53 protein-coding genes and 1 pseudogene (1 of these 54 running past the window's edge) are annotated in these 57,671 nt (G+C 44.2%); 45 read left to right on the forward strand and 9 right to left on the reverse strand.

Going from position 1 to position 57,671, the window contains the following annotated elements:
- Positions 1 to 151: 151 nt before the first annotated feature.
- The 3 genes from ACTNDQ_RS04365 to ACTNDQ_RS04375 all read right to left on the reverse strand — a co-directional run bounded on the left by ACTNDQ_RS04365 (position 152) and on the right by ACTNDQ_RS04375 (position 3,817).
- Complete coding sequence (locus ACTNDQ_RS04365; protein ID WP_441063881.1) at positions 152 to 1,138, reverse strand: 2-hydroxyacid dehydrogenase; 987 nt, start codon at positions 1,136 to 1,138, stop codon at positions 152 to 154.
- A gap of 241 nt (positions 1,139 to 1,379) precedes the next feature.
- Complete coding sequence (gene aroA / locus ACTNDQ_RS04370; protein WP_288721771.1) at positions 1,380 to 2,654, reverse strand: 3-phosphoshikimate 1-carboxyvinyltransferase; 1,275 nt, start codon at positions 2,652 to 2,654, stop codon at positions 1,380 to 1,382.
- 71 nt (positions 2,655 to 2,725) lie between these two features.
- Complete coding sequence (locus tag ACTNDQ_RS04375; RefSeq protein WP_015525209.1) at positions 2,726 to 3,817, reverse strand: prephenate dehydrogenase; 1,092 nt, start codon at positions 3,815 to 3,817, stop codon at positions 2,726 to 2,728.
- Positions 3,818 to 4,222: 405 nt separating this feature from the next.
- Between ACTNDQ_RS04375 and ACTNDQ_RS04380 the strand changes: the two genes are divergently transcribed.
- The 6 genes from ACTNDQ_RS04380 (at position 4,223) to ACTNDQ_RS04405 (ending at position 12,421) form a co-directional block, all read left to right on the forward strand.
- The gene (locus ACTNDQ_RS04380) at positions 4,223 to 4,945 is read left to right on the forward strand and encodes a phosphatase (protein WP_441063884.1); all 723 of its coding nucleotides are present in this window, start codon (positions 4,223 to 4,225) and stop codon (positions 4,943 to 4,945) included.
- 149 nt (positions 4,946 to 5,094) lie between these two features.
- Positions 5,095 to 7,185 carry an elongation factor G gene (locus ACTNDQ_RS04385; RefSeq protein ID WP_278796565.1) on the forward strand — a complete coding sequence of 697 codons (2,091 nt, stop codon included), beginning with the start codon at positions 5,095 to 5,097 and terminating at the stop codon, positions 7,183 to 7,185.
- Between the two features lie 159 nt (positions 7,186 to 7,344).
- The gene (locus ACTNDQ_RS04390; RefSeq protein WP_015525206.1) at positions 7,345 to 7,515 is read left to right on the forward strand and encodes a hypothetical protein; all 171 of its coding nucleotides are present in this window, start codon (positions 7,345 to 7,347) and stop codon (positions 7,513 to 7,515) included.
- Positions 7,512 to 8,519 carry a LacI family DNA-binding transcriptional regulator gene (locus ACTNDQ_RS04395; protein WP_021652638.1) on the forward strand — a complete coding sequence of 336 codons (1,008 nt, stop codon included), beginning with the start codon at positions 7,512 to 7,514 and terminating at the stop codon, positions 8,517 to 8,519. Before ACTNDQ_RS04390 ends, ACTNDQ_RS04395 begins: the two co-directional genes overlap by 4 nt.
- Positions 8,520 to 8,738: 219 nt before the next feature.
- A complete protein-coding gene (locus ACTNDQ_RS04400; RefSeq protein WP_114001585.1) occupies positions 8,739 to 10,415 on the forward strand; it encodes a glycoside hydrolase family 13 protein in 1,677 nt (558 codons plus the stop codon).
- Positions 10,416 to 10,429: 14 nt separating this feature from the next.
- A complete protein-coding gene (locus tag ACTNDQ_RS04405) occupies positions 10,430 to 12,421 on the forward strand; it encodes a glycoside hydrolase family 31 protein (protein ID WP_441063887.1) in 1,992 nt (663 codons plus the stop codon).
- A gap of 217 nt (positions 12,422 to 12,638) precedes the next feature.
- Here the strand turns inward: ACTNDQ_RS04405 and ACTNDQ_RS04410 are convergent, their stop codons facing one another.
- Positions 12,639 to 13,868: a dicarboxylate/amino acid:cation symporter gene (locus ACTNDQ_RS04410; protein WP_441063889.1), complete on the reverse strand. Its 1,230-nt coding sequence runs from the start codon at positions 13,866 to 13,868 to the stop codon at positions 12,639 to 12,641.
- Between the two features lie 253 nt (positions 13,869 to 14,121).
- Here ACTNDQ_RS04410 and leuS point away from each other — a divergent pair, with 253 nt between their 5' ends.
- The 6 genes from leuS to ACTNDQ_RS04440 all read left to right on the forward strand — a co-directional run bounded on the left by leuS (position 14,122) and on the right by ACTNDQ_RS04440 (position 22,119).
- Positions 14,122 to 16,539, forward strand: a complete 2,418-nt coding sequence (gene leuS / locus ACTNDQ_RS04415; protein ID WP_022426495.1) for a leucine--tRNA ligase — start codon at positions 14,122 to 14,124, stop codon at positions 16,537 to 16,539.
- A gap of 346 nt (positions 16,540 to 16,885) precedes the next feature.
- Positions 16,886 to 18,247: a radical SAM protein gene (locus tag ACTNDQ_RS04420; protein ID WP_178016165.1), complete on the forward strand. Its 1,362-nt coding sequence runs from the start codon at positions 16,886 to 16,888 to the stop codon at positions 18,245 to 18,247.
- A 91-nt stretch (positions 18,248 to 18,338) separates the two neighbouring features.
- A complete protein-coding gene (locus ACTNDQ_RS04425; RefSeq protein ID WP_114001589.1) occupies positions 18,339 to 18,995 on the forward strand; it encodes a TVP38/TMEM64 family protein in 657 nt (218 codons plus the stop codon).
- 78 nt (positions 18,996 to 19,073) lie between these two features.
- On the forward strand, positions 19,074 to 20,360 hold the full coding sequence (locus ACTNDQ_RS04430; protein WP_195656568.1) for a chloride channel protein: 1,287 nt from the start codon (positions 19,074 to 19,076) through the stop codon (positions 20,358 to 20,360).
- A 147-nt stretch (positions 20,361 to 20,507) separates the two neighbouring features.
- The gene (locus ACTNDQ_RS04435) at positions 20,508 to 20,711 is read left to right on the forward strand and encodes a hypothetical protein (protein ID WP_118063902.1); all 204 of its coding nucleotides are present in this window, start codon (positions 20,508 to 20,510) and stop codon (positions 20,709 to 20,711) included.
- A gap of 169 nt (positions 20,712 to 20,880) precedes the next feature.
- Entirely contained in the window at positions 20,881 to 22,119 is a 1,239-nt protein-coding gene (locus ACTNDQ_RS04440) for an AGE family epimerase/isomerase (RefSeq protein WP_278796572.1), read from the forward strand.
- Positions 22,120 to 22,297: 178 nt separating this feature from the next.
- Here ACTNDQ_RS04440 and ACTNDQ_RS04445 read toward each other — a convergent pair whose 3' ends face one another.
- A complete protein-coding gene (locus ACTNDQ_RS04445) occupies positions 22,298 to 24,049 on the reverse strand; it encodes an Rqc2 family fibronectin-binding protein (protein ID WP_021652628.1) in 1,752 nt (583 codons plus the stop codon).
- Positions 24,050 to 24,198: 149 nt separating this feature from the next.
- Here ACTNDQ_RS04445 and ACTNDQ_RS04450 point away from each other — a divergent pair, with 149 nt between their 5' ends.
- The 8 genes and pseudogenes from ACTNDQ_RS04450 to ACTNDQ_RS04485 all read left to right on the forward strand — a co-directional run bounded on the left by ACTNDQ_RS04450 (position 24,199) and on the right by ACTNDQ_RS04485 (position 31,302).
- Positions 24,199 to 25,077, forward strand: a complete 879-nt coding sequence (locus ACTNDQ_RS04450) for a YicC/YloC family endoribonuclease (protein WP_015525190.1) — start codon at positions 24,199 to 24,201, stop codon at positions 25,075 to 25,077.
- A gap of 45 nt (positions 25,078 to 25,122) precedes the next feature.
- On the forward strand, positions 25,123 to 25,395 hold the full coding sequence (locus ACTNDQ_RS04455) for a DUF370 domain-containing protein (RefSeq protein ID WP_021978072.1): 273 nt from the start codon (positions 25,123 to 25,125) through the stop codon (positions 25,393 to 25,395).
- A complete protein-coding gene (gmk, locus tag ACTNDQ_RS04460; RefSeq protein WP_015525188.1) occupies positions 25,388 to 26,008 on the forward strand; it encodes a guanylate kinase in 621 nt (206 codons plus the stop codon). Before ACTNDQ_RS04455 ends, gmk begins: the two co-directional genes overlap by 8 nt.
- Positions 26,009 to 26,061: 53 nt before the next feature.
- Positions 26,062 to 26,316: pseudogene (rpoZ, locus tag ACTNDQ_RS04465) on the forward strand (DNA-directed RNA polymerase subunit omega); the annotation flags it as partial.
- A 100-nt stretch (positions 26,317 to 26,416) separates the two neighbouring features.
- Positions 26,417 to 27,754 (forward strand): 30S ribosomal protein S12 methylthiotransferase RimO, encoded by a 1,338-nt coding sequence (gene rimO / locus ACTNDQ_RS04470; RefSeq protein ID WP_021978070.1) that lies wholly within the window; start codon positions 26,417 to 26,419, stop codon positions 27,752 to 27,754.
- Positions 27,738 to 28,277, forward strand: coding sequence for a CDP-diacylglycerol--glycerol-3-phosphate 3-phosphatidyltransferase (pgsA, locus tag ACTNDQ_RS04475; protein ID WP_015525184.1), 540 nt, complete (start codon positions 27,738 to 27,740; stop codon positions 28,275 to 28,277). The genes rimO and pgsA overlap by 17 nt, the downstream gene beginning before the upstream one ends.
- A gap of 31 nt (positions 28,278 to 28,308) precedes the next feature.
- Positions 28,309 to 29,565: a competence/damage-inducible protein A gene (locus tag ACTNDQ_RS04480; protein WP_114001595.1), complete on the forward strand. Its 1,257-nt coding sequence runs from the start codon at positions 28,309 to 28,311 to the stop codon at positions 29,563 to 29,565.
- 294 nt (positions 29,566 to 29,859) lie between these two features.
- Positions 29,860 to 31,302, forward strand: a complete 1,443-nt coding sequence (locus tag ACTNDQ_RS04485; RefSeq protein WP_161206333.1) for a DUF6935 domain-containing protein — start codon at positions 29,860 to 29,862, stop codon at positions 31,300 to 31,302.
- A gap of 96 nt (positions 31,303 to 31,398) precedes the next feature.
- On the opposite strand, the gene ACTNDQ_RS04490 is transcribed toward ACTNDQ_RS04485, so the two are convergent.
- Both ACTNDQ_RS04490 and ACTNDQ_RS04495 read right to left on the reverse strand, forming a co-directional pair.
- Complete coding sequence (locus tag ACTNDQ_RS04490; protein ID WP_288787038.1) at positions 31,399 to 32,229, reverse strand: Cof-type HAD-IIB family hydrolase; 831 nt, start codon at positions 32,227 to 32,229, stop codon at positions 31,399 to 31,401.
- An 87-nt stretch (positions 32,230 to 32,316) separates the two neighbouring features.
- Positions 32,317 to 33,900, reverse strand: coding sequence for a glucose-6-phosphate isomerase (locus tag ACTNDQ_RS04495; protein ID WP_441063897.1), 1,584 nt, complete (start codon positions 33,898 to 33,900; stop codon positions 32,317 to 32,319).
- A 314-nt stretch (positions 33,901 to 34,214) separates the two neighbouring features.
- On the opposite strand from ACTNDQ_RS04495, the gene ACTNDQ_RS04500 reads away from it, so the two are divergent.
- The 14 genes from ACTNDQ_RS04500 to rsfS all read left to right on the forward strand — a co-directional run bounded on the left by ACTNDQ_RS04500 (position 34,215) and on the right by rsfS (position 45,965).
- Positions 34,215 to 35,531, forward strand: a complete 1,317-nt coding sequence (locus ACTNDQ_RS04500) for a Na+/H+ antiporter NhaC family protein (RefSeq protein ID WP_331476873.1) — start codon at positions 34,215 to 34,217, stop codon at positions 35,529 to 35,531.
- Positions 35,528 to 36,229 carry a DNA alkylation repair protein gene (locus ACTNDQ_RS04505; protein WP_288787042.1) on the forward strand — a complete coding sequence of 234 codons (702 nt, stop codon included), beginning with the start codon at positions 35,528 to 35,530 and terminating at the stop codon, positions 36,227 to 36,229. Before ACTNDQ_RS04500 ends, ACTNDQ_RS04505 begins: the two co-directional genes overlap by 4 nt.
- A 21-nt stretch (positions 36,230 to 36,250) precedes the next feature.
- Positions 36,251 to 37,705, forward strand: a complete 1,455-nt coding sequence (locus ACTNDQ_RS04510) for an ATP-binding protein (protein WP_441063900.1) — start codon at positions 36,251 to 36,253, stop codon at positions 37,703 to 37,705.
- 127 nt (positions 37,706 to 37,832) lie between these two features.
- Complete coding sequence (locus ACTNDQ_RS04515) at positions 37,833 to 39,704, forward strand: TIGR03960 family B12-binding radical SAM protein (RefSeq protein WP_441063902.1); 1,872 nt, start codon at positions 37,833 to 37,835, stop codon at positions 39,702 to 39,704.
- Entirely contained in the window at positions 39,679 to 40,395 is a 717-nt protein-coding gene (locus tag ACTNDQ_RS04520) for a TIGR03936 family radical SAM-associated protein (protein WP_334292506.1), read from the forward strand. The genes ACTNDQ_RS04515 and ACTNDQ_RS04520 overlap by 26 nt, the downstream gene beginning before the upstream one ends.
- On the forward strand, positions 40,379 to 41,602 hold the full coding sequence (locus ACTNDQ_RS04525) for a ribonuclease E/G (protein ID WP_441063904.1): 1,224 nt from the start codon (positions 40,379 to 40,381) through the stop codon (positions 41,600 to 41,602). The genes ACTNDQ_RS04520 and ACTNDQ_RS04525 overlap by 17 nt, the downstream gene beginning before the upstream one ends.
- A gap of 141 nt (positions 41,603 to 41,743) precedes the next feature.
- Complete coding sequence (gene rplU / locus ACTNDQ_RS04530; RefSeq protein ID WP_015525170.1) at positions 41,744 to 42,049, forward strand: 50S ribosomal protein L21; 306 nt, start codon at positions 41,744 to 41,746, stop codon at positions 42,047 to 42,049.
- A 12-nt stretch (positions 42,050 to 42,061) separates the two neighbouring features.
- Positions 42,062 to 42,382 (forward strand): ribosomal-processing cysteine protease Prp, encoded by a 321-nt coding sequence (locus ACTNDQ_RS04535; protein WP_278796588.1) that lies wholly within the window; start codon positions 42,062 to 42,064, stop codon positions 42,380 to 42,382.
- A gap of 5 nt (positions 42,383 to 42,387) precedes the next feature.
- Positions 42,388 to 42,675 carry a 50S ribosomal protein L27 gene (gene rpmA / locus ACTNDQ_RS04540; RefSeq protein WP_015525168.1) on the forward strand — a complete coding sequence of 96 codons (288 nt, stop codon included), beginning with the start codon at positions 42,388 to 42,390 and terminating at the stop codon, positions 42,673 to 42,675.
- Positions 42,676 to 42,739: 64 nt separating this feature from the next.
- On the forward strand, positions 42,740 to 44,032 hold the full coding sequence (obgE, locus tag ACTNDQ_RS04545; protein ID WP_114001606.1) for a GTPase ObgE: 1,293 nt from the start codon (positions 42,740 to 42,742) through the stop codon (positions 44,030 to 44,032).
- A gap of 11 nt (positions 44,033 to 44,043) precedes the next feature.
- Positions 44,044 to 44,334, forward strand: a complete 291-nt coding sequence (yhbY, locus tag ACTNDQ_RS04550) for a ribosome assembly RNA-binding protein YhbY (RefSeq protein ID WP_021978046.1) — start codon at positions 44,044 to 44,046, stop codon at positions 44,332 to 44,334.
- A 16-nt stretch (positions 44,335 to 44,350) separates the two neighbouring features.
- Positions 44,351 to 44,992: a nicotinate-nucleotide adenylyltransferase gene (gene nadD, locus ACTNDQ_RS04555; protein ID WP_144094356.1), complete on the forward strand. Its 642-nt coding sequence runs from the start codon at positions 44,351 to 44,353 to the stop codon at positions 44,990 to 44,992.
- On the forward strand, positions 44,979 to 45,593 hold the full coding sequence (yqeK, locus tag ACTNDQ_RS04560; RefSeq protein WP_015525164.1) for a bis(5'-nucleosyl)-tetraphosphatase (symmetrical) YqeK: 615 nt from the start codon (positions 44,979 to 44,981) through the stop codon (positions 45,591 to 45,593). Before nadD ends, yqeK begins: the two co-directional genes overlap by 14 nt.
- Positions 45,594 to 45,599: 6 nt before the next feature.
- Positions 45,600 to 45,965, forward strand: a complete 366-nt coding sequence (rsfS, locus tag ACTNDQ_RS04565; protein ID WP_015525163.1) for a ribosome silencing factor — start codon at positions 45,600 to 45,602, stop codon at positions 45,963 to 45,965.
- Between the two features lie 175 nt (positions 45,966 to 46,140).
- On the opposite strand, the gene lexA is transcribed toward rsfS, so the two are convergent.
- Positions 46,141 to 46,761 carry a transcriptional repressor LexA gene (gene lexA, locus ACTNDQ_RS04570; RefSeq protein ID WP_441063909.1) on the reverse strand — a complete coding sequence of 207 codons (621 nt, stop codon included), beginning with the start codon at positions 46,759 to 46,761 and terminating at the stop codon, positions 46,141 to 46,143.
- A 214-nt stretch (positions 46,762 to 46,975) separates the two neighbouring features.
- Between lexA and ACTNDQ_RS04575 the strand changes: the two genes are divergently transcribed.
- From ACTNDQ_RS04575 to ACTNDQ_RS04625, 11 genes are all read left to right on the forward strand, one after another.
- Complete coding sequence (locus ACTNDQ_RS04575; RefSeq protein ID WP_278796591.1) at positions 46,976 to 48,418, forward strand: HlyD family efflux transporter periplasmic adaptor subunit; 1,443 nt, start codon at positions 46,976 to 46,978, stop codon at positions 48,416 to 48,418.
- Between the two features lie 19 nt (positions 48,419 to 48,437).
- Complete coding sequence (locus ACTNDQ_RS04580; RefSeq protein WP_059085868.1) at positions 48,438 to 49,130, forward strand: YggS family pyridoxal phosphate-dependent enzyme; 693 nt, start codon at positions 48,438 to 48,440, stop codon at positions 49,128 to 49,130.
- Between the two features lie 24 nt (positions 49,131 to 49,154).
- The gene (locus tag ACTNDQ_RS04585) at positions 49,155 to 49,808 is read left to right on the forward strand and encodes a cell division protein SepF (protein WP_021652063.1); all 654 of its coding nucleotides are present in this window, start codon (positions 49,155 to 49,157) and stop codon (positions 49,806 to 49,808) included.
- Positions 49,809 to 49,812: 4 nt separating this feature from the next.
- Complete coding sequence (locus ACTNDQ_RS04590; protein ID WP_441063912.1) at positions 49,813 to 50,565, forward strand: RNA-binding protein; 753 nt, start codon at positions 49,813 to 49,815, stop codon at positions 50,563 to 50,565.
- 20 nt (positions 50,566 to 50,585) lie between these two features.
- A complete protein-coding gene (aroB, locus tag ACTNDQ_RS04595; RefSeq protein ID WP_278796592.1) occupies positions 50,586 to 51,677 on the forward strand; it encodes a 3-dehydroquinate synthase in 1,092 nt (363 codons plus the stop codon).
- A gap of 62 nt (positions 51,678 to 51,739) precedes the next feature.
- Positions 51,740 to 52,210 (forward strand): signal peptidase II, encoded by a 471-nt coding sequence (lspA, locus tag ACTNDQ_RS04600; protein ID WP_242872557.1) that lies wholly within the window; start codon positions 51,740 to 51,742, stop codon positions 52,208 to 52,210.
- Between the two features lie 47 nt (positions 52,211 to 52,257).
- The gene (locus tag ACTNDQ_RS04605; protein WP_015525156.1) at positions 52,258 to 53,172 is read left to right on the forward strand and encodes an RluA family pseudouridine synthase; all 915 of its coding nucleotides are present in this window, start codon (positions 52,258 to 52,260) and stop codon (positions 53,170 to 53,172) included.
- A gap of 102 nt (positions 53,173 to 53,274) precedes the next feature.
- Positions 53,275 to 53,916: an AAA family ATPase gene (locus ACTNDQ_RS04610; RefSeq protein WP_022427272.1), complete on the forward strand. Its 642-nt coding sequence runs from the start codon at positions 53,275 to 53,277 to the stop codon at positions 53,914 to 53,916.
- Between the two features lie 171 nt (positions 53,917 to 54,087).
- Positions 54,088 to 55,512, forward strand: a complete 1,425-nt coding sequence (locus ACTNDQ_RS04615) for an AI-2E family transporter (RefSeq protein WP_279199810.1) — start codon at positions 54,088 to 54,090, stop codon at positions 55,510 to 55,512.
- Complete coding sequence (dtd, locus tag ACTNDQ_RS04620; RefSeq protein WP_015525153.1) at positions 55,509 to 55,958, forward strand: D-aminoacyl-tRNA deacylase; 450 nt, start codon at positions 55,509 to 55,511, stop codon at positions 55,956 to 55,958. Before ACTNDQ_RS04615 ends, dtd begins: the two co-directional genes overlap by 4 nt.
- Positions 55,959 to 56,181: 223 nt before the next feature.
- Positions 56,182 to 57,243, forward strand: coding sequence for a tyrosine-type recombinase/integrase (locus tag ACTNDQ_RS04625; RefSeq protein ID WP_278796595.1), 1,062 nt, complete (start codon positions 56,182 to 56,184; stop codon positions 57,241 to 57,243).
- 192 nt (positions 57,244 to 57,435) lie between these two features.
- On the opposite strand, the gene ACTNDQ_RS04630 is transcribed toward ACTNDQ_RS04625, so the two are convergent.
- Positions 57,436 to 57,671, reverse strand: the 3' portion of a protein-coding gene (locus tag ACTNDQ_RS04630) for a hypothetical protein (protein ID WP_015525151.1). Its footprint extends 22 nt past the window's final position; only the last 236 of its 258 coding nucleotides appear in the window; the start codon falls outside the window, past its right edge — the gene reads right to left on this strand; the stop codon is at positions 57,436 to 57,438.

A 57,671-nucleotide genomic window follows, 5' to 3' on the forward strand; every position in this document is an offset into this window, starting at 1 on the left:
GTGCAATTTTAATTTATATTGAACGCTCACAAGAGCATATCAATCTTTTTCTCATCAGATTAGATTATCCGAGTTTTCGGACAGTCTCCCCGGATACAGATAAACGATCAGTATCCGGGGGGCTTATTTTGTGTGTCAGGGCTGAGACCGATCAGTGGACCAGATTTTTCATTTCAGCTCCAACCATAAAAGCTTTTGCGTTTTCCAGGGTTGTCTCCGCAATATTGGTCAGTGCTTCTACCGTAAAGAATCCCTGATGTGAGGTCATGGTCACATTTGGGAAGGACAGAAGACGCTGGATCGTGGAAGTAGGAAGAATGCTGCTTGACATGTCTTCATATACATATGCAGATTCTTCTTCGTAAACATCCAGACCAACGGCGAAGAATTTGTGATCACGGATACCTGCGATCAGATCATCTGTTTTGATCAGTCCACCTCTGGAGGTATTTACAAGGATCACACCATCTTTCATTTTTGCAATCGTTTCGGAGTTGATCAGATGCTCTGTTTCCGGAGTCATCGGACAGTGCAGACTGATCAGATCACTGGTGGAAAGAAGTTCATCCAGTGAAACATACTCCAGAAAGTCAAGATTTTTATTAGGGAAAAGATCATAAGCAATTACCTTCATGCCAAAGCCGCGGCAGATTTTTGCCATTGCCTGACCGATTTTTCCGGTGCCGATGATGCCGGCAGTTTTCTGATAAAAGTTAACGCCCATGAGACCGTTCAGTGCAAAGTTATTTTCACGGCATTTGATATATGCCTTGTGGGTGTGCCGGTTGGCGGTAAGGGCCAGTGCCATGGCGTGTTCGGCAACTGCTTCCGGAGAATAACCGGGAACACGTGCCACCTGGATCCCGCATTTTGCTGTAGTTTCCAGATCAACATTATTGTATCCGGCACAGCGCATCAGGATCAGTTTTACACCCTGGCGGTGAAGCTCTTCAATGACCGGTGCGCCAAGGTCTGCATTTACAAATGCACAGATGGCATCGTAGCCGTGGGCAAGAGATGCGGTTTCTTCATGGATATTTGCTTCAATGAATTTAATTTCAATACCTGGATAAGATGGAAGCAGCTTCTCAAAAAATTCCCTATCGTAGCTCTTGGTGTCATAAAACAAAATTTTCATAATTGTTGCTCCTCTCTGGAAATAATTATTTTCCAAAAAAATAATACCATAATAGTAGGAATTTGGAAAGTGGGAAAAACGATAAAATTTATCAAAAAAAATGGTTTCATTTTGGAATTATGATATCCATAATAAATAAAAATTATACGAAATACAAAAAAAGAGAGCATTTTATGCACTCTCATCTGATGGAACAGATGTTGTGATACATGAAAATGCTCTCTGTCTGGATATAAGATAATTATTCTGCCAGACTATAAAGATCGGAATAGAATTCCGGATAGGAGATGTTGACACATTCTCCGTTTTTGATGGAAAGTGTTCCCTCACAAAGCAGTCCTGCTACTGCAAAAGACATGGCTACACGGTGATCCAGATGAGAATCGATCTCTGCGCCATGAAGGGCTTTTCCACCATGAATAATCATGCCATCTTCGGTTTCCTGGATCTCTGCGCCCATTTTCCGAAGATTTTCCGTCATAACCTGGATGCGGTCGGACTCTTTGACACGAAGCTCCTGTGCATCCCGGATAACAGTGGTTCCTTCTGCAAAAGCTGCCATAACGGCGATCATCGGAAGTTCATCGATCAGAGTAGGAATGATCGCGCCTTCTATTGTGGTCCCGTGAAGCGCAGAGGAGCGGATCAGAAGATCGGCAGTAGGTTCGCCCTCTGTGGTTTCATTGAGGAGAGTGATATCTGCTCCCATGGCCCTGCATACACGGAGGATGCCGTCACGGGTCGGGTTGATCCCCACATTTTTCAGAAGGATCTCACTGTTGGGAACAAGAAGACCTGCTGCGATAAAATAAGCTGCAGAAGAGATATCTCCCGGAACCAGGATCTCACGTCCGTAAAGAGATGGGTCCGGTTTGATGGATGCTGTTGTTCCCTCTGCGGTTACATTGGCGCCAAAGTAATTCAGCATGATCTCCGTGTGATTTCTGGAAAGGACCGGCTCTGTTACACGGGTAATGCCGTCAGAGTACATTCCGGCAAGAAGTACGCAGGATTTTACCTGGGCAGATGCTACCGGAGAATTGTAGTGGATGGCATGGAGCTTTTTTCCGGAGATCTTAAGCGGTGCACATCCGTTTCCGTTGAGACTTACGATATCGGCACCCATTTGGGAAAGCGGAGTCATGATCCGTTTCATAGGGCGTTTCTGGATGGAAGCATCGCCGGTAAGCTCTGATACAAAGTCCTGTCCTGCAAGGATCCCGGAGATGAGGCGGGTGGTAGTACCGCTGTTACCGACGTCAAGAGTCTCTGACGGAGCACAGAGACCATGGAGACCTTTTCCGTGGACCAGGATCTCTCCTTCTGTATTTTCAATGTTAATACCCATTTTCCGGAAACAGGAAATAGTGGAGAGACAGTCTGCACCCTCCAGAAAATTTGTGATCCGGGTAGTGCCTTCTGCAAGAGAGCCGAACATGACAGCTCTGTGAGAAATGGATTTATCTCCGGGAATGGCAAGAGAGCCGGATAATTTTTTTGCTTTTTTGATTTCCATATTAGTACCTGCCTGTATTGTTATTTTTGAAATACATGGCAGCAGATCGGATATCTGCTGCCGTTTATATATCAGCGTTCGCAGATCTTGTAATTACGTTTTGTAAGAAGCACTTTAGCCTGCTCCAGAGCTGCGTCTGTATAAAATTCAATCTTCAGAACGCCATCTTCAAATTCCCGGTTGTGGATAATACCGATATTTTTGATGCTGACCTTTTCTGTTGCAAGGATGGTTGCGATGGTTGCAATGGCACCGGCCTCATCTGCCACATCGATATAAAGGACATAAGAGCGGGGGATCAGGCTGTTGTCTACAATGTCAATGGAGTCACGGTAATCCTTGGAGCTTGCAAACATATCAAAGATGTTGTCGGCTTCTTTGTTGTCAATGGAACAGCGGATCTGGATCAGCATACGGATAAATTCATCCAGAACCGTGGAAATGTTTTTCTGATTTTCCAGACAGATCTGTTCCCACATAACCGGTGAAGAAGAGGCAATACGTGTGATATCACGGAAACCGCCGGCTGCGATCATTTTCATATACTGGGCGTCGTTATCCAGAAGATTTACAAGATTTACAAGAGCGGAAGCTACGATATGAGGAAGGTGGCTGACTCCTGCCGTGATGAAATCATGTTCTTCTGCAGTGATAACAAGGGGAATCGCACCAAGAGAGGAGATCAGTTCTGTGAAATCAGAAATCTTTTCCAAAGCAACTTCTCCTCCCGGAGTGATGATATAATAAGCATTTTCCAGAAGATGATCACTGGAATTGGAAAAACCGCTGCGTTCGGAGCCTGCCATAGGATGACCGCCGATGAAGCGTCCTTCAAGTCCGAGCTCGGTTACTTTTTCGTGGATAACACTTTTTACACTGCCTACATCTGTGAGGATACAGTTCTTTCCAAGAGAATCTTTGATCTTTTCCATGTATTCCACATTGAATTCTACAGGTGCACAGAGAAAAAGATAATCACAGTTATATAACTGCTCATCGTCAATATCACAGATCCCGTTGATCACGTTTAAACTGACTGCCTCTGCCAGAGCACTTCTGTCTTTGTCAAAGGCAAGCAGGCGATAATCCGGGTGAAATTTTCGTATGGTTCTGGCAATGGAGCCGCCGATCAGTCCAAGGCCGATAAAACCTATGGTTTTCATAGTACTTCAGAGTCCTTTCAGGTTACTTTTTACTTTTATTCTTTAATAGTGTAAATCACGACTATATTGTAAAAGAAAGTGTGAAAAATGTCAACAAATGTTAGCGGAAACAGGAAGGCCATTTTTGTAGCTGTTTACCGGTAATGTTTTGCGAACAGGGAAGAGTAATAGAAAGTTACTGTTCATTGGTAATATTCCGCGAGGTGTTTTTTGTGAGCGAAGGTCACGGAAAACCCGAGACATACCGCGTGAATTTATGCGATTAGCATAAATTCTGTGCATCGCGAAGCGTGTTGCTGAGAACGGAGTGAACAGTAACAATAGAAAAAGGCTTGAGAAATCAGAGATTTCGGACGTATAATATAATAAGAAAAAAACAATATAAGATACAGAGGAGAATTTATCATGAAATATCAGTCAGTTATGGATCTTCACACACATACCGTAGCCAGCGGACATGCATACTGCACACTTCGCGAGATGGCCAGGGCTGCTTCCGATAAAGGCCTTGAACTCCTGGGAATCACAGAGCATGCACCGAAAATGCCCGGAACCTGTCATAAGTTTTATTTCCAGAATATAAAGGTAGCACCTCGTGAAATGTACGGGATCCAGCTGCTTCTGGGTTCGGAGGTAAATATCCTGGATGCGGCGGGAACGGTAGATCTTGAGCAGAAAACTCTGGAGAAGCTGGACGTGGTCATTGCAAGTCTTCATGTTCCATGCATCAGACCAGGCAGCAGACAGGAGAATACGGAGGCCTATCTTAATGCTATGAAGAATCCGTGTGTCAATATCATCGGACATCCGGATGACGGAAGATACGAGGTTGACTATGAGGCGCTTGTACAGGGCGCCAGAGAATACGGTAAAGTCCTGGAGCTGAACAACCACTCCATGGACCCTGACTGTAACCGTGAGAATGCAGTGGAGAATGATACCATCATGCTGGAATACTGCAAAAAATATCGGGTACCTGTGGTTATGGACAGTGATGCCCATTTTGACCTCCTGATCGGGGAATTTGATCTTGCCAGAGACCTTCTGACCAAACTGGATTTTCCGGAAGAGCTGGTACTGAACCGTTCTGTGGATGCCGTGAAAAAGTATGTAAACCGGAAATTCTGAAAGATAGACGACTGTTCTGTATTAATTGACGGTAATACGAAAAACTTTCTGAAAAAAAGTTGTCAAAATTGAATAAAATACTTGAAATTTGCATGGAAATTTAGTAAAATGTGAACATATTAAGTAAGACAAGCAGGGAGGTATTACATATGGACGTTTTCAGAACAGACCGAATCAGAAATGTAGTCCTATTAGGTCATGGTGGCGCAGGCAAAACAACACTGGCTGAGGCAATGGCTTATCTGGCAGGTATGACAAGCAGACTCGGACGTGTTGAGGATGGCAATACTGTCAGCGATTATGACAAGGAAGAAATAAAGAGACATTTTTCCATCACAACTTCTCTGATCCCGGTACCATGGGACAAGGTGAAGGTAAATGTACTGGATACTCCCGGATACTTCGATTTTGTGGGAGAAGTTGAGGAGGCAGTCAGTGCCGCAGATGCAGCAATCATCGTTGTTTCCGGTAAGGCCGGTGTTCAGGTAGGAACACAGAAAGCATGGAATCTCTGCGAGAAATATAAGCTTCCGCGAATGATCTTTGTTACAGATATGGACGTGGATGATGTCAGCTATCGTGAGGTCGTGGAAGAGCTGACAGAGCTGTACGGCAAGAGGATCGCTCCTCTTCATTTCCCGATCCGTGAGGATGGTAAGTTTGTAGGTTATGTCAATGTTGTGAAGCAGGCAGGAAGAAGATATATTGATAAGGCTGGCAAGGAAGAATGTCCGGTTCCGGATTATCTGACAGAATATCTTGAGAAATATCATGAAACTCTGATGGAGTCTGTTGCAGAGACAAGCGAAGAATTTATGGACCGTTATTTCGAGGGAGATACCTTCTCCGTAGCAGAGGTTTCCGCCGCTATTGCAACCAATGTACAGGATGGAAGTATTGTTCCGGTATGCATGGGATCACCGGTGAACCTTCGCGGTGTATCTAACCTTCTGGATGATATCTGCGGTTACTTCCCAAGCCCAAGCGGACGTTCCTGCAATGGTATCGCACAGAAGACTAACGAGATCTTTGAGGCCAATTATGACTTTGCCAAGGCAAAATCCGCTTATGTATTTAAGACCATCGCGGATCCGTTCCTTGGTAAATATTCTCTGATCAAGGTATGCTCCGGTGTGCTGAAATCCGATGATACACTTCTTAATGTAGAGAAAGGAACAGAGGAGCGTGTAAACAAGCTTTATGTCATGGAAGGTTCCAAACCGATCGAAGTTCCGGAGCTTTTTGCAGGGGATATCGGTGCCATTGCCAAGCTTGGCAGTGTACAGACCGGTGACAGCCTTGCAACCAAGGCGAATCCGATCCTTTATCCAAAGGCTATACTTTCCACACCATATACATATAAGAGATTTAAGGCAGTGAAGAAGGGCGACGAGGATAAAATCGCCCAGTCCCTTGCCAAGATGATGACAGAGGACAGAACACTGAAGGTTGTCAATGACAGTGCAAACCGTCAGAGCCTGCTCTACGGTATGGGTGATCAGCATCTTGATATCGTTGTCAGCAAGCTGAAGGAGCGCTATAAAGTGGATGTGGAGCTTTCCAAACCGAAGGTTCCGTTCCGTGAAACACTCCGTAAGAATTCAGATGTAGAAGGCAAACATAAGAAACAGTCCGGCGGACACGGACAGTATGGCCACGTTAAGATGCGCTTTGAGCCATCTGGCGATCTGGAGACACCTTATGTATTTGAGCAGGTAGTTGTAGGTGGTGCAGTTCCGAAGAACTACTTCCCGGCTGTTGAGAAGGGACTTCAGGAATGTGTTCTCAAGGGACCTCTGGCTGCATATCCGGTTGTTGGTGTGAAGGCAACCCTTTACGATGGATCTTATCATCCGGTAGATTCTTCTGAGATGGCATTTAAGATGGCAACTATCCTTGCCTTCAAGAAGGGCTTTATGGAAGCGTCTCCTGTACTTCTTGAGCCGATCATCTCCATGAAGGTTACAGTTCCGGATAAATATACCGGTGATGTTATGGGAGATCTGAACAAGAGACGTGGTCGTGTTCTCGGAATGAATCCGGATCACGAAGGAAATACCATCATTGAGGCAGATGTTCCGCTTCTTGAAATCTATGGTTATTCCACTGTCCTTCGTTCCATGACCGGTGGAAGCGGAGATTTCTCCTATGAATTTGCACGCTATGAGCAGGCTCCTAATGATATCCAGGAGAAAGAGATCGCGGCACGCGCAAGCAAGGTTGACAGTGCTGACGAATAAACAGAGATATTTTTTGAGGGCAGAATAAAGAGTTGACAGGCTGCAGCATTTGCTGTAGCCTGTTTTTAGATGCATTCGTGAATAAGCAGTCAGAGAAACGAATTGCGCTCATACAGGTTATTGAAGTATGAGCAAAAAAGAAAAGAGAGAGGACAAAAAATGTTAGTATGTGATTATATCGTGGAACAGATTGACGGAGATTATGCACATTTGAAGCGTGTGGATCAGCCGGAGGAGGAACTGAAAGTGGTTGCCAGAGCATTACTTCCGGCAGAAATCTATGAGGGCTGTGAGCTTCATTATGAGCTGATGCAGTATTCAATGAAATGATAAGACTGCAGGATATCGCGGATATGGCAGGTGTCAGTCGTACAACCGTATCCAATGTGATCAATGGAAATACAAAACGGGTTTCACAGAGCACCATTGACCGGATCACGGCGATCCTGAAGGAGCAGAATTATGTTCCCCACATGGGATCTGTGATGCTATCCGGACACGGCTCAAGGATCATTGGAGTGGTTCTTGGTTTTTCCTTCATTCATGGTATGCAGTCTCTGCAGGATTCTTTTGTGGGAGAGATCACCGGAACGCTGCAGGTCGAAGCAGAAAACAGAGGCTATTATATTATGCTCATTGGCGGTGAACGGATCGATAATGTGGTAGATATGGCATCCCGTTGGAATGTAGAGGGTCTTATCATTATAGGGTATAATGAAGAACAGTATCATCAGCTTTCCAGAAAGCTGAATAAAAAAATGGTATTGATCGATGCCTATCCGAAGGGTGGATATAGCTTTCAGAATGTAGGAGTGGATGATTATTCCGGCGGATATCAGATCGGGGAATATCTGCATTCCTGTGGATACCACCGGGCACTTTTTGTTGCGGAAACAGAGCAGGACAGTGATTATGCCAGATGGCTTGGATTCAAACAGGCTATGGAAAAAAATGGCGGCTTCTGCAGCCGCTCCCGCTATGTGGTGGTTCCCCAGGAACCCCGGCGCAGACTGAAAAAATATGAAGAGCTGCTGCCTCATTTTCTGGAGACAAAGGCTCTGGCATTTTCTTCGGATTACACAGCTGTGGAGGCCATCAATTTTTTTACAGACAGGGGAATCCGGATTCCGGATCAGATTTCCATTACCGGCTTTGATGATAATTTTTATGCGCAGATCGTCAGGCCAAAGCTGACCACCATTCATCAGGATGTTCATCAGAAAGCAGTTCTGGCCTTGCGGAAGCTGCTTCTTATGGCAGAGGGAAAGGAACCTGCCGAAAAAAATGTAAAAAGCCCTGTATGGCTTGTAAAGAGAGATTCTGTAAAAGAGTAGCAGGATCTCTTTTTTTATGTTGTGATGACTTTTCCTGGCACATCATCGAAATACGGTTGGAAATTATTTTTAGAGGCCAGTAGTGCTTTATTGTTAAAACTGCATAAAAAAAACAGAAAAGTTTGGCAGTAATTTAAGTTTCACGAGAAACTTATTGATTTTAAAGGGTGGATAGGATATGCTGATTTCAGAATCAACAGAAAAAGGAGGCAATTTATCATGAAAAAAAACTGGTGGAAAGAAAGCGTGGTATATCAGATCTACCCGAGAAGTTTTAAGGACAGCAACGGAGACGGAATTGGTGATATTCCCGGGATCATAGAAAAACTGGACTATCTGAAAGAACTGGGAGTAAATGTTCTCTGGATCTCACCCATGCTGGAATCTCCGCAGGATGACAATGGCTATGATATTTCCGATTACCGCAGGATCTATAAAGAATATGGAACCATGGAGGATTATGAAAAGCTTCTTGAAGAAGCGCATAAACGGGGCATTAAGATCCTCATGGATCTGGTCGTAAACCATACTTCCGATGAACACAACTGGTTTATTGAAAGCAGGAAATCCAAAGATAATCCTTACAGGGATTACTATATCTGGAGAGAGCCGGTGAATGGAAAAGAACCGAATAACTGGGGAAGTGCGTTCGGAGGACCTGCATGGGAGTATGATCCTCAGACAGAGATGTATTATCTTCACCTGTTTTCAAGAAAACAGCCGGATCTGAACTGGGAAAATGAAAAGGTTCGTCAGGAAGTTTACGATATGATGAATTTCTGGTGTGAAAAAGGAATCGACGGTTTCCGAATGGACGTGATCAGCATGATCTCCAAGGATCAGTCATATCCGGATGGAGAAATGAATGGAGGATTATACGGTGATTTTGGTCCTTACTGCGTCCATGGCCCGAGGATCCATGAGTTTCTTCAGGAAATGAACAGAGAGGTTTTATCCCGATACGATGTGATGACAGTTGGAGAAACCTCCGGTGTGACTATCGAAGAGGCACAGAAATATGCAGGTGAGGACAGGAATGAGCTGAACATGGTGTTTCAGTTTGAGCATGTAGAGGATCAGGGATCAGACCATGGTAAATGGACTACCGAGAAATACGATTTCCAGGAATTTAAAAAGGTTATGATCAAATGGCAGGAAGAGCTTGCGGGAAAAGCATGGAACAGTCTGTTTCTTGGAAATCATGACCAGCCAAGAAGTGTTTCCAGATTTGGAAATGATAATCCGGCATACAGGGAAACTTCAGCCAAGATGCTGGCAACCTGTCTTCATATGATGCAGGGAACTCCTTATGTTTATCAGGGAGAAGAGCTTGGAATGACCAATGCTTATTTTACAGAGCTTAAGGATTATCGTGATATCGAGAGTATTCAGTATTTCCATGAATATACAGAAGCAGGTATTTATACACCGGAATATATGATGAAGTGCCTGATGCTGAGAGGACGTGACAATGCCAGAACACCAATGCAGTGGGAGGATTCTCATCAGGCCGGTTTTACGGAGGGAACGCCATGGATCAGGGTAAACTCCAATTATAAGGAGATCAATGCGAAGCAGCAGCTTTCAGATCCGAATTCTATTTTCCATTATTATCAGAAGCTGATCCGTTTAAGAAAAGAAAAACCGGTGATCGTTTACGGCGTTTTTGAGGCACTTTACAGAGATCATGATCAGATTTTTGCATATACCAGAACCCTTGAGGGAGAGAAGCTTCTCACAGTCTGCAATTTCAGTGAGCATGTGGCAGAAATGGAAATTCCGGAAGAATTTCAGAAAAATGCAGAATGTCTGATCACAAATCTTGGAAGAAAGGATTTTGGAAAGAAAGTGGTCCTGAAACCTTATGAGGCATTTGTTCTTTACAGAAATCTGTAACAGGAGAGGGAAAAATGATAAAAAAATATGTATATGGAGAGCCCTTTGAGACTGAGGCACTGATAGAAAACCTTGAGACAGCAGAAGGAAAGCCAGGATATGGAGAAATCTGTGCAGAAGATGGATTTTCTTTTACTTATATCATGGATGAAGAGGATATCGTTTACGGATTGGGAGAATCCAATCGCGGTATCAACAAGAGAGGATTCATTTACACCAGTAACTGTACCGATGATCCGGAGCATACAGAGGATAAACATTCCCTGTACGGTGCACATAATCTTATCATTGTGTCCGGAAAAGAAACCTTTGGAATGTTTTTTGACTATCCGGCAGCGATCACCTTTGACATTGGCTATACCAGAATGGATACCATGAAGGTAACCTGCGAAAATGCAGACCTGAAGCTTTATGTGATCGAAGGGGAGAGTCCCTATGATATTGTAAAGCAGTTCCGTCATGTGATCGGAAGAAGCTATATCCCGCCGAAATTTGCCTTTGGATTTGGCCAGAGCAGATGGGGCTATACTACAAAAGAGGATTTCCGGAAGGTTGCAGCTGGATATCGTGAAAATCATATTCCTATTGATATGATCTATATGGATATTGATTATATGCAGTCTTATAAGGACTTTACATTAAGTGAAGAGAATTTTCAGGATTTTCCGGAATTCGTAAAGGAACTGAAGGATCAGGATATCCGTCTGATCCCGATCATCGATGCCGGCGTCAAGGTAGAGCCGGGATACGATGTTTATGAAGAGGGTGTCAAAAACCGCTACTTCTGCCAGAGAGAGGACGGCAGTGATTTTGTAGCTGCTGTATGGCCGGGGGATACTCATTTTCCGGATGTATTGAACAAAGATGCCAGAAAATGGTTCGGTGACAAATACCGTTTCCTGATCGAGAAGGGAATCGACGGTTTCTGGAACGATATGAATGAGCCGGCGATCTTCTATTCCACAGAGGGAATGAAAGAGGTCAAAGAGCTTGCAGGAGAATTTGCAAAAGATACGGAAGGAAAGATCCATATCTGGAAGATGCAGAGTGCACTTCGCAATGTTGCAAACAATCCGGAAGATTATCGGAGATTTTACCATAATGTGGATGGCAGAAAGATCCGCCATGACAAAGTCCATAACCTGTTTGGCTACAATATGACCAGAGCAGCAGGGGAGGCTTTTGAACGGATCGATCCGGAAAAACGTTTTCTGATGTTTTCCAGATCATCCTATATTGGTATGCATCGTTATGGTGGGATCTGGACCGGCGATAATAAATCCTGGTGGGCTCATATCCTTTTGAACCTGAAGATGATGCCATCTCTGAATATGTGTGGTTTCCTGTATGCAGGAGCAGATCTGGGTGGATTTGGCGCTGATACAACAAGAGAACTGCTGCTTCGTTTCCTGGCACTTGGAGTATTCACACCGCTGATGCGTGATCATACAGCGATCGGTACCAGAGAGCAGGAATGCTACCAGTTTGAAAATGTGGAAGATTTCCGTCATGTGATCGGTGTAAGATATCGTCTTATTCCATATCTTTACAGTGAATATATGAAGGCGGCTCTGAACGATGATATGTATTTCCGGCCGTTGGGCTTTGTTTATCCGGAGGATAAGATTGCTGTACATGTGGAAGACCAGCTGCTTCTTGGAAATGAGATCATGATCGCTCCGGTTTATGAACAGAACGCAAGAGGCCGTTATGTATATCTTCCGGAGGAGATGAAGTTTGTGAAATTCCTTCCGGATGGAACCATTGCAGAGGAGATCCTTGAAAAGGGTGTTCATTATGTAGAGGTGGCACTGAATGAGATTCCGTTGTTTATCCGGAAGGGAAAATGTATTCCGGTTGCAGAAGCAGCGGAATGTGTGGCAGCTCTGGATACAAAAAATATGCAGCTTCTCGGATATGAAGGTGCGGAGTATACCTTATATGAGGACGATGGGGTCCATAAGGATTACGACAGAGAAGAAAATTACCGTGTTCTGAAAAAATAAAGTCAGCAAAATGAAATATAAATTTCTGTGTTACATCATTTACGTTAAACAGTATAAAGAATACAGGATGTGAACAGTTGATAAACAGAAAAGCCGTAAGTATATGTGAAAGTTTCTTAAACATATATCTTACGGCTTTTGCTACTATTGCTTTACATAAAAATTTTTATGTAAAGCAATTCGCATTCTGTTTAAATAACACTTCAGAAAGATTTGTTTATGCTTCTTCCTCAATCTGGATAACATTTTTCAGTACAGAGCAGCATGCCATGTCACCGATAACATTGACACAGGTGGCGCCCATATCACAGAGGGTATTGATGCTGATATAAACACCAAGAACTCCGGCAGGAAGTCCGGCCATAGTTGCCAGTGCTGCGAAAGATGCGATAGCACCACCGGGAACACCTGGAGTACCAACGGAAAGCAGTACGTTTGCAAGAAGGATAATGATCATAAGAGGAATACTTACATGGATCCCGCAGGCGTTTGCAAAGAACATGATCATAAAGGACATCAGGATAGATACAGCATCCATATTAACGGTAGCACCAAGAGGAATGGCGATGCTGGTGATCTGGTTGGATACGCCCATTTCTTCTTCCATACACTGCTTGCTTAATGGAATGGTTGCGGAGCTTGAGCAGGTTCCGAAGGCGTTCAGTGCTGCTGGCAGGATCGCTTTCAGGAATTTCAGCGGACTTTGTTTGCCGATCAGCTTTACAGAGAGACCGTACACTACAATAGCGAAGCCAAAGAATGCCACATACAGAATGACAAGCTGTGCTGCAAGGGAAATGATCGTTTCAGTTCCGTTGGCTTCCACAACCGGTACGATGGTACAGAAAACACCGATGGGTGTAAAGTACATGATGGTTGTAATGATCTTCAGGCATACTTCATTGACGGAATCAATCAGATTCAGGAATGGAGTTCCTTTTTCACCGACTGCGATCAGTGTGAAACCGATGATCAGGGCAAACACCAGAACCTGGAGCATGTTTCCGTCAGCAAATGCGGCGATTGGGTTGGAAGGGATCAGGTTTTTCAGGGTGTCAAGGATACTGCTCATTTCTGTAGCCTGGATATCTGCTGTTGCCATCTCAAATTTGACTCCCTCTCCGAGATGGATCAGTCTCGGGATGATCAGTCCGCACAGGCTGGCAAGTGCCGTTGTGCAGAGAAAATAGATCATGGATGCTGCAGTGATCTTGCCGGTAGTACGTGCGTTTCCGATGGAACAGATTCCAATGACAATGGAACAGAAGACCATGGGAAAGATCATCATGTTCAGGGCGTTCATGTAGATACTTCCGATCAGACTGGTCACAGTGAGGACAGGTTCAAACCGTCCGGCCAGGAAAAGTCCTGTGAGGATACCCAGGATCAGTCCTGTAAAGATCGCACCGGTAATATGTTTCCGGTACCAGGAATAAAAAGATTTCATTTATGCGTTCCCTCCTAAGATAAATATGTATGGTATGTATAATATAGGAAAATACATGCAGGAAATTATATCATGTGAAAAAAGAAGCGTCAACTAAACCAGGCCAGGATTGCAGGTTCATGTATACTTTGATGGAAAAGGGCTGTTTTTGGATTTTTGTTTGACAAATACATCATAAGTAGTTAAAATTAATAGCAGTGTGTGAAAGCATTAAAGTATTAATACTGAGTAATTTGTCAGGAGGAATAAAAAAATGGCTGCACCTTATAACCATAGAGCCATCGAAGCGAAATGGCGCACAAACTGGGAGAAAAAGCCGGTAAATGTCAATGATGGCAAGAAACCGAAATACTACTGTCTGGATATGTTCCCGTATCCGTCCGGAAACGGTCTTCATGTAGGACACTGGAGAGGCTATGTGATCTCTGATGTATGGAGCCGCTATAAAATGCTCCAGGGTTATTACCTGATCCATCCGATGGGATGGGATGCTTTTGGTCTCCCGGCTGAGAACTATGCCATCAAGATGGGTGTTCATCCGGCAGTATCTACAGCAGCAAACATCAAAAATATCAAACGTCAGATCAACGATATCGCAGCGATCTATGACTGGGATATGGAGGTTAACACAACTGATCCGGAATTCTATAAATGGACACAGTGGATCTTTGTAAAAATGTTCAAAGAGGGGCTTGCATATGAGAAGGAGTTCCCGATCAACTGGTGCCCTTCCTGTAAGACAGGTCTTGCAAATGAAGAGGTTGTAAACGGATGCTGCGAGCGTTGTGGCACTCCGGTTACCAAAAAGAACCTCCGTCAGTGGATGCTCCGCATCACAAAATATGCAGACAGACTTTTAAGTGATCTGGATAAACTGGATTGGCCGGAGAAGGTTAAAAAGATGCAGACAGACTGGATCGGCAAATCCTACGGCGCAGAGGTCGATTTCCCGGTTGAGGGAAGAGAAGAGAAGATCACGGTCTATACAACAAGACCGGATACTCTTCATGGAGCAACATTCATGGTACTTGCACCGGAGCATGCTCTTGCAAAATCTCTTGCAACAGACGAGACAAGAGAGGCTGTAGAGAAATATATCTTTGATGCTTCCATGAAATCCAATGTAGACCGTCTTCAGGATAAAGAGAAGACCGGTGTGTTCACAGGTACTTATGCGATCAATCCGCTGAACGGCGAGAAGCTTCCAATCTGGCTTTCTGACTATGTACTTGCTGATTATGGTACAGGTGCTATCATGTGTGTACCTGCTCATGATGACCGTGACTTTGAGTTCGCAAAGAAATTCGATATTCCGATCATCCAGGTTATCGCAAAAGATGGTAAAGAAATTCAGAATATGACAGAAGCTTACACAGAGGCTTCCGGAACCATGATCAACTCCGGTGAGTGGAACGGAATGGAATCTTCCGTACTGAAGAAGGAAGCACCGCATATCATCGAGAAGCTGGGTATCGGACGTAAGACTGTCAACTACAAACTGAGAGACTGGGTATTTTCCCGCCAGCGTTACTGGGGTGAGCCGATCCCGATCGTACACTGCCCGAAATGCGGTGCGGTACCGGTACCGGAGGATCAGCTTCCGTTAAGACTTCCGGAGGTAGAAAGCTACCAGCCGACAGGAACCGGAGAGTCACCGCTTGCAGCTATTGACGAGTGGGTAAATACCACATGCCCATGCTGTGGTGCTCCTGCAAAACGTGAGACAAACACCATGCCTCAGTGGGCAGGATCTTCCTGGTATTTCCTCCGTTATGTAGATAATAAGAATAATAAAGAACTGGTTTCCAAAGAGAAAGCCGATAAATATCTGCCGGTAGATATGTATATCGGTGGTGTAGAGCATGCTGTTCTTCATCTTCTGTACTCCAGATTCTACACCAAGTTCCTGTATGATATCGGAGCTATTGATTTCGATGAGCCGTTTGTCAAGCTGTTCAACCAGGGTATGATCACAGGTAAAAACGGAATCAAGATGAGTAAATCCAAAGGAAATGTTATTTCACCGGATGATCTTGTAAATGATTACGGATGTGATTCCTTACGTATGTATGAGCTGTTCGTAGGACCGCCGGAACTGGATGCAGAATGGGATGACAGAGGAATCGATGGTGTATCCAGATTCCTGAAACGTTTCTGGAATCTGGCTCTTGACAGCATTGAGAAAGATATCCCGGCTACCAAAGAGATGGAGAAGACCCGTCATAAGATGGTATACGATATCACCAGCAGACTTGAGGCCTTCAGCCTGAATACCGTAGTGTCCGGATTTATGGAATACACAAACAAGCTGATCGCTATCGCAAAGCAGAACGACGGCGCTGTTGACAAAGAAACCATCGAGACAGTTACCATTCTTCTTGCGCCATTTGTTCCTCATATTGCAGAGGAGATCTGGGAGAAGCTTGGTCATGAGGATTCCGTTTTCCATGCACAGTGGCCGGCTCACGATGAGGAGCTTATGAAGGATGATGAGATCGAGGTTCCGGTTCAGATCAACGGCAAGACCAAGGCTGTTATCAGTATTCCGGCAGAAATCTCCAAAGAAGATGCGATTGCCGAAGGAAAGAAGGCAGTTGCAGATAAGATTTCCGGAAATATCATCAAAGAGATTTACGTACCGAAGAAGATCATCAATATCGTAGTAAAGTAATAAGATAAATCAAAAACACCCGAAGCAGGGCGGAAGATATTTCTGCCTTTGCCAGGGTGTTTTTTATATGGATAAACATCGTAAAATCGGTAAGTATGCACAAAAATAACGAATGTTATTTAGAATAAATGCCAATAATATTTAGGCATTTTAACAGATTTGCCTAGTTTTTGGTCATACCAATTATATTGCCTATTGTTATTCAAATGGAAAAAACGTACAGTAACACCATGAGTCAGGCAAAGATAGTAAGAAAGCTTTGGTACTCGAAATGCAGTGTGACGGAATGAAGATGTCCGTTTAGCTAGATTGCATATTTACATTGAGAGAAATAAGGAGAGATAGTATGAGCGCAATGAACACACTTAAGAAATTCGGACTTGAACAGGCATTTAATTATGTTTATAAAGATCCGGATAAGAATTTTATCAAGATCATGGACTGGGCAGATAAATTTTCCGGTGGTGGATTTCCTACACAGAGAGCAATGATCCGCGAAGCCATTTCTAATCCGGAACATCCGTATTATCCGTTTATTCATAGATTGGTAACTGATATTGATCCGCATGTTATGAAAACTCTGGTTGCAAACTTCTTTATCAATGCAAATCTTGCAGGCTGGAAGAAACAGGATGAATGCCGTGAGAAATATGGCTGTAATATCCCGTGGGCAATCCTTCTTGACCCAACAAGTGCATGTAACCTGCACTGTACAGGATGCTGGGCAGCAGAGTATGGAAACAAGCTGAACCTCACCTACGATGAGATTGATGACATCATCCGCCAGGGTAAGGAGCTTGGCGTTTATATGTATATTTACACAGGCGGAGAGCCACTTGTAAGAAAAAAGGATCTGATCCGTCTTTGCGAGAAACATAATGACTGTATCTTCCTTTCCTTCACAAATGCAACACTGATCGATGAGGATTTTGCAAATGATATGCTTCGGGTAGGAAACTTTGTTCCTGCGATTTCACTGGAAGGATTTGAGACTGCAACAGATGGCAGAAGAGGAAATGGTGTATACCAGAAGGTTATCAAGGCCATCAATCTTCTCAGAGAGAAGAAGCTTGTATTTGGTATCTCTGCATGTTATACGAGTGCAAATTTCGAGTCTATCACATCAGAGGCATTTTACGACAGCCTGATCGATCTTGGAGCGTACTTTATCTGGTATTTCCATTATATGCCGGTTGGAAATGATGCAGCACCGGAGCTGCTTCCTACTCCTGCACAGAGAAGAGAAACCTATGAGCGTATCCGTAAATACCGTGCAACAAAGCCGTTGTTTGCCATGGATTTCCAGAATGATGCAGAGTTTGTGGGAGGATGTATTGCAGGCGGCCGTCGCTATCTGCATATCAATGCAAACGGCGATATCGATCCATGTGTGTTTATCCATTATTCTGATTCCAATATCCGCGAGAAAACACTTCTGGAAGCACTGCAGTCTCCGATGATGATGGCATATCATGACGGACAGCCGTTTAATGACAATATGTACCGTCCATGCCCGATGCTTGAAAATCCGCAGAAGCTGAGAGAAATGGTAGAAAAATCCGGAGCACATTCCACAGATCTTCAGTCACCGGAGAGTGCAGAGCATCTCTGTGCGAAATGTGACCGGTATGCTGAAAACTGGAAGCCGGTAGCAGAGGAAATGTGGAAGGAAGACCAGGAGAGAAAGGCAGCGAAGAAAGGCTGCTGATCCTGAAACTAAAAAAAGCAGAACTTATGAAAGAGCACGGTACCGGAAACAGGTGCCGGTGCTCTTTTTTTGAAAACGGAGGGATCAGACCATGAAAAAAATGATTGATAACATCAGAAAATATCTGCCGGCGGTGCTCCTTCTTGTGCTTCTCCTTTTCTGTATCCGTTATAGAGAGGATCTGTCTGTGGAAAAGATTCTGCGCTATACGCCGAAGGAACCTGTTAAGGCTGCATTGCTTATGCTTGTGTTTTATGCCGTGAAAAGTGTTTCCTTTGTATTCCCCATTGCAGTTCTGCAGCTGGCTGTAGGACATCTGTTTTCTACAGGAACTGCACTTCTGGTGAACTTTCTGGGAAGAGCAGTTACATTGGCGCTTCCTTACTGGATGGGACGTTTTTCCGGCTCTTCCATGGTGGAGAATCTTACTTCCAAATATCCGAAGCTGAAAACAGTGGTGGACTATCAGAACGGAAATCCGCTGTATATCTCTTTTTTTATGAGAACGCTGAATTTTTTGCCCGGGGATGCAGTGAGCCTGTTTCTGGGCGCGGTGAAGATCCCGTTTGAAGTATATATGCTGGGCGGGATGCTGGGAACATTTCCGGGAGTTATCCTAGCCACGATATTTGGAGCAAATATCAAGAATCCCGGATCACCGGCATTCTGGCTTTCCGCAGTGCTTCTTGTGATGATCAGTGTATTCTCGATCCTGATCCATAGATATATTTCCGGGAAGAAAAAATAAAAGGGCTTTCTCTTCCTGCTTTTACTGTGAAGAAAAATGTAGTATAATGCAGACAGTAAAGAAAAGAAGGGAAGGAACATGGGGATAGATCATAACAAAAGATTAAAGGAACATTTATATTATTACAGTGCAAGAATCAGCCGGGATATCTCAAATCTGATCAAGTGGCTGGTTCTTGCTGTCATTACAGGATGTATCGTAGGAGCTGCCAGCACACTGTTTTCTTTTACGTTAAAGGCAGTGACCAATTACCGGAAGGCTCATGAATGGATTTTCTTTTTGCTGCCATTATCCGGACTTGTCATTGTATTTTTGTATGAGAAGCTTGGAAAAGAGGATGGAGGGACCAATCAGGTTCTTTCTACCGTGCGTTCCAGAGATGATGTGCCGATCCTTTCTGCGCCTCTGATCTTTATCACAACGGCGCTGACTCATCTTACCGGTGGTTCTGCGGGACGTGAGGGAGCAGCGATCCAGCTTGGAGGAAGTATTGCCAACCAGCTTGGAAGATGGATCCATCTGGACGAGGAGGACCGTCATGTAATTGTCATGTGCGGCATGAGCGCGGCGTTTTCCGCATTGTTTGGAACACCGATGGCAGCGGCAGTTTTTGCGCTGGAAGTGGTCAGTGTGGGCGTGATGTATTATGCGGCACTGATGCCGTGTATGATCGCGTCATTGATCGCTTCCGGATTTGCAGCCGGAATGGGAGTCACACCGGAAAGTTTTCATGTGACGGATATTCCGGCACTGACTGTGGAAACTGGCCTGAAAATGGGAGTGATCGCTCTGGGCTGTGCAGTTGTCAGCATTATGTTCTGTATTGCGCTGAATGGTGCAGCAGGACTTTATGGCAGATGGTTTAAGAATAAATATGTCAGAGTTGCAGTAGGCGCCTGCCTGGTCATTGTTGTCACCTTTATTCTGAGAACAGATGAATATATGGGCGCTGGTGCGGAGCTTATTGAAAAAGCGGTGGAAAACGGACAGGCGGATACTTTCGCCTTTTTCTGGAAAATGGTGCTTACAGCACTGACTATGCGCGCAGGATTCCGCGGGGGAGAGATCGTACCTTCTTTCTGCATTGGAGCTACCTTTGGCTGTGTGATGGGTAATCTTATGGGAATTTCTCCGTCGATCTGTGCAGCCTGCGGAATGGCAGCAGTTTTCTGCGGTGTGACCAACTGTCCGATCACTTCGATCCTGATCGCTTTTGAAATGTTTGGATTTAAGGGAGTATCCTTCTATCTGATCGCAGTATCTATCAGCTATGCAGCATCGGGATATTATGGCCTTTACAAGGATCAGACCATTGTGTACTCCAAATATAAAGCAAAATATGTGAACCGACATACCAGATTCTGATATAGAACGAAATGTGAAGGGGTGTGTATACTGGCATAATATCTTATGGAATACCGCATGGACATGGCTGGAAAATATCTGGACATCTGCGGAAATCTGATGTAATATATTAAACGTTAGTATTTACAGAAAGGCAGATTTTAAGGTATGGAAGAGAAGATTCTTGATTTTATCATGGAGTATGCACAGGAGAATGAGGGAGTCCCGTTTCAGGTGATCGAGGAGAATTTTAATATCGTTATGGATGATAAGCTGAAAGATATCATCAGTGATGCAATCTGGGACAGAGATAATGTTTCCGATGTGATCACAGAAAGTGATCGTTATGTGATCACCTGTTTTGAAGATTAATACAGGGCTATCTGTGACCGTTACGGTAATGGAATTAAGAAATCTGATATGAGGAGAATGCATATAGGGCATTCTCCTTTTTTCGTCAATCTGTCAAAAGAATCCAAAGGAATTGAAATCCCCAAAAAAGAATGGTATCCTAAAGAAAAAAGTAGATGGGGTGGTTGAAATGAACAGCAAATATGAGATCAGCACAAAAGAAAATCGGGAATTCCTGAAAGCATCCTGTGAGGAGCTTTTGAATTTCGGACATCGGTTTCCTTCACCGAATGGAGGTTCCTATTATCTGGGGGACGACGGAACACCATGGAAGGACAGAAACCGGGAAACCTGGATCACCTGTCGTATGGCTCATGTATACAGTCTGGGTCTGATGCTTGGCCATGAGGGAAGCGGAGAGCTTGCGGATGCGGCGTTGAAAGGTCTGAAGGGAGAGCTTCACGATGAAAAAAACGGTGGCTGGTATGCAGGTGTAACACCGGAAGGAGATATTGTGCCCAATAAACAGTGTTATGCCCATGCATTTGTGATCCTGGCTGCATCTTCCGCACTGACAGCCGGAAGGCCCGGGGCGAAAGAGCTCCTTGAAGAGGCATTGGCTGTTTATGACCGACATTTCTGGAATGAAGAGGAGGGGCTGGCCTGCGATACCTGGAATACGGAATTTACTGTGCTGGATGATTACCGGGGATTAAATGCCAATATGCATACGGTAGAGGCTTTTCTGGCAGCAGGAGATGTCACCGGGGATAAAAAATATCACATTCGTGCAGGCAGGATCATTGATCATGTGATCCAGTGGGCAGAAGATAACTCCTGGAGGATCCCGGAACATTTTACGAGGGAATGGGTGGCAGATCTTGACTGCAACCGTGACCGTCCGGATGATCCGTTCAAGCCATACGGCGCAACACCGGGACATGGAATCGAATGGGCAAGGCTGATCACACAGTGGACGCTTGCAAACTGTGGAGAAGAGAAAGAAAAACTGGAAAAACATCTTCAGGCAGCAGAAAACCTTTACACAACAGCAATAAAAGACGGCTGGAACGCAGATGGTGCACCGGGAATTGTATACACGACAGATTGGAATGGCAAACCGGTGGTACATGACCGTATGCACTGGACTCTTGCGGAAGCGATCAATACCTCTGCAGTTCTTTATCAGGTGACCGGTAAGAAGAAATATGCGAAAGATTATGCTGCGTTTATGAAGTACCTGGATGAAGTGGTCATGGATCACGAAAACGGCTCCTGGTTTCATCAGCTGGATGAGCAGAATCATCTGAAAGGAACCGTATGGCCCGGAAAATCCGATCTGTACCATGCACTGCAGTCTACACTGATCCCATATCATAAAGCAGATACGTCTATTGCACCGGCAGTGAAGAAAAAACTGGAGATCTGAACAAAATCGTTTTGCGATTTTTGTTCGTGAGCATGTAACGAAGCGGAGTGCGAATGTTCAATAAAAAAAACCTTCCTGTGTTTACAGAAAAATTTCTCAGGACAGATACTTGCAGAGATACAGGTATCCGGTCTTGAAGAAATAAGAAAACACAGGAAGGTTTTTTGTTGAATAGTTATTACTCCGTAACCTCTTTCAGATCCGAAATATCCGGAGAAGCCATGAGAGAATAATTGGTGTAATAAACAACGAAACCGGGTTTCGCACCGGCAGGTTTTTTCACATGCTTTTTCTGGATATAATCGATCTCTACCTTGGGAGCAGAGTGTCCTTTGGAGTACCAGGCTGCCAGGCGGCCTGCTTCTTCGAAAGTACGGTCCGGAAGTTCACCGTCTTTGGTGCGGACGATCACATGGGAACCAGCCATTTTCTTTGCATGGAACCACCAGTCATTTCCAGTTGCGAACTTGAAAGTCAGCTCATCATTCTGGAAATTGTTTTTTCCCACATAGATATCAAAACCGTCACTGGATATGTAGTGGAGCGGTTTAGATTTCGGCTGGGCTTTCTGGCCTTTTTTGTTTGTGTAGTGACGTTTGATATAGCCGTACTCAGTGAGCTCTTCCTTGATCTGGGAAAGGTCACTTTCAGATCTGGCGATATCCAGAGCATTGGAGATAGATTCCAGATGAGAGATCTCACTTTCCGTATCTGTGATCTGTTCTGTGACGGCTTCCTCTGTACGCTTCAGCTTTCCGTATTTATCAAAATATTTCTTGGAATTCTGTGCCGGAGTCAGTGTCGGGTCAAGAGGGATAGTGATCTCCTCATTGGTGTAATAGTTCAGTGCCTTAAAGGATCTGCAGCCTTCCTCAAGCCCGTATCCGTAGGTGTTGATCAGTTCACCGTAGACCTTGAATTTATCTTTTTTTGCAGTATCATTCAGCTGCTTTTTCTGGATGTTGTATTTTTTTCGGTTACGTTCCAGAGCGGTCTGTACTACACGGCGAAGATCGGAGGATTTCTGGTGGATACGTGTCAGCAGACTTTTGGTAGCATAATAGGTCTCCAGCATAACAGAGACACTGTCAAAGATTTCGCTGCGGTATTCACTGCCAAACTGCTGATAAGGAAAGACACCATATTCCACAGGTTCCTCTCCGCGGTAGACAATATTTGGGGTGAACTCTCTGTTCCGGATCTGTTCCATAAGGCGGAGAAAGGTATGATAAAGATGGGTGCAGGCTGCCTCATCCAGGGACTGCGATGCATCGCTTCCGTCAATGGATGCACGGTAGCAGATCTCCTCAGCCATTACCGGGCTCATACCTGTGAGTGAAGTGTAAAGCGCCTTGGAAATATTCACAGGCTTTTTACAGATGTGCTGTGTGAACTCCTCCTCGGAAACAGTCAGCGGATTTTCTTTATCCCTGGTATTGGGAATGAAATATTCTCTTCCGGGAAGAACCTCACGGACAGAGCTCATATGAGAAGAGACATGTTTGATGCTGTCCAGGATCATTCCCTTTTCGTCACAGAAGATGATGTTGCTGTGCTTGCCCATCAGTTCCATGATCAGACGCTTTCTGCAGGGATCCCCCAGCTCATTAAGATGCTCCAGCTCAAATTCCACCACGCGCTCCATTCCAGGCTGCTTCACATCAAGGATACGGGCGCTTCCGATGTGCTTTCTGAGAAGCATGCAAAAGTTCGGCGCGGTTAAAGGACTGATACGGTTCTTATCTGTAAAATAGATCAGAGGAAGGGATGCGCTTGCACTTAAGAGAAGACGTTTCTGTCCGTTTGCGCCCTTTCCTGTGATCAAAAGTTCATCGTTTTCCGGCTGGGCGATCTTGTTGATACGTCCGCCTTTTAAATTATCATCGATCTCTGCCACGAGAGCAGAAACTGTAATTCCGTCAAATGCCATGATTTTACCTCCATTTCAACATCAATCATTATAACAGTAAAAAAAGAGTTTGACTAGGGTTTTGGAATGAACTATAATAAATCCGTATGCAATCAGTTACTGTATTTATCAGCAGCTGATAAACTTAAGAGGCAGTATTGGAGGATAACATGATAAAAAGTATGACCGGCTTTGGCAGGGCAGAAGCAGTTTCCAGAGAGCGTAAGGTTTCTGTTGAACTGAAATCCGTCAATCACAGATATCTGGATCTGAACATCAAAATGCCGAAAAGACTCAGCTATTTTGAGGGAGAGATCCGAAATGTGATGAAGACTTATATCCGCCGCGGCAAAGTCGATGTGTTCATCACCTATGAAGACTATACAATGGGCGGAATGGCTCTGAAATACAATGCAGAGCTGGCAAAGGAATATCTGGGCTATCTGAACCAGATGAGTGAGGAACTGGGGATCGAGAATGATATCCGTGTTTCCACACTTTCCAGATATCCGGATGTGTTTACAATGGAAGAGCAGGCTCCGGATGAGGAAGAGCTCTGGAATTTTCTGGAGGGTCCGCTTCATGAGGCCTGCCGGAAATTTGTGGAGACCCGCCAGCGTGAGGGTGCTAATCTGAAACAGGATCTTCTTGGGAAGCTGGACGGACTGGAAGCAAAGGTCGATGTAGTGGAAAAACGTTCTCCGGAAGTAGTGAAGGCTTATCGGGAGAAACTGGAAGCCAAGATGCACGAGCTACTTGAAGATAACCAGATCGATGATTCCAGGATCGCCGCAGAGGTGATACTTTTTTCAGATAAGATCTGCAATGATGAGGAGACGGTACGTCTTCGAAGCCACATCCACGGAATGAGAAAGATCCTGGATGAGAACGAGGGCGTGGGACGTAAGATGGATTTCATGGCACAGGAGATGAACCGTGAGGCGAACACTATCCTGTCTAAATCCAATGATCTTATTGTATCCAACGCGGCCATCGATCTGAAGACAGAGATCGAGAAGATCCGTGAGCAGATCCAGAATATCGAGTAACCGGGCAGGAAACAGGCTGTACACAGACAGAAAGGGAGAGCGTAAATGGCGAAACTTATTAATGTAGGCTTTGGAAATGTTGTCAATTCACGCAAGATCGTGGCTGTGGTAAGTCCGGATGCCGCTCCTGTAAAGCGCATGATACAGAGTGTCAAGGGAACCCGAACTCTGATCGATGCCACACAGGGAAGAAAAACAAAAGCAGTGATCGTTACTTCCGATGATTATCTTGTCCTTTCCGCTCTGCAGCCGGAAACCATTGCCAGGAGATTTTCGGAAGCGTATGGAGAGGAAACGAGGGAGGAAGGAAATGAGTAAGGGAATTTTAGTTGTTGTTTCGGGCTTTTCCGGTTCCGGAAAAGGTACTGTCATGAAACGGCTGATGGAAAAATATGACAATTATGCATTATCTGTTTCTGTTACTACCAGAAATCCAAGACCGGGTGAGAAGGACGGAGAGGCTTATTTCTTCCGCACAAAAGAAGAATTTGAACAGCTGATCCGGGAAGACGGACTGATCGAGTATGCACAGTATGTGGAGAATTATTATGGCACACCCCGCAAATATGTAGAGGAGCAGCTTTCCGCAGGGAAAGATGTGATCCTTGAGATCGAGATCCAGGGTGCCATGAAGATCCGTGAGAAGTTTCCGGATACACTGCTGGTATTTGTATGTCCGCCGTCTATGGAGGAGCTTAAGAACCGTCTGGTAGGTCGCGGAACAGAAACTCTGGATGTGATCAACGGGCGTCTCAGAAGAGCGGTTGAAGAATCCAGAGGAATGGATAAATATGATTATCTCCTGATCAATGATGATCTGGAGGAATGTGTTGATACACTTCATGAGACCATCCGGTGTGAGCGCATGCGTACATCCAGGAATCATGATTTTGTATCCAGGATCCAGAAAGAAGCGGAAGCTTTTTTATAAATACCAATTAACAAGTTAAATACGGCCCTGCCGTTACAGAAGGGAGAAAAGATATGATACATCCATCTTATTCAGAATTAATTGAGGCTATCAACACAAACAACGAGGACGACGATGAGGCTCTCGTGCTGAACAGCCGTTATTCTCTTGTACTTGCAGCAAGCAAACGTGCCCGCCAGCTGATCGCAGGAGCAGAGCCGCTTGTACCGGGTGCAGCAGGAAAGAAACCGCTTTCCGTTGCCATTGATGAGCTTTACAAGGGCAAAGTAAAGATTCTTCCCGGACAGGAGGAAGAGGAAGAGCTGGAGGCTCTTGAAGCTGAGAAGGAGGCTCTTGAGGCAGCAGAGGGCGAGACCGCAGAGGGCACTGAGACTGCAGAAGCAGCTCAGACAGAAGCGGAGTAATTTTATGAAAATATTATTCATCTCTCTTGGCTGTGACAAGAACCTGGCGGATTCTGAGGAAATGCTGGGACTTCTTACAGCCGGAGGTCATGAGATCACAGACGATGAAACACAGGCAGATGCTATCGTAATCAATACCTGCTGTTTTATCAAGGATGCCAAGGAAGAGAGTGTGGAAACCATTCTTGAAATGGCAGAGTACAAAAAAACAGGAAGCTGCCATGCACTGATCGTTACCGGCTGTATGGCACAGCGATACCAGAAAGAGATCATTGAGGAGGTTCCGGAGGTCGATGCTGTTCTTGGAACTACATCCTACGGCGACATTGTAAAGGCTCTGGAGGAAGCAGTAGCCGGAAATCATTTCGAAGAATTCCGTGATATTGATTATCTGCCGGATACAGGAAGCAAACGTGTCCTTACAACAGGTGGACATTTCGGCTACCTGAAGATCGCGGAAGGCTGCGACAAGCACTGTACCTACTGCATCATCCCGAAGCTCAGAGGTAAATTTCGAAGCGTCCCAATGGAGCGCCTCATTGCCCAGGCAGAGGATATGGCTGAACAGGGAGTGAAAGAGCTGATCCTGGTAGCACAGGAGACCACCGTTTACGGAAAGGATCTTTACGGCAAAAAATCTCTTCACATTCTTTTAAAGAAGCTCTGTGAGATCAGAGGTATCCGTTGGATCCGCATCCTTTACTGTTATCCGGAGGAGATTTACGATGAACTGATCGAAACCATTCGTGATGAGAAGAAGATCTGTCATTATCTGGATATTCCGATCCAGCACGCATCGGACCGAATTCTTAAAAGAATGGGTCGCCGTACTTCCAAACAGGAACTGATCGATATTGTCGGAAAGCTCCGTAAGGAGATTCCGGATATCGTACTGCGTACAACTCTGATCACCGGATTTCCGGGTGAGACGGAGGAAGACCATGAAGAACTGAAGGAGTTCGTAGATGAGATGGAATTTGACCGTCTCGGTGTCTTCACTTACTCTCCGGAGGAGAATACCCCGGCAGCAGAGATGGCAGACCAGGTTCCGGAAGAAGTGAAGGAAGAACGCAGAGACGAGCTGATGGAGCTTCAGCAGGAGATTTCTTATGACAGAGGTCAGGACCGTATCGGACAGGAACTTCTTGTTATGATCGAAGGAAAAGTTGCAGATGAAAGTGCCTATATCGGACGTACCTACGGGGATGCGCCGAAGGTTGACGGATACATTTTCGTTCAGACAGGCGAACTGCTTATGACAGGTGATTTTGCAAAGGTACGTGTGACAGGTGCGCTTGAGTATGATTTGATAGGAGTGCTGAGCGATGAATACACCGAATAAACTTACAGTTGCAAGAATGATACTTGTACCATTTCTTGTAGTTTTCTTACTGACAGGCTGGGGAGGAGAAGCAAACCGCTGGATCTGTCTTGCGATTTTTGTCGCAGCAAGTGTGACAGACTGGTTTGACGGTCATCTTGCCAGAAAATATAACCTGATAACTAATTTTGGAAAATTTATGGATCCGCTGGCAGACAAGCTTCTGGTATGCTCTGCCATGATCTGCATGATCGAGGTTGACAAGCTTCCGGCATGGGTTGTGATCATTATCATCGGACGGGAATTTATCATCAGTGGTTTCCGTCTGATCGCAGCGGAGAACGGAATTGTCATTGCCGCAAACTACTGGGGAAAATTCAAAACCGTTTCCCAGATGATCATGATCATACTTCTGATGCTGGATTTCGGAGGTGTTTTTGCAGTGCTGACACAGATATTTATCTGGCTGTCCGTTGCACTGACCATTATCTCCCTGCTGACTTATATCATGCAGAACAGAAAGGTCCTTTCCATGCAGGAGTAGGGATCAGAGTATACGAAAGGAGTTTCTTTTCATGATCACAGAACTGATATCCGTAGGAACCGAGATCCTTCTAGGAAATATCGTAAATACCAACAGCGCCTATCTTTCTGAAAAATGCGCCCTGCTTGGGTTAAGTGTTTACTATCAGGATGTAGTAGGTGATAATGAAGGCCGTATGCGTGACGTGATCCGTACTGCACTGGATCGTTCCGATGTTGTGATCCTCACCGGAGGTCTTGGACCAACAGAGGATGATATCACCAAGGAAGTAACTGCGGATCTGATGGGAATGCCTCTTAAGGAAGATTCCCACTCAAGGAAACTGATCGATAAATATCTGAAGGAATATGAGAAAAACAATCCTCAGAGACGTATCACGAAGAACAACTATAAACAGGCCATGGTTCCTGAGGGAGCCATTGTTCTTGACAATCATAACGGAACTGCTCCGGGACTGATCCTTGAGAAAAAAGGAAAAACCGCGATCCTTCTTCCTGGACCTCCCAATGAGCTGAAGCCCATGTTCGAGGAGTATGTTGTCCCGTATCTGCAGAAAAACCAGCCGGAGATCATTGTGTCCCAGATGGTAAAGATCAGCGGGATCGGTGAGAGTCAGGTAGCAGAGGAAATCCAGGATCTGATCGAAAGCCAGACCAATCCTACCATTGCACCTTATGCAAAAACCGGTGAAGTGCATCTTCGTGTGACAGCAAGCGCAGAGAATGAAAAGGCCTGCAGAAAGCTGATCAAACCGGTTGTCAAGGAGCTAAAGAAGCGTTTTGGAGAGAATGTTTTCGCCACAGATGAGAGCAAGACACTGGAGGAAGCGGTGATCGATCTTCTGAAAGAGAAAGATTTGAAGCTTTCCCTGGCGGAATCGCTTACCGGCGGTATGATCGCCCAGCGCATTGTCAATGTATCCGGTGCGTCTGAGGTGTTTGGCTATGGCTTTGTGACTTACAGTAACAAGGCCAAGCATAAATGTCTGGGAGTGAAGAAGCGTACTCTGAAGGAGCAGGGGGCAGTTTCCGCCAAATGTGCCAGAGAAATGGCAAAGGGCGCCTGCAAAGCATCCGGAGCAGACATCAGTATTTCCGTGACGGGTCTGGCAGGACCGGGAGGCGGAACAAAGGAAACTCCGGTTGGTACTGTATTTATGGGCTGCTGCTATAAGGGCAAGGCTATTGCCAAAGAGTTCCACTTTACAGGAAATCGCATGCGGGTCCGCGAGCAGACTACAGCGCATGCACTGGCGATGTTACGTGACTGTATCATTATGAGCAGATAGCGAATGCCTTGATCTGCCTGCTATTACGGATCAACCATGATATTTTTTATAAAACAGGACTGATTTTTAAACAGATGAAACTTTTGATTTCAAGTATCTGTATCAAAAATCAGTCCTGTTTTATTTTTGTTTCCTGACAATAAGCCCCGGTATGGGCGATGAAAGAATATAAACGATCATATTTACAAGGATACTATCATAAGTGCTAGTGTTTTTATAAGGGATTTCCTCTAAAATGTGATTAAAGCAATATATGACGTAAATATACGTTTTACCGGAAAGGGGGAAATCAGAATGAAAAAGAAAAAAAATCTGTTGTGTTTTGTGCTGCTGATCAGCCTTATTTTTACGATGGCATTTGGAAGTGTGACGGTCAGCGCCGCACCAAAACTGAACAGAACAAAAGTAACTCTTTTAAAAGGTGAGAAGACAACACTTAAGGTTACCGGGACCAAGCAGAAGGTTGCCTGGAGATCTTCCAAAAAGAGCGTTGCGACCGTTAACAGCAAAGGCCAGGTGGTTGCAAAAAATAAAGGTTCCGCAACGATCTATGCAAAGGTAAGCAAAAAAACATATAAATGTGTTGTAAAGGTAGAAACACCGAAGCTCAGCAGGACATCGCTGACATTAACAGAAAAGAAATCCAGTGCCATTAAATTGACAGGAACAACTGTGAAGGTGAAATATTCTTCTTCCAATCCGAAAATCGCACGTGTGGATTCCAAAGGAAAGATCACCGCAGTGAAAAAAGGAACAGCAGTGATCACAGCGAAGGCAAATACGAAGAAATTTAACTGTAAGGTTACAGTAAAAGCAGCGCAGAAACCGAAGCCGACACCTACACCGGTGCCGAAACCATCTTTAAGTGCCACCACCTTAAATATGAATAAAGGTGATGTGAGACAGCTTCAGGTAAAGAATTATAAAGAGATTCTTGTATGGACCAGTGATGATACATCTGTTGCAACTGTAGACAGTAAAGGCAAAGTAACGGCAGTGAATGTGGGAACAACAAAGATCCAGGTCCGGGATAAGAGTACCTGGCGAGGCAGCTGTACTGTCCACGTGACACAGACAGTAAAGAAACAGGTGGAGCCGGTTCTTACAAAAGGAACTAAATCTGCAAAAAAAGAGATCACCAATGATAAAGGACAGAAGGAAGTCATTAATGTAACGATAAATACCTATACTTACACCTTTACCACGATCCCGACCAATGCAGAGGAACTGAAACAGTATGATATCACAACGGCAGACGGACGCTATAAGACCATGGCTCTGCTGATTCTTGCATATCGTACCTGGACACCGACCAATCCGACGGACTGCGAGGAGATGATTTCTTATCTCAATAATAAAGAGATGACTCAGTATTACAAAAACTTTTTGAGGGATCGTATGAAAGCGGATAACGGATATAAGTATCTTGGTAATTCTTACCTGAACGGAGCAACTCCGGCCAACAATTATACTCCGTCTAAACCGATTTCCATTACGTTAAGACAGGACACACTTCCGGGTAAGGGAAATTCCATCAGTGAAGATATCCCGTATTTTGAACCGACTCAGACCACTCCTGCGATCTACAGATCATTTACTGATTTTGCAGGCAGCGACAGTTCCAGATGGATCTGTACATATAAGCACTCCAAAACCGGAAAATGGTATATCTGGGATCAGTCCTGGCATGATCTTCTTACCAGGATCAAACAGCCGGCAGGAAACTATGAATATTGATCGAATGTGAATGTACCGCTATTCAATCCCATTCTAAAAAAGGAACCGACAGCGTAAAAACTGTCGGTTCCTTTTTGGCATACATAATAGAATATCTCATCGGTGCAGCGCAAACTTTTCAATGGCGCGTGCTACACCGTCTTCGTCATTGGAAGCAGTAATATAATCGGCTGCTTTTTTTACCTGGGGCTGTGCATTGGCCATGGCTACGCCAAACCCGACTTCCCGGAGAAGATGGACATCGTTGTCACCGTCTCCGCATGCCATAATGGATTCCCTTGGGATTCCCAGCATTTCGCCAAGAGCAACAAGAGCGGTTCCTTTGTTGACACCGGCGGCGTTGATCTCAATATTGTAGCTTAAGGAGCCTACAAGCTCCAGCTCCTTAAGTTCACTTAATTCCTTCCAGGCGGCGGCGCGTTCCTCCATGTCTGCAAAAAGCGCCTGGACTTTATCCATGCTTTTGTTTTCTTTTGTAATGACATCCTGGATGTCCGGAACCGCGATACGGGTAGTACGGACATAATTCCACATATTAGGGTCGTGATGGTATTTTCCTACATTATCAAGCTTGGCAGCGTCTGCATATCCCTGACCGTCAAAATAGATCTCACTTAAAGTATCATATTTTTCAAAGATACGGAGAGCTTTTTTTGCACTTTCCATGGGAAGAAGCTGCTCGATAAGAAGTTTATTATGGTCTGTATCAAGGACTCTGGCTCCGTTGGAGGTGAGAGCATAGTGAATTCCCGGAAAATTTCTCAGTTCCGCGGGAATGCCGGTATATGGCCGGCCGGTAGCCATCAGAACAAGGATACCTGCATCAATAGCTTCCCTGAGAACGCGCCTGGTATTTTCTGTGAGTTCTTTTTTTGTATTCAGAAGAGTTCCGTCCAGATCAAGACCGATCATTTTTATCTGCTGCATATTTAAGATTTCCTTTCCCGGTTAAGGTCACATATACAGAAAAACCGTCCCGAAAAAACATTTTCCGGGACGGTACCTATCTGTTTATCAGATATCAAGAAGATCACTGTAAACTTTCAGTGCTCCGTCTGTATCATGAGCGAGAACACGTTTTGCAAGAACCTTACCAAGCTGTACACCCTCCTGGTCAAAGCTGTTCAGGTTCCATACAAAGCCCTGGAACATGATCTTGTTCTCAAAGTGTGCAAGAAGCGCACCCAGAGACTTCGGTGTAAGTTCCTCACCAACAATGATACTGGAAGGACGTCCGCCCTTGAAGTTTTTGTTCAGGTTCTCATCTTCTTTTCCGCATGCAAAGGCAACGATCTGTGCTGCAACGTTTGCACAGAGCTTCTGCTGGCTTGTGCTGTTCTCGATATCAACATCAACACTAAGCTGGCTCTTCTTAAAGCCGATGAACTGAAGCGGAACAATATTGGTTCCCTGATGCAGAAGCTGGTAGAAGGAGTGCTGTCCGTTGGTTCCTGGCTCACCAAAGATCACCGGTCCGGTCACATAATCCACCGGCTCACCAAAGCGGTTTACAGATTTACCGTTAGACTCCATATCACACTGCTGAAGATGAGCAGGGAAGCGGCTTAATGCCTGTGAGTATGGTAAAACTGCAGTAGAAGGATAACCCTGTACATTTCTCTCATAAACGCCGATCAGGGCATCCAGCATATCCGGGTTCTCAAGAATGTTCTTATTTGTTGCAAGCTTATCCTCCTCGGCAGCTCCGTCAAGGATGTCTGCGAATACTTCCGGTCCGAATGCAAGGGAAAGGATCGCTCCGCCTACGCCGGAAACGGAAGAGTAACGTCCGCCGATATAGTCGTCCATGAAAATAGCGATAAGGTACTCATCACTCTTTGCAAGAGGAGAGGTCTCACTGGTTACAGCAAGCATATGTCTGGATGGGTTCAGGCCCGCTTTTGTAAGGGCGTCTTTTACGAATGCCTCATTTGTCAGAGTTTCAAGTGTTGTACCGGATTTGGATACAACGATGAAAAGAGAGTGAGCAAGATCTACAGATGCAAGAACAGCAGCTGCATCATCCGGGTCAACGTTGCTGATGAATTTTGCTTCCATCTTGAAGGTGTTGTTTGCCTTTGCCCAGTTCTCAAGTGCGATATATAATGCACGCGGTCCCAGGTCACTTCCGCCGATACCGATCTGTACAACCGTAGTGAATTTCTCACCGGCTTCATTTGTGATCTCGCCGGCATGTACTTTGTTTGCAAAATCTGCAGCTTTCTTCTGCTGAGCTACATAGAATTCTCGCTTGTCCACACCGTCAACAACAACAGGCTCGCCAAGCTGTGTACGTGCAAGATGATGAAGGACCATACGTTTCTCGCCTGTGTTGATCACTGCGCCGTTATATAATTCCTGGAATTTTTCGATCAGTTCTGCCTCATCAGCCAGTTTGGAAAGTGCGTCAAGAACGGTCTCGTCCACTTCCTTAGCTGCGTAATTGTAAGCCAGACCTGCTGCCATCGGTACGCTGTACTTCTTTACACGTTCTGCACCCTGCTCGCCGGACATTGCTTCTGCAATGTTCACGTGATCTTTCAGACTGTTAAGTTTGCTGTAAGAAGCAAGAGTGTCCAGATTTTTCCATGTTGCCATAATCATATTCCTCCTTTAATGACTGTGATCAGAGATATCAACATAAATCCTTCGGATATCTTTTTCACAATTGTCTACAGCCAATTATACTGAAAAAAGCTCTGGATTTCAACGGAAGGAACGATTTAATTGGTGAAAATCTTGTTAAATAAGGTAAAAAATATCAGAGATAACAGGATCGTGACGGAAATATGAAGAAGTTTCCGTCAGCAGCAGGACAGGAATGGGGAAATATGATATGATAGAAAACAGATCACCCGGAGAAAAAAGCCGGGAAAATAATAAGTGATGAAGGGAATTGTTTTATGGAGGAAATGAACAAAAAAGGAAATGTGATCGCACTGCTGCCTATCGGTGTTTTTCTGGTCCTGTATCTGGGACTGGGGATTTTGTTTGAGTATGTGATGAAGATCCCTATGGGATTTTATAATGTACCGATCGTTGTGGCTTTTCTGTCTGCGATCCTGGTGGCATGTGTTCAGAACAGAACGATCAGCTTTGACAGAAAGCTGGAGCTTATGGCAAAAGGAGTAGGAGATAAAAATATCATCACCATGCTTCTGATCTTTCTGACCGCAGGCTCTTTTGTGGGTGTTGTGGGGCGCAGCAGTGCAGAAAGTGTGGCCTACTGTATGCTTTCTCTGATACCGGCACGTTTTTCCGTTGCGGTATTGTTTGTAGTTGCCTGCTTCGTATCTGTGGCTATGGGAACTTCCGTTGGGACGATCACGCTTCTTACCCCTATTGCGGTAGCGGTTTCCAAAGCTTCCGGTTTTGATATGGCATTTTGTGTGGCATCGGTGATGGGAGGAGCCATGTTTGGTGACAATCTTTCTTTTATTTCTGATACCACGATCGCAGCCTGCAACGGTCAGGGCTGTCAGATGAAAGATAAATTCCGGGAAAATTTCTGGATCGCATTTCCGGCAGCTGTTGTTACACTGATCCTGATCCTTATCCTGTCTTTTCAGACAGAGATCCAGGGAAGAGTGGTACAGGATTACCATCTTATACAGATCTTTCCATATGTTCTGGTGCTGATCGGCGGGATCATCGGCATCAATGTATTTGTGGTACTTCTGATCGGAATTATCTCCGGCGCATTTATCATGCTTCTTGGAGGACATATCACACCGGTGGAGCTTCTGACCAATATCGGATCCGGTGTTTCCGGAATGTTCGAGACCTGTATGGTGGCTATCCTTGTAGCAGCTATGTGTGCGCTGATCCGGGAGCATGGAGGCTTTGAAGCACTGCTTTCCGGAATACAGAGAGTTTTTAAAGGGAAAAAAGGCGGACTTCTTGGTATGGGACTTCTGGTTGGAACTATGGATATCGCAACAGCCAATAATACGGTGGCCATTGTTATGGCCAACCCCATTGCAAAGGAAATGGCGCTGGAATATAAGATCACTTCCAGAAAGACAGCTTCTATCCTGGATACATTTTCCTGTATTTTCCAGGGGGTGATTCCATATGGAGCCCAGATGCTGGTTGCCATTTCTGCGGCAAAGGAACTGGGATTTGAGCTTTCTGCTTTTCAGATCATGCCGAAACTGTTTTACCCCATGCTTCTGCTTGTGAGTTCTCTGATCGCGATCTTTGGTATAAAAGGCGGGGATGATAAATGAATCAGGAAGAGATGATCCGGGATGTCCGGAAAAGACTGTTTGAAATGCAGGATACAGGATATCGGGATTTTCATGCAAGGCTGGTTCCGACTGTGGAGAAAGAAAAGATCATCGGTATCCGGACACCGATACTCCGGAAATTTGCAAAAGAATTTGGAAAAACAGAAAGATCCGAAATGTTCCTGAAGGTTCTTCCTCATCAGTATTATGAGGAAAATAATCTCCATGGCCTGCTGATCGAGCAGATCAGAGATTATGATAAATGTCTGAAAGAACTGGAGCGTTTTCTTCCGTATATTGATAACTGGGCGACCTGTGATCTGCTGGCGCTCCATATGATGAAAAAACACCGTGATATATTTATCCGGGAGATTTATCGCTGGATGGAGTCGGATAAGCCTTATACCATCCGGTTCGGGATCAGTATGCTGATGCGTCATTATCTGGATGAAGAATTTAAACCGGAATATGCTGAGAAAGTGGCATCCATCCGCTCGGAAGAATATTATGTAAATATGATGCGGGCCTGGTATTTTGCAACAGCACTGGCAAAACAGTATGAGAAGATCCTGCCATTTTTGGAAGAACGGAGAATGGACATCTGGACTCATAACAAGACGATCCAGAAATCCATTGAAAGCTACCGGATCACACAGGAACAGAAGGATCATCTCAGGACACTGCGGATAAAGAAATAAACAGCAGGTAAGGGTTAAAATATGAAGGCAATATCGATCTATGCACTTACAAGAAATCAGAATATGGAATGTGTCCAGAAGCTGGAACGCCAGCTTTCCGGCAGAGATTTTTTTCTCAGGATCAAAGAGTGGGAACTGGAAAGTATGAAAGCACTGGTGAAGCAGCTGGAACTGCATATGGAAAAGGTATATAAGCTCCGGCTTTTTTATTCGTTCCAGATCCCGAAGCTTGGAAAGGAGTTTGATCTCCTTCAGATCAAGGATGATCAGATCGTGAATATTGAACTGAAAAGTGGCAGTGTATCGGATGAGGCTATTCGAAGACAGCTGATCCAGAACCGGTATTATCTGTCTGTTTTTGGGAAACCGATCCTGTCCTATACCTATATCAGCAGCGAAGACCGTCTGGTAAGACTGACCAATCATGATCACATCGTGGATGGAGACTGGGAAAAGCTTTGTACTGCGCTGGAGAAAGAAGGTCAGGATTATGGTGGTGATATTGAAGATCTGTTTCAGGCAGAACTGTACCTGATCTCTCCGCTGACAGAACCGGAACGTTTTCTCAAAAAGGAGTATTTCCTTACTTCACAGCAGAGGGATATCGAACGGCAGATCCTGAAGAGAATCCGGGGAGAGAGAAATGGATATTTCTGGTTCAGTGGTCTTCCCGGAACAGGAAAAACCCTGCTGCTCTACGATATTGCAATGAGGCTGTCTGTGCGTCAGAAAGTCTGTATCGTTCACTGCGGCGAAGGAGGAAAAGAATGGAGGCTTCTTCATGAGCGTCTGAGGAGGATAGATTTTCTGGCAGATGATCAGCTGGGAGAGTCAACAGATCTTGGCTGCTACAGCAGTATTCTGGTAGATGAATCACATCTTCTTTCCCCGGAAAAATTGTCTGTTCTGCTTACCTGGAGTGAGCGCCGGCCTGTGATCTTTTCCAGTGATTCCGAAGATGTGATATCACCGGAGGAGTTGGATCGAAGTATTGTGGAGAGACTGGGAAAGCTGCCGGAAATTCAGAAATTCCATCTGACAAACCGGATCCGTACCAATGCGGAGCTTTCTTCTTTTATCCAGAACATGGTACATCTGCCGGAAAAAAGAAGCTCCAGATGGTATCCGCATATTGTGGTGATGTATGCCAACAATGACAGTGAGGCGGAAAAGCTTCTGCATGATCTTGTGAGACAGGGATTTAAGGAGCGGACAGAAGAGGCTTCCGGGCAGCCTGGTGTCCAGGCGGTGAGACCTGAGGAGAAGATCGTCGTATTGCTGGATGAACAATATTATTACGATGAAAGTGGATATCTCAGATCCAGGTGTTCTTCGGGAGAATATTCTAATATACGAAGTCTTTTTCACCTTCTGAACCAGGCAAAAGAGAGCCTTGCCCTGGTGGTGAAGGAGAATATGGCAGTATATGAAGTGCTGCTTGAGATCCTGCAGATGAAGAAAAAGCATATACGTTAAATCTTCGTGACTGTAAACTAACCGACTCTCCCTTGAAATCCCCCACCATTCCGTATATAATGGGAACGTTGTGGGGGATTTTCCCTGCTTGGCATTATGTTAAACAATAACTTCTGAAAGGAATATTATGAGAACTCTAGCTTTAAGCGATGAAATTTTAATGAAGGTTGACAAAGCTGCCCGCTATATCGGCGGTGAAGTCAACTCCGTAATGAAAGATAAAAATGCGGTAGATATCCGTTTTGCAATGTGCTTCCCGGATGTCTACGAGATCGGCATGTCAAATCTGGGCATGATGATTCTCTATAACATGTTCAACCAGCGTGAGGACGTATGGTGTGAGCGCCTCTTTTCTCCATGGCCGGATCTGGATAAGGTGATGAGGGAGAAGAAGATTCCGTTGTTTGCACTGGAATCCCAGGAGCCCATCCGGGATTTTGATTTTCTCGGAATTACGATCGGGTACGAGATGTGCTACACCAATATCCTTCAGGTACTGGATCTCAGTGGTATCCCGCTGAAAAGCGCAGACCGTGGTGAGGATTTCCCTATTGTGATCGGTGGCGGTGCCTGTGCGTATAATCCGGAGCCGCTGGCACCTTTTTTTGATATGTTTTATATCGGAGAAGGGGAAACGGTTTATGATGCACTTTTTGATGCATACAAGGCCAATAAAAAGGCTGGCGGCAGCAGGAGAGATTTCCTTCTGGCAGCAGCTAAGATTCCTGGAATTTATGTTCCGTCTCTCTATGAAGTTACCTATAAAGAAGATGGTACGATCGCATCCTTTGCACCGACGGCGGATGGTGTTCCTGAGAAGGTCCAGAAACAGCTGATCATTGATATGGAAAAGGAATATCGTGCTGTGGAGGCACCGGTCGTTCCTCACATTAAGGCAACACAGGATCGTGTAACTCTTGAGATCCAGAGAGGATGCATTCGAGGCTGTCGTTTCTGCCAGGCAGGTATGATCTATCGTCCGACCCGTGAACGTGATGTGGAGACTTTGAAGGAATCGGCGCGTATCATGCTGAAAAATACAGGACACGAAGAGATTTCTCTTAGTTCCTTAAGCTCCAGTGACTATTCCCAGCTGAAAGAACTGGTGAACTTCCTGATCGAAGAGTTTCATGGAAAGGCTGTTAATATTTCCTTACCATCTCTCAGGATCGATGCGTTTGCACTGGATGTTATGAGTAAAGTGCAGGATGTAAAGAAAAGCAGCCTGACTTTTGCTCCGGAGGCCGGTTCTCAGCGACTTCGTGACGTTATCAACAAAGGTCTGACAGAGGAAGTGATCCTCCATGGTGCGGGCGAAGCATTCAAGGGTGGCTGGAATCAGGTGAAGCTTTACTTTATGCTCGGTCTTCCCACAGAAACAGAAGACGATATGAAGGGAATTGCTCATCTGGCACAGAAGATCGCAGAGACCTATTATGAGGTAGTTCCGAAAGAACAGCGTAAAGGTAAGGTACAGATCAACGTCAGCACATCTTTCTTTGTGCCGAAGCCGTTTACCCCATTTCAGTGGGCACCAATGTATACAGAGCAGGATTTTGTGGAAAAAGCCAAGGTGGTTAAAAATGAAGTCCGCGCCCAGCTGAATCAGAGAAGTATCCGTTATAACTGGCATGAACCGGATGTAACAGCTCTGGAAGGATTTCTCGCACGCGGGGACAGACGATGCGCGGATGTGATCCTGAAGGCTTATGAAAAAGGTGCCCTTTACGATGCCTGGACAGAAAATTTTGATTATGATATCTGGAAGGAAGCTATGGCTGAGTGCGGAGTGGATATGACATTCTACACACTTCGTGAAAGAAGCATGGATGAGATCCTGCCGTGGGATTTCATTGATACCGGTGTCAGCCGTAGATTCCTGGAGCGTGAATGGCAGCGTGCAAAAGAGGGTGTTGTGACGGAAAACTGCCGTCAGAAATGTTCCGCATGTGGAGCTATGAAATTTAAAGGAGGTGTCTGCCTTGAAGGTAAGAATTAAATTCAGCAAAGAGGGTCCTATGAAGTTTGTGGGACATCTGGATACCATGCGTTATTTCCAGAAAGCACTTCGTCGTGCAGAGCTTCCGGTAGCGTTTTCCGGTGGATACAGCCCGCATATGATCATGTCTTTTGCGGTTCCACTTGGAGTGGGGATGGAGAGTCTCGGAGATTATTTTGACCTGGAGATGGCAGAAGATATGCCTACTGCAGAGATCGCAGCCCGTCTGGAGGAACAGATGGCAGAGGGGATGCATATCGTTAGCGTCCGCAAGGTAGAGGATGGAAAAGCGGGTAAAGCGATGGCACTGGTGGCAGCAGCAGATTATCTTGTGGAGTTCCGTCCGGGCAAAGAGCCTTCTATTGACTGGAAAAACCGTGTGAAAGAATTTCTGGCACAGCCGGAGATCAAAGTGACCAAGCAGACCAAGCGCAGCGAAAAGGAGATCGATCTTCGTCCGAATATCTATAAAATGGAAGTAAGAGAGAATGGGTTCTTTTATATGCTGGCATCTGCAAGCTCTAATTATACGAAGCCGGAGATGGTAACAAACACATTTTTCCACTGGATTGGAGAAGAACTTCCGGAATTTGCCTTCACAGTGAAACGTCTGGAAATGTATGCCGATAAAGGAGAAAATGCAAGCCCACGTTTTGTGACTCTGGAATCATTAGGTGAGGAAATTGAGTAAACTGATCATAACAAGAATGGAGATCCATGGTGTGCCCTGTACAGTAGCGGCTCTTTCGGAGGAGGAACGGATCGTTGAGATCCGACTGGAATCCGATCAGGAAAAATCCATTCTTGGAAATATATACACCGGACAGGTCGAAAATATCGCATCCAATATCCAGGCGGCTTTTGTGCAGATCGAGCCTGGAAAGAGATGCTACTATTCTCTTGCAGAGGCACAGAGAGCTGTTTTTTCCGCAGGAAGAAAAGGAAACGGACCATTGCGGCCTGGAGATGAGCTCCTGGTACAGGTGAGCAGAGATGCCATGAAAGGAAAACTTCCGGCACTGACATCCAATCTGAATTTTACGGGAAGATATCTTGTTCTCACTACAGGCGATAAAAAGTTTGGTCTGTCTTCCAAGCTGGCACTGGAAGATCGCCATCGCCTCAGCGGATGGCTGAAAGAGGAAGCAGAGCGTCCGGATAAGGAATTCGGTATCATTGTCCGGACCAATGCCGCAGACGCTTCCAAAGAAGAGATCCTGAAGGAACTGGAGTGGCTGAAGGGCCGCTACCATAAAGCCGTAGTTCAGGGACGGAACCGTACCTGTTTCAGTCTTGTACTGGAGACAGAACCATTTTATGTGGCTGCTGTAAGGGATGCTTATGGCCGTGACCTGGATGAGATCATTACCGATGTGCCGGAAATCAGAGAAATGATCCTGGGATATCTGGAAGAGATCAGCCCGGAGCTTAAAGAAAAGCTTCGTTTTTATCAGGACAAACTTCTTCCGCTTTATAAGCTGTATCGCGTGGAAACCGCACTGGATGCGATCCAGAAAGAAAAAGTATGGCTGAACAGCGGCGGATTTCTGGTGATCCAGCAGACGGAGGCCTTTGTATCCATTGATGTAAACAGTGGAAAATATACCGGAAAGAAGAAAATGGAAGAAACCTTCCGCAAGATCAATCTGGAAGCGGCTGCGGAGATCGGCCGGCAGTTGCGGCTGCGTAATCTTTCAGGTATTATCCTGATCGATTTTATCAACATGGAAAATCCGGATCACAGAGAGGAACTCTTTCATGTTTTACAGAAGCTCCTCAGAAAAGATCCGGTAAAGAGCAGGGCCATTGATATCACACCATTGCATATCCTGGAAATGACCAGAAAGAAAGTAAGACGTCCGGTGATCGAGGACATTCGGGAGCTTACAAAAAAATAATAAAAATATCAAAAAAACTATTGACATAACAGTATGTCACTGTTATGATAATCGAGTATGCCGCACAAAGAGGTTAAAGAGCTTCAGTTTCAGAACAGGAGCCACCGAATTTGGCGAGTAAATAATTAGGAGGTGCCACAGATGTACGCAATTATTGCAACAGGTGGTAAACAGTACAAGGTTGCCGAGGGTGACGTAATTAAAGTTGAAAAGCTCGGTGTAGAAGCTGGTGAAACCGTAACATTTGACAACGTGATCGCAGTCAGCAATGACGGATTAAAGGTTGGCGAGGATGTAAAAGATGCCAGTGTTACCGCTTCTGTAGTTGAAAACGGTAAGAATCGCAAGGTCATCGTTTACAAATACAAACGCAAAACTGGATATCACAAGAAAAACGGACACAGACAGCAGTACACCAAGGTTAAGATCGAAAAGATTAACGGTTAATCTGGTGTCATCATGATTACAATTAAAGTCAGAAAGAAAAAAGGATCTTACGAAGAATTTATTTCGAAGGGACATGCCGGTTATGCAGAAGCCGGACAGGATATTGTCTGTGCTGCGGTATCTGCACTGATCATTACCACGGTGAATTCTCTTGAAAAATTCACAGATGATAAATTTGATGTGCAGGAAAAGGATGGATTTGTTTCCATTCATTTCAGAAATGATCTTTCTGAACGGGGGATGCTCCTTATGGATTCCTTACTTCTCGGTCTGACGGAAATTGCTGGTAGTTATAACAATCGATATTTGACAGTAAAAGTCAAGGAGGTGTAACAACAATGATGAAGATGAACCTTCAGTTATTCGCACATAAAAAGGGAGTTGGTTCTACAAAGAACGGTCGTGATTCCGAGTCTAAGAGATTAGGTGCGAAAAGAGCAGACGGACAGTTTGTAAAAGCCGGAAACATTCTTTACAGACAGCGCGGAACCAAGATTCACCCAGGTGAAAACGTAGGCTGCGGTAAAGATTATACTTTATTTGCACTTACAGACGGAGTCGTAAGATTCACAAGAAAAGGTCGCGATAAGAAACAGGTTTCTATCGTTCCTGTAGACGCAGAGTAATGAAATAGGTAAAAGGCTTCAAATCGATCCGGTTTGGAGCCTTTTTTTGGAATAGAGGTGTAATATGTTTGCAGATAGAGCAAGGATCATTATCCGCTCCGGTAAAGGCGGCGACGGACATGTAAGCTTCCGACGTGAGCTGTATGTACCCAATGGCGGGCCGGATGGCGGCGATGGTGGCCGTGGTGGTGATGTGATTTTTGAGATCGACGAGGGCCAGAATACTCTCGGAGACTACAGACACAGAAGAAAATATAAAGCTGAGGATGGCCAGGAAGGCGGTAAAAAACGCTGCCATGGTGCAGACGGTAAGGATGTGGTCCTGAAGGTTCCGGAAGGTACGGTGATCATGGATGCGGAATCCGGCAAGGTCATCGCGGATATGTCCGGTGAGAATCGCAGACAGATCGTATTAAAAGGCGGTCGTGGTGGAAAAGGCAATCAGCACTATGCAACAGCTACCATGCAGGTACCGAAATATGCCCAGCCTGGACAGCCGGCTCAGGAACTTGAGGTTCTCCTTGAGCTTAAAGTGATCGCAGATGTTGGTCTGGTAGGATTTCCGAATGTTGGTAAATCTACTTTTCTTTCCCGTGTGACAAATGCACAGCCGAAGATCGCCAACTATCATTTTACAACGTTGAGCCCTAATCTTGGAGTTGTAGATACTGATAACGGCGGCTTTGTTATCGCTGATATCCCGGGACTGATCGAAGGTGCATCGGAAGGTGTGGGACTTGGACATGAATTCCTCCGTCATATTGAGCGTACACGAGTTATCATCCACATTGTAGATGCCGCTTCCGTAGAAGGTCGTGATCCAGTGGAGGATATTCACAAGATCAATAAAGAACTGGAGGCCTACAATCCGGAAATTGCAGCAAGACCGCAGGTGATCGCAGCCAACAAGATTGACTGTATTTTTGATGATGGCGAAGAAAGCCCTATTGATCAACTGAAAGCAGAATTTGAGCCACAGGGTATTTCGGTTTATCCAATCTCAGCCGTTACCGGGCAGGGTGTCAGAGAACTCCTTTTCCATGTGAAAGAGCTTCTGGATAAGAGCCCGATGAAACCGGTAGTGTTTGAACAGGAATTCTTCCCGGAAGATGTTCTTGTAAATGAAAATCTTCCGTTTACTGTGGAGCGCAGCGAGGAAGATCCGGAAGTATTCCTTGTGGAAGGTCCTAAGATTGAAAAAATGCTTGGCTATACAAATCTGGATTCTGAGAAGGGATTTGCCTTCTTCCAGAAATTCCTGAAAGAGGGCGGTATCCTGGAGGAACTGGAAAAAGCCGGTATCCAGGAAGGCGATACGGTTCGTATGTATGGCTTTGATTTTGATTATTATAAATAAGAGGTATGACAATGACAAGTAAGCAGAGAGCATATTTAAAAGGCCTTGCCATGACAATGGATCCGATCCTTCAGCTTGGCAAGGGTGGTCTTACTCCTGAAAATACCGCTGCTGTTGAGGAAGCTCTTGCAGCAAGAGAGCTGATCAAGATCAGCGTTCTTCAGAACTGTCTGGAGGATCCACGTGAAATGGCACAGGTTCTTGCAGAGAGAACAAGATCTCAGGTAGTACAGGTGATCGGTAAAAAGATCGTTCTCTACAGAGAAGGTAAAAAGGACAAGAAAAAAATCATTCTTCCGTAATTTCGGGAGGTTATAAATGAGCAAAGCAACAAAAAAAATAGGAATCATGGGTGGTACTTTTGATCCCATTCATATGGGGCATTTGATCCTGGGAGAAAAAGCCTATGAACAGCTTGAGCTTGATAAAGTTTTGTTCATGCCCTGCGGAAATCCACCTCATAAACGGAACCGTAAGGGCAGAGCGACTGATGAACAGCGTGCGGAAATGGTGCGTCTTGCCATAGAGGATAATCCTCACTTTGAGCTGTCTCTGATCGAGATGCATGAGGAAGGCTATACGTATACTTACCGGACTCTGGAACAGCTGAATAAAGCGAATCCGGACACAGAGTATTATTTTATCATCGGTGCAGATTCGCTTTTTAATTTTGATACCTGGATGGAACCGGAACGCATTTGTCAGGAAGCAGTACTGGTAGTGGCAACCAGAGATCATACTCCATTGAAGGAACTTGATCAGCAGATGCAACTTCTGTCACAGAAGTATAACGGGAATTTTATTCGACTGGATACCATGAATATTGATGTTTCCAGTGAGCTGCTCCGTTCCTGGCATGAAAGCGGGCAGAGTCTCCGCTATTATGTTCCCCAGCCTGTGATTTCCTATATTGAGAAAAACGATATCTATAAAGGAAATGATTCAGATGGGAAAATATGATTTTATCAAGATAAAAAAGAAACTTTCCAAATATCTGGATGAGGCCAGATTTGAGCATACAATGGGGGTTATGTACACTTGTGCTGCGCTTGCCATGGTTTATGATTATGATCTGGAGGATGCACAGGCTGCAGGACTTCTTCATGACAGTGCAAAGTGTATTCCTAATAAAAAGAAACTGAAGCTGTGCAGCCAGCATGATATTCCGGTATCAGATTTTGAAAAGGATCATCCGTTTCTTCTTCATGCCAAACTGGGGGCTTATGTGGCCAGCAGTAAATATGATATTAAAGACGAAGAGATCCTGACAGCGATCACTTATCATACAACAGGAAGACCGGGAATGAGCCTTCTTGAGAAGATCGTATATATTTCAGACTATATTGAACCAATGCGTGACAAAGCTCCGAATCTTGCGAAGGTGCGAAAGATTGCTTTTGAAGATCTGGATGAGTGTATGTATGAGATTTTAAAGGATACACTGGAATATCTGGAGGAAAATCCCAAGGAAATTGACAGTACGACCAGGGATGCTTATGTTTATTATAAAGAACTCCATGACAGAAAAATGCAGGATGCAGCCAACAGACAGGAGGATTAAAATTCTATGAGTATCGAAAAAGAGATGGTCCGGATCGCCTGCAAGGCACTGGATGATAAAAAAGCAAAGGATATCAAGATCATTGATATCCATGAGGTTTCCGTGATCGCAGATTATTTTGTGATCGCAAGTGCTTCCAACCAGAATCAGGTACAGGCAATGGTTGACAATGCAGATGAAATGCTTGGCCGTGCCGGATATGAAGCAAAACAGATCGAGGGAACCAGAAACTCCAGCTGGGTCCTCATGGATTACGGTGACATGATCATCCATATCTTTGATGAGGAGAACAGACTTTTCTACGATCTTGAGAGGATTTGGAGAGACGGCAAGATTCTTGATGCGGAAGAATTTCTTGGTGAGAATGAGTAAAATTTGTTATATTGGTTTACTGTAAAAATATTATGTGAACTAAATAAGAAGAAATCAAAAAGCAGAAGTTTTCTGCTGAAAAAGAAAAGAGAGATATCTTTGTGGGGCTGTACAGCTACCTTAAAGATATCTCTCTTTTTAGATCACATTATATTGGGATCTGTTGTTTATATTTTCATGAAAAAAAACGAAATACACCAAATACTTTGCCGAGGATCTGCAGATTACCGGTGATGATGATCGGTTCCATATTGTCGTTCTCCGGCTGAAGTCGATAATAACCATTTTCTTTGTAGAAAGTCTTAACTGTTGCAGAATCATCGATCAGAGCAACTACCATGTCGCCGTTTTCTGCTGTTGCCTGCTGCTTTACAAGAACCTGATCTCCATCAAAAATACCTGCATTGATCATACTGTCGCCTTTGACAGTCAGCATGAAACTTTGTTCATTGGGCATATATTCAGCCGGGATCGGAAAGTAAGCATCGATATTTTCAACTGCCAGGATCGGCTGTCCGGCAGCAACAGTGCCTACAAGAGGAACATTAATAACCTCGCGGCGGACCAGATTGAAATTATCATCAATGATCTCGATCGCACGGGGTTTGGTGGCATCTCTGCGGATATATCCGTTTTTTTCCAGAGCTTCCAGATGGGAGTGAACGGAAGATGTGGATTTCAGGTTTACTGCTTCACAGATTTCACGGACGGAGGGCGGAAAACCTCTGTTAAGGATCTCATTTTTCATATAATCCAGTATTTCCTGCTGCTTTTTACTGATTCTGCCATATGTCATGTGTACTTACCTCCCTGGGTTGATTTTATCTGCTGTCGACCATAATATGACAGCATCACGAAATTATATTTTGAATAGTATAACATACTTTTGAAAAAATGGCAAACGGATATTCGGAAAATATGTTCGCACGTTTTAAAGCTTGTATTCATTTAAATAAAATGTTACAATAAAACGAACTTTAAGAGATGAACGATGTAAAGGAGGCATTCATTTGCCGGATAATAAAGTACATTCCGGAAAAACTCCGGGATTCTTAGCAAAGCTTCGTAAAATTTTTGGTCTGAACATTGGAACTGTAATGTTCGGAGCAATTTTTATCTATATGATCTTTAGTGTGATTCTTTATCTTACAGCTTCTCATATGGAATCTTATCAGGTTCCCTCCGGTCCGTTATCCATGAATGAGACATACACAGGGCTGGCGATCATGACAGAGAACGTAGTGCAGGCAGATGCGGGCGGTTACGTTACATATTACGCAAGGGAAGGTACCAAGATCAATGCCAACGGTGCTGTCTACAGCCTGAACAGTTCAAGATCTGCAGACAATGTAACCTCTCTGAGCAGAGAGGATCTGGCGGATATACGCAGTAATATGCAAAGCTTTTCCAAAGGATTTGATCCCAGCAAATTCAACAGTGCCTATAGTTTTAAATATCAGCTCAATGGAAGCATCCTTCAGTATGCTTCAGACAGTTCGGGAGCTTCTTCTGCAAGCACGACGTCTGAAGATGGAGAGGAAGCCACAGTTACAACAATAGTTTCCAGTGATCCGAATATCCGCCGCGCGCAGACAGACGGGATCATCCTGTATTCTACAGATGGCTACGAAACCAAAACCGTTGATAATGTCACAGCTGCTGATTTTGATCAGAATTCCTATCAGGAAACGGATCTGAAAACAGATGGACAGATAAAGGCCGGAGATGATATTTATACGATCATTACAGATGAACGCTGGAGTCTTTTGATTCCTTTAAGTGAGAAGCAGGCTGCTAATCTGAAGGAGCGTACATCGATCCGTGTCAAGTTCCTGAAAGATGATCTGACGCAGACAGGAGACTTTTCGATCATGGAGATCGATGGGGCTAAATACGGTAAGATTGATTTTAATAAGGGACTGATTCGATATGCGTCAGACCGGTTTCTGGAAATAGAACTTGTCACGAACAATGTGACAGGTTTAAAGATCCCGTTATCTTCTATCGTAACGAAGGAGTTTTATGCAATACCTTCCAAATATCTTACGACGGATGATGAAACACAGCAATCCGGATTTATGCTTTCCGGCAGAAATAAAAAAGGCGACAGTACGACAACCTTTGTCAGTGCCGGTATCTATGGCCGTGATGAGATCACAGACAAAGAAACACAGGAAACAAGCTATATTTATTACGTAGACAAGAATAAATTTAAAGAAGGCGATGCTCTTGTTGAGCCGGATAGTGGAGAGAAGTTTATCATCGGAGATACAGAAGTTCTGGAGGGAGTTTTCTGTGTCAATCAGGGATATGCGGTATTTCGCCGGATCGAGATCCTGGATGAAAATGAGGAATATGCGGTTGTATCAAAGGAAACCTATAATGGGCTTGTCCGATATGACCGTATTGTGAAAAATGCAGATAAAGTAAGTGAACAGGATATACTTTACTAATTAAAGGAGGATTTATATCATGGTAGCGGAAAATTTGGCACAGGTGCAGAAAAATATTAATGAATCCTGCAATAAAATTAACAGAGATCCGAATGAAGTCACACTGATCGCAGTAAGCAAAACCAAACCGGTGGAGATGCTGAAGGAGGCTTATGATGCCGGAGCACGTGTCTTTGGAGAGAACAAAGTGCAGGAGATCGTGGATAAATATGATCAGATGCCTTCAGATGTCAAATGGCATATGATCGGACATCTTCAGCGTAATAAAGTAAAATATATTGTGGATAAAGTTGCAATGATCCATTCTGTAGATTCGCTTCGCCTGGCCGAGACGATTGAAAAAGAAGCAGCGAAAAAAGCGGTTATTGTTCCGATCCTTATAGAAGTAAATGTAGCGCAGGAAGAAAGTAAATTTGGTTTGAAACCGGAAGAAGTTTTACCGCTTATAGAACAGATCTCAGATTTTTCACACATTCAGATAAAGGGGCTCATGACAATTGCTCCCTATGTTGATAATGCAGAGGAAAATCGCGAAATTTTCCGTGAACTTAAGAAATTAAGTGTTGACATTGCTGCTAAAAACATTAATAATGTTACTATGAGTGTTCTGAGTATGGGAATGACCGGAGATTACATGGTTGCCGTGCAGGAGGGCGCTACGATGGTGCGTGTAGGCACTGGTATTTTTGGTGCAAGAAATTACGCATTATAAGACTAATAAGATTGGAGATTTAAAATGGGCGTTTTAGACAAGTTTTTAGATGCCATCAAACTGAACGACGATTATGACGATGACGAATTGTTAGATGATAGCCTTCTTGAGGATGAGGACGATTATGACGACGATTTCCTCGATGAAGATGATGATATGGAAGAGAAACCAAAGAAGAAATTTTTTGAGAAATTTTCCAAGAAAAAAAATGACGAGGAAGAGGATTTTCTGGAGGATGAGCCGGAAGATGAAACGGTTAAGGCACCTGTTGCCAAGTCATCTGCAAAGACAGCTGCAGCCAAGGCCCCGGCAAGGCAGGAACGTATTTCCAGACCGGCACCTTCTTCCAAGATTACCCCAATGCGTACAAGCAAGCGTTCTTCCCAGGCTGCAAATATGGAAGTTTGTGTGATCAAGCCTACAACCATGGAGGAAGCAAGAGAAATTGCGGATACACTGGTCGATAATTCTACCGTGATCCTGAATCTTGAAGGAATCGATGTGGAGCTTGCACAGAGGATCATCGATTTTACTTCCGGTGCATGTTATTCACTTGGAGGAAGCCTTCAGCAGGTATCCAGCTATATTTTTGTACTTGGACCATATAATGTAGATATTACAGGTGATCTTCAGAATATCCTTGGCGGTTCTGTGCCGTCTGTTAGAGTGGGTTATTAACCTCATGGATAAAGAAGAACTTTTTGTTAAGAGAATCCGTGAACTGGCAAATCTGGCCTATCAGAGAGATATTACCACATTTACGGATTTTCTTAATTTAAATGAACGGAATATTTTAAACAGTCAGAATTTTCATAAGCTGGGTGTTACAGCGGAAGGTTTTGGCGGATATGAGAATGCAGAGCGTCAGATGGTAGCCTTTCACCCTGATGCTCTTGCTTTTACATGGGATTATCCCATTGATTGTATCCGGCTTGAGCCAAAAGCAGTGAAATTTTCAGAAGATCTGACACATCGAGATTATTTGGGAGCGATCCTGAATCTTGGGGTTGACAGGAGTGTTGTTGGGGATATTCTTATAGAAGATCATACTGCGAGCTTTTTCTGTCTGCGTCAGATGACAGATTTTTTTCTGGAGAATCTGTGTCGTGTAAGACATACCACAGTTATGGCGTCGAAGATAGAAGATCCGGGTGATCTTCCGAGGCCGGAACTGAAACCAGTTAGTGGAACCTGTGCGTCCGTACGCCTGGATTCTCTGATCGCACTGGCTTTTGGGACTTCCAGAAGCAGTATTGTGCATTGTATTGAAGAAGGGCTTGTTTTTGTAAATGGAAAACTGATCACATCCAATGGTTATGAGCCCAAAGAGGGAGACATCATATCCGTTCGGAAAAAGGGACGTTTTATTTATGATGGAGTATCCCGTCAGACAAAAAAAGGACGTCTTGGGGTACGGATTCTGCTTTATATCTGAACAGCTAGGAGGAAAACGCAATGAAAGCATCAAAATTACTTGTAAAACGAGAAGGTGATTTTCATTATCCCATCTGTTTTGAAGAAGATTTTTCTAATCTGGCACAGGTTATGAAGGAAGAAGGACTTGTTGACAGAAAAATCTGCATTGTAACAGATTCTAATGTGGGACCACTGTATGAAGAATCTGTAAAACAGGTTTTAAGTGAGGTAAGTTCCGATATTTCTGTGTTCACCTTTGAGGCAGGAGAAAAAAACAAAAACCTTAATACCGTTTCGGCATTGTATCAGGCCCTGATCCAAAATGGTCTTGACCGAAAAAGTCTGCTTGTTGCATTAGGCGGTGGTGTGGTAGGCGACCTTACCGGATTTGGCGCGGCAACTTATCTCAGGGGGATTGACTTCATTCAGGTACCGACAACACTGCTTGCACAGGTAGACAGCAGCGTTGGCGGAAAAACCGGCGTAGATTTTCAGCAGTACAAAAACATGGTAGGAGCTTTTCACCAGCCACGTCTTGTATATATGAATCTAAGCACTCTTTCTTCGCTTCCGGCAGAACAGTTTGCCTGCGGAATGGGTGAGATCTTAAAAACAGGATTGATCTGTGATGGAGATTTTTTCCGCTATGTATGCTGTGAGCAGAAAGAGATCAAAAAGCTGGATATGGAACAGATTGCCAGAATGGTACGCAGATGCTGTGAGATCAAAGCAGGCGTTGTGGAGCGTGATCCTAAGGAACAGGGAGAGCGTGCGCTTCTTAACCTGGGACATACTGTGGGGCATGCAGTAGAAAAACTTAAGAATTTCACCCTGCTCCACGGACAGTGTGTGGGAGTCGGACTGGTAGCAGCGGCATATCTTTCCATGAAACGAGGACTTCTGACCAAAGAAGAATATCAGGAAATCTGCCAGGGATGTTCGGATTACGATCTTCCGGTGCATGTAGATGGTCTTATCCCGGAAGAAGTTCTTTCCGCAACAAAGAAAGACAAAAAAATGGAACAGGGACATATCAGGTTTATCTTGATGGATGGTATCGGAAAAAGCTTTATCGACAAAACAGTTACCGATGAAGAAATGCTTTCCTGTATTCAGGAGATAACTCTATGATCAGTCGTGTTAACCATCATCAGAAAATGTCTTTTAGTAAGTGTATGTCGGGGGACATTTTTTTGCTGATCTTACTCGTGGCTGCGGATCAGGGAGCAAAATGGCTGTCATATCTGTATCTGAAAGGACAACCATCGGTTTCGCTGATTCCCGGTGTACTTGAACTTCATTATCTCTATCCGGAAAACAGGGGAATTGCGTTTGGAATGTTTCAGGGAAGTGTACTCTTTTTTGCCATTGTGAGTGTACTGTTTCTGGGAGTGATCCTCTATGCATGGATCCGTATTCCGAAAGAGCGGTTTTATCTGCCGTTGCTCACCATTGCTACAGTACTTGCAGCTGGTGCACTGGGAAATTTTATTGATCGTTTTTTCAGAGGGTATGTGATCGATTTTATCTATTTCTCCCTGATCGATTTTCCGGTATTTAATCTTGCGGATGTTTATGTGGTTGTAAGTGGAATTTTTCTGATCCTGTTTGTATGCACGAAATACAGAGATGATGATTTTGCGTTTCTGAATATCAAACAGTGATCCGGGCAGAGATATAATGCATTTGTCTGTTCTTGTAGGAGATATAAATGGAAATATATGATTATACAGTAGAAAAAGAAGAATCAGGTATACGAATCGACCGCTATCTTGCTGAGAAAGACAGCGGTCTTTCCAGGTCTTTCCTTCAGAAACTTCTGAAAGAAGGACAGATTACCGTGGGAGAGAAGGCTGCCAAATCTAATTATAAGGTCCGTGAAAATGACAGGATCCATCTGGAGATCCCGGATTCCAGTGAGCCGGATATCGTTCCGGAGGATATTCCGCTGGATATTCTTTACGAGGATGAAGATGTACTGATCGTTAATAAGCCCAAAGGGATGGTTGTACATCCTGCAGCCGGGCATTATCAGGGAACACTGGTCAATGCAGTTATGGCACATTGTGGTGACAGCCTTTCCGGTATTAACGGAGTGATGCGGCCTGGAATTGTCCACAGAATTGATAAGGATACCACCGGGGCACTGTTGGTATGCAAAAATGATATTGCTCACCGGGATCTGGCAGAACAGCTGAAATGTCACAGTATCCGCAGACGCTACCGGGCAGTTGTGCAGGGAAATCTGAAAGAGGATGAGGGAACAATAGAGGGACCTATTGGACGGCATCCGACAGATCGTAAAAAAATGGCTATCAATCATAAAAATGGTAAAGATGCAATAACACATTACAAAGTGCTGGAACGTTTTGGCGAGGCCACGTATGTGGAATGTCGTCTTGAAACAGGACGTACCCACCAGATCCGTGTGCACATGGCCAGTATCGGACATCCGCTTCTTGGGGACACGGTGTATGGTTCATCCAGAAATCCCTATCATCTGGAGGGACAGGCACTTCATGCAATGATCCTTGGATTTGTTCATCCACGTACCGGGGAATATATGGAATTTACAGCCCCACTTCCGGAATATTTTGTTAAATTGCTGACAAAATTGCGAAAATAGCTGGAAAACTTGTGGAATATAGTGTATAATAACTATATTAAAGAGGAAGCGGAGTTAATATTTGCAAATTCGCTGAATCTGAGCAGAAAGGATGTGGCTGTTATGAGTAACAATACAACAAGTTCTATTATTACTATCGGTCGTAAATATGGCAGCGCCGGAAGACAGATCGGCCAGGAAGTTGCTAAATATTTTGGAATCAAATGCTATGATAAAGAGCTGCTGGAGCACGCAGCCAATGACAGTGGGATCTGCAAGGAGCTGTTTGAGCATCATGATGAGAAGCCAACAAACAGTTTTCTTTATTCTCTTGTAATGGATACTTATTCATTTGGGTATTCCTCAGCCGGATTTACAGACATGCCTATGAACCATAAGATTTTTCTTGCACAGTTTGAGGCAATCAAGAAGTTGGCTTCAGAAGGTCCCTGTGTAATGGTCGGCAGATGTGCGGATTATGCACTTGCAGATAATCCGGATTGTTTCAGTGTATTTGTTCATGCAAACCTTGACTGGCGTATCAACCGTATTGCTCAGAAATACAATAAAAATGCCAAAGAGGCCAAGGATATGATCAACAAAACAGACAAAAGCCGTTCCAGCTACTATAATTATTATACCAACAAGAAATGGGGATCTGCGGACAGCTATAATCTTTGTCTGGATAGCAGCAAGCTTGGCATTGATGGAACTGCGAAGGCAATTATCGAAGCCATTCACATTTATGACAGCCTGAAAAAATAAACATCAGATTTTTAGGCACCCTGCCATTTTATGGCGGGGTGTTTTCTGCATCAGCGCGATACCCTGAAGTCGGAATTTATCTTTGCAGGTTATTGGAAAATAATGTTTATGTTTTTTTTTAGACACAAACCAGAGATGCTATGTTATAATCACCTGGTGGAGGAAATTACTATGAAAATTCGTTGGAACCATCGTTATGTGCAGTTAGGTGTGACTGCATTTCTGGTTATTGCTGCCAGTATTTTATTTTATTACGGGATTTTCCATATGAAATCTCTGATCACCGGAATTAAAACATTTTTCGGTATTATGGCGCCAATCATTTACGGAGCTGCCATAGCATATCTGCTAACCCCCATTGTTAATTTTCTGGAGCGGAAGATCATTTTTCCGATTTTTGAAAAAAGGAATAAAACACTTCAGAAAAAGGGGAGGAAAGTAGTACGCTGGATCTGTGTGATCCTTTCTGTATTTCTTATGTTTCTGGTCATTTATGCCCTTGTCATGATGATCCTTCCTCAATTGATTCGAAGCATCATGAATATTATCTACAGTTTTCCTCATTATGTAAGTGTAGTGGAAAACTGGTTAAATTCCGTCGTGGAAAAGGGATGGAAACTGAATCCGGATATGATCAGCCAGATCAATCAGTATTCCAGCAGATTACAGGAGTATCTGACAAATACGATCCTTCCCCAGATGCAGTTTATGATGAAAAATATATCCGCAAGCTTTCTGGATCTTCTTGTTTTTCTGAAGAATTTCCTTATTGGAGCGATCGTATCTCTTTATATACTGGCGGATAAAGAGGGATTTGTTGCCAAGGCAAAAATGGCTGTTTATGCAGTTCTTCCAACCAAATGGGCAACCTTTCTTGTTCATTCCATGCGTTTTACGCATAAAACCTTTGGTGGATTTATCAGCGGAAAGATCCTGGATTCCGCAATTATCGGTGTATTGTGTTATGTTGGAACATCGATCATCGGAACCCCATATGCGATTCTGGTCAGTGTGATCGTCGGTGTTACAAATGTTATTCCGTTTTTCGGGCCATATCTGGGAGCAGTTCCATGTATTCTTCTTATTTTGCTGGTAGATCCCATTCAGAGTTTGTATTTCCTGCTCTTTATTCTGATTCTTCAGCAGTTTGACGGAAATATCCTTGGACCAAAGATCCTGGGTGAGTCGACCGGACTGTCCAGCTTTATGGTTATTGTTGCAATCATGGTCGGTGGTGGTTTATTTGGAGTTCCGGGAATGATCGTTGGAGTTCCGGTATTTGCTGTGCTGAATGCTGCCGTATGGAAGCTGATCGGACGTAGTCTTGATGAAAAAGATATGTCTGCAGATGCTGAGTTTTATAGAGATATTGATTGTGTAGACCCCGTTTCCGGAAAGGTCCTGCCAATGCCGGTGAAAAAAAACGTATCAAAAGTACAGGAAGTAACAAAAGCGGAAAAAAACAGAATCTGGTCCGGGGCTTGGGATGAAATTAAACGAATGTTTACATTTTTAGTTAAATTTATTCAGGCGAAATATATAGGCTTTCGATTGAAGCAGAAAAACAGACGGAGACGGAGGAAGAACAGGTTATGAAATTTGTAATTCAGCGTGTAAATCATGCAGAAGTCAAAGTAGACGGAGAAATTGTCGGAAAAATCGGAAAAGGGTTTCTTGTTCTGATCGGCGTTGGCCGTGAGGACACCAAAGAGGATGCAGACTGGTATCTGAAAAAACTTTTGGGACTTCGTATTTTTGAGGATGAAAATGGAAAGACCAATTTGTCTCTGGCGGATGTAAACGGGGAATTGCTTTTGGTTTCACAGTTTACCTTATATGCAAACTGCCGTAAGGGAAACCGTCCAAGCTTTATAGAAGCCGGTGCACCGGATGAAGCAAATAAATTATATGAATATATTATTTCGGAAGCCAGTAAACAGGTTCCGGTTGTGGAACACGGAATTTTTGGTGCAGATATGAAAGTATCTTTGGAAAATGACGGACCGTTTACCGTTATTTTTGATGAAAACCTCAGAGGGTAACGACAAATAATAATAAAAAGTGCTTCCATAAGGAGGTACTTTATTTACTTGAAAATTTATCAAAAACAGGCAATTTTGCAGGAAGTAGCTGTTTATACTACCTATCTATTTGAAAAACTCGGGTTTGTCGTATAGATATAGATGAGTGTAAAACCACTTCTTTTAACAGGTGTTTCAGGTATTTCCTGCAAATTATGTAAAATTTATATATTAAGGAGTTTTTATGGATAACAAAATTACTTACCACGAACAAAATGACATTGACAATACTTTAAAACTCCGTGAGGTTTTAAAAACGCTTCCGCCATTTTGCAGGGATTATTTCCGGGCTATCGATGCAACGACTACAACCAAGACCAGAATTTCCTATGCATATGATATTCGTATATTTTTCCAGTTTTTACTGGAGCAAAATCCAATGTTCAAAGACAAAACCATGTCGGATTTCACAGTTGATGTTCTGGATCAGATCAAAGCTGTTGATCTTGAGGAATATGAAGAATTTCTCAAAGTTTATAAATCCGCCGACTCTTCCAAAACGGAAACAAATGGTGAACGTGGCGTCAAACGTAAAATTTCTGCTTTAAGAAGTTTTTATGCTTACTATTATAAACATGAAATGATCACCACCAACCCGTCTGTTCTGATCGATGTGCCCAAGATCCATGAAAAGAATATTATTCGTCTGGATACAGATGAGGTTGCCATGCTGCTGGATTATATTGAGCATTGCGGAGATACGCTGACCGGGCAGAAACGGATGTACCATGAAAAAACGAAGGACAGAGATCTTGCTATTGTTACTCTCCTTCTTGGTACCGGGATCCGAGTATCGGAATGTGTCGGACTGGATGTTGAGGATGTAGATTTCAAGAACAATGGAATCAAAGTTACCCGGAAAGGCGGAAATGAAATGGTTGTATACTTTGGTCCTGAAGTAGAAAAAGCGTTGAAGAAATATCTGGAAGTCAGGGAGAATATTACGCCTCTGGCAGGCCATGAGCACGCTCTCTTCTATTCTACCCAACGCCGCCGGATCGGTGTTCAGGCTATCGAGAATCTGGTTAAAAAATATGCCAGGGAGATCACAACTACAAAAAAGATCACCCCACATAAGCTTCGCAGCACCTATGGTACTGCCCTGTACCAGGAAACCGGTGATATTTACCTTGTAGCGGATGTTTTGGGTCATAAGGATGTCAATACTACCAAGAAGCATTATGCGGCTCTGGATGATGCCAGACGGCGTCAGGCGGCCAAGGCGGTACGTCTCCGCGAGGACTGAGATCTGGCATTGAGAAACAGCTTTTTGGTATAAAGCTATATAGTGAACCAGATGCTTTTATGTGCTTCCCTGTGTATGATATATAAAGATAGAAAGAAAGGGAGCTGATTTACATAATTATTATTACGTAAACTAACTCCCATTTTTGTATTAATTATATTCAATTTATATCCATACTCAAAACCGATAGTATTATTTGTCAAAATCTGTCTCGAATACACCCTCCGGAGTGCGCATGGTAAGAACACCCAGATTAAATTCACTGTCCATAATTGAGATATGATATTCAAAGATCACATCATCATCAAATTTGGAAAGCAGCACATAGCTTCCATTCTCTTTCCCATCGATCTGATCGCAGATGTCGTCGTAAACATCCTCTCCGGAAATCTTTCGCGGGTATCCGCTTGCCTTGATCTTCTCTTCGA

Source organism: Blautia massiliensis (ex Liu et al. 2021) (assembly GCF_052064225.1).
Classification (GTDB): domain Bacteria; phylum Bacillota; class Clostridia; order Lachnospirales; family Lachnospiraceae; genus Blautia_A; species Blautia_A fusiformis.

Excerpts from the sequence above, each read along its gene's own strand:
- ACTNDQ_RS04365 (WP_441063881.1), bottom strand. The coding sequence starts at position 1,138 with ATGAAAATTTTGTTTTATGACACCAAGAGCTACGATAGGGAATTTTTT.
- aroA (WP_288721771.1), bottom strand. The coding sequence starts at position 2,654 with ATGGAAATCAAAAAAGCAAAAAAATTATCCGGCTCTCTTGCCATTCCC.
- ACTNDQ_RS04375 (WP_015525209.1), bottom strand. The coding sequence starts at position 3,817 with ATGAAAACCATAGGTTTTATCGGCCTTGGACTGATCGGCGGCTCCATT.
- ACTNDQ_RS04380 (WP_441063884.1), top strand. The coding sequence starts at position 4,223 with ATGAAATATCAGTCAGTTATGGATCTTCACACACATACCGTAGCCAGC.
- ACTNDQ_RS04385 (WP_278796565.1), top strand. The coding sequence starts at position 5,095 with ATGGACGTTTTCAGAACAGACCGAATCAGAAATGTAGTCCTATTAGGT.
- ACTNDQ_RS04390 (WP_015525206.1), top strand. The coding sequence starts at position 7,345 with ATGTTAGTATGTGATTATATCGTGGAACAGATTGACGGAGATTATGCA.
- ACTNDQ_RS04395 (WP_021652638.1), top strand. The coding sequence starts at position 7,512 with ATGATAAGACTGCAGGATATCGCGGATATGGCAGGTGTCAGTCGTACA.
- ACTNDQ_RS04400 (WP_114001585.1), top strand. The coding sequence starts at position 8,739 with ATGAAAAAAAACTGGTGGAAAGAAAGCGTGGTATATCAGATCTACCCG.
- ACTNDQ_RS04405 (WP_441063887.1), top strand. The coding sequence starts at position 10,430 with ATGATAAAAAAATATGTATATGGAGAGCCCTTTGAGACTGAGGCACTG.
- ACTNDQ_RS04410 (WP_441063889.1), bottom strand. The coding sequence starts at position 13,868 with ATGAAATCTTTTTATTCCTGGTACCGGAAACATATTACCGGTGCGATC.
- leuS (WP_022426495.1), top strand. The coding sequence starts at position 14,122 with ATGGCTGCACCTTATAACCATAGAGCCATCGAAGCGAAATGGCGCACA.
- ACTNDQ_RS04420 (WP_178016165.1), top strand. The coding sequence starts at position 16,886 with ATGAGCGCAATGAACACACTTAAGAAATTCGGACTTGAACAGGCATTT.
- ACTNDQ_RS04425 (WP_114001589.1), top strand. The coding sequence starts at position 18,339 with ATGAAAAAAATGATTGATAACATCAGAAAATATCTGCCGGCGGTGCTC.
- ACTNDQ_RS04430 (WP_195656568.1), top strand. The coding sequence starts at position 19,074 with ATGGGGATAGATCATAACAAAAGATTAAAGGAACATTTATATTATTAC.
- ACTNDQ_RS04435 (WP_118063902.1), top strand. The coding sequence starts at position 20,508 with ATGGAAGAGAAGATTCTTGATTTTATCATGGAGTATGCACAGGAGAAT.
- ACTNDQ_RS04440 (WP_278796572.1), top strand. The coding sequence starts at position 20,881 with ATGAACAGCAAATATGAGATCAGCACAAAAGAAAATCGGGAATTCCTG.
- ACTNDQ_RS04445 (WP_021652628.1), bottom strand. The coding sequence starts at position 24,049 with ATGGCATTTGACGGAATTACAGTTTCTGCTCTCGTGGCAGAGATCGAT.
- ACTNDQ_RS04450 (WP_015525190.1), top strand. The coding sequence starts at position 24,199 with ATGATAAAAAGTATGACCGGCTTTGGCAGGGCAGAAGCAGTTTCCAGA.
- ACTNDQ_RS04455 (WP_021978072.1), top strand. The coding sequence starts at position 25,123 with ATGGCGAAACTTATTAATGTAGGCTTTGGAAATGTTGTCAATTCACGC.
- gmk (WP_015525188.1), top strand. The coding sequence starts at position 25,388 with ATGAGTAAGGGAATTTTAGTTGTTGTTTCGGGCTTTTCCGGTTCCGGA.
- rimO (WP_021978070.1), top strand. The coding sequence starts at position 26,417 with ATGAAAATATTATTCATCTCTCTTGGCTGTGACAAGAACCTGGCGGAT.
- pgsA (WP_015525184.1), top strand. The coding sequence starts at position 27,738 with ATGAATACACCGAATAAACTTACAGTTGCAAGAATGATACTTGTACCA.
- ACTNDQ_RS04480 (WP_114001595.1), top strand. The coding sequence starts at position 28,309 with ATGATCACAGAACTGATATCCGTAGGAACCGAGATCCTTCTAGGAAAT.
- ACTNDQ_RS04485 (WP_161206333.1), top strand. The coding sequence starts at position 29,860 with ATGAAAAAGAAAAAAAATCTGTTGTGTTTTGTGCTGCTGATCAGCCTT.
- ACTNDQ_RS04490 (WP_288787038.1), bottom strand. The coding sequence starts at position 32,229 with ATGCAGCAGATAAAAATGATCGGTCTTGATCTGGACGGAACTCTTCTG.
- ACTNDQ_RS04495 (WP_441063897.1), bottom strand. The coding sequence starts at position 33,900 with ATGGCAACATGGAAAAATCTGGACACTCTTGCTTCTTACAGCAAACTT.
- ACTNDQ_RS04500 (WP_331476873.1), top strand. The coding sequence starts at position 34,215 with ATGAACAAAAAAGGAAATGTGATCGCACTGCTGCCTATCGGTGTTTTT.
- ACTNDQ_RS04505 (WP_288787042.1), top strand. The coding sequence starts at position 35,528 with ATGAATCAGGAAGAGATGATCCGGGATGTCCGGAAAAGACTGTTTGAA.
- ACTNDQ_RS04510 (WP_441063900.1), top strand. The coding sequence starts at position 36,251 with ATGAAGGCAATATCGATCTATGCACTTACAAGAAATCAGAATATGGAA.
- ACTNDQ_RS04515 (WP_441063902.1), top strand. The coding sequence starts at position 37,833 with ATGAGAACTCTAGCTTTAAGCGATGAAATTTTAATGAAGGTTGACAAA.
- rplU (WP_015525170.1), top strand. The coding sequence starts at position 41,744 with ATGTACGCAATTATTGCAACAGGTGGTAAACAGTACAAGGTTGCCGAG.
- ACTNDQ_RS04535 (WP_278796588.1), top strand. The coding sequence starts at position 42,062 with ATGATTACAATTAAAGTCAGAAAGAAAAAAGGATCTTACGAAGAATTT.
- rpmA (WP_015525168.1), top strand. The coding sequence starts at position 42,388 with ATGATGAAGATGAACCTTCAGTTATTCGCACATAAAAAGGGAGTTGGT.
- obgE (WP_114001606.1), top strand. The coding sequence starts at position 42,740 with ATGTTTGCAGATAGAGCAAGGATCATTATCCGCTCCGGTAAAGGCGGC.
- yhbY (WP_021978046.1), top strand. The coding sequence starts at position 44,044 with ATGACAAGTAAGCAGAGAGCATATTTAAAAGGCCTTGCCATGACAATG.
- nadD (WP_144094356.1), top strand. The coding sequence starts at position 44,351 with ATGAGCAAAGCAACAAAAAAAATAGGAATCATGGGTGGTACTTTTGAT.
- yqeK (WP_015525164.1), top strand. The coding sequence starts at position 44,979 with ATGGGAAAATATGATTTTATCAAGATAAAAAAGAAACTTTCCAAATAT.
- rsfS (WP_015525163.1), top strand. The coding sequence starts at position 45,600 with ATGAGTATCGAAAAAGAGATGGTCCGGATCGCCTGCAAGGCACTGGAT.
- lexA (WP_441063909.1), bottom strand. The coding sequence starts at position 46,761 with ATGACATATGGCAGAATCAGTAAAAAGCAGCAGGAAATACTGGATTAT.
- ACTNDQ_RS04580 (WP_059085868.1), top strand. The coding sequence starts at position 48,438 with ATGGTAGCGGAAAATTTGGCACAGGTGCAGAAAAATATTAATGAATCC.
- ACTNDQ_RS04585 (WP_021652063.1), top strand. The coding sequence starts at position 49,155 with ATGGGCGTTTTAGACAAGTTTTTAGATGCCATCAAACTGAACGACGAT.
- ACTNDQ_RS04590 (WP_441063912.1), top strand. The coding sequence starts at position 49,813 with ATGGATAAAGAAGAACTTTTTGTTAAGAGAATCCGTGAACTGGCAAAT.
- aroB (WP_278796592.1), top strand. The coding sequence starts at position 50,586 with ATGAAAGCATCAAAATTACTTGTAAAACGAGAAGGTGATTTTCATTAT.
- ACTNDQ_RS04605 (WP_015525156.1), top strand. The coding sequence starts at position 52,258 with ATGGAAATATATGATTATACAGTAGAAAAAGAAGAATCAGGTATACGA.
- ACTNDQ_RS04610 (WP_022427272.1), top strand. The coding sequence starts at position 53,275 with ATGAGTAACAATACAACAAGTTCTATTATTACTATCGGTCGTAAATAT.
- ACTNDQ_RS04615 (WP_279199810.1), top strand. The coding sequence starts at position 54,088 with ATGAAAATTCGTTGGAACCATCGTTATGTGCAGTTAGGTGTGACTGCA.
- dtd (WP_015525153.1), top strand. The coding sequence starts at position 55,509 with ATGAAATTTGTAATTCAGCGTGTAAATCATGCAGAAGTCAAAGTAGAC.
- ACTNDQ_RS04625 (WP_278796595.1), top strand. The coding sequence starts at position 56,182 with ATGGATAACAAAATTACTTACCACGAACAAAATGACATTGACAATACT.